General features: G+C 42.7%; 59 protein-coding genes, 4 tRNA genes and 7 pseudogenes (1 of these 70 cut by a window edge). 25 read left to right on the forward strand and 45 right to left on the reverse strand.

Annotation, left to right across the window (positions count from 1 at the left end):
- The first annotated feature begins 45 nt into the window (after positions 1-45).
- Complete coding sequence (locus RAC86_RS04585; RefSeq protein ID WP_072565575.1) at positions 46-459, forward strand: hypothetical protein; 414 nt, start codon at positions 46-48, stop codon at positions 457-459.
- Between the two features lie 33 nt (positions 460-492).
- Here the strand turns inward: RAC86_RS04585 and fdhA are convergent, their stop codons facing one another.
- The 6 genes from fdhA to RAC86_RS04615 all read right to left on the reverse strand — a co-directional run bounded on the left by fdhA (position 493) and on the right by RAC86_RS04615 (position 4858).
- Positions 493-1719 (reverse strand): formaldehyde dehydrogenase, glutathione-independent, encoded by a 1227-nt coding sequence (fdhA, locus tag RAC86_RS04590; RefSeq protein ID WP_072565576.1) that lies wholly within the window; start codon positions 1717-1719, stop codon positions 493-495.
- A 62-nt stretch (positions 1720-1781) separates the two neighbouring features.
- Positions 1782-1952, reverse strand: a complete 171-nt coding sequence (locus RAC86_RS04595; RefSeq protein WP_014115827.1) for a hypothetical protein — start codon at positions 1950-1952, stop codon at positions 1782-1784.
- A gap of 112 nt (positions 1953-2064) precedes the next feature.
- Complete coding sequence (locus RAC86_RS04600) at positions 2065-2310, reverse strand: DUF2651 family protein (protein ID WP_072565577.1); 246 nt, start codon at positions 2308-2310, stop codon at positions 2065-2067.
- A gap of 16 nt (positions 2311-2326) precedes the next feature.
- Entirely contained in the window at positions 2327-3487 is a 1161-nt protein-coding gene (locus tag RAC86_RS04605; protein WP_072565578.1) for a hypothetical protein, read from the reverse strand.
- 10 nt (positions 3488-3497) lie between these two features.
- A complete protein-coding gene (locus RAC86_RS04610; RefSeq protein ID WP_072565579.1) occupies positions 3498-4232 on the reverse strand; it encodes a YiiX/YebB-like N1pC/P60 family cysteine hydrolase in 735 nt (244 codons plus the stop codon).
- Between the two features lie 155 nt (positions 4233-4387).
- Positions 4388-4858 (reverse strand): GNAT family N-acetyltransferase, encoded by a 471-nt coding sequence (locus RAC86_RS04615; protein WP_072565580.1) that lies wholly within the window; start codon positions 4856-4858, stop codon positions 4388-4390.
- Between the two features lie 110 nt (positions 4859-4968).
- On the opposite strand from RAC86_RS04615, the gene rapG reads away from it, so the two are divergent.
- Both rapG and RAC86_RS04625 read left to right on the forward strand, forming a co-directional pair.
- The gene (rapG, locus tag RAC86_RS04620) at positions 4969-6066 is read left to right on the forward strand and encodes a response regulator aspartate phosphatase RapG (RefSeq protein ID WP_061187135.1); all 1098 of its coding nucleotides are present in this window, start codon (positions 4969-4971) and stop codon (positions 6064-6066) included.
- Positions 6067-6183, forward strand: coding sequence for a Phr family secreted Rap phosphatase inhibitor (locus tag RAC86_RS04625; protein WP_061187134.1), 117 nt, complete (start codon positions 6067-6069; stop codon positions 6181-6183).
- Positions 6184-6218: 35 nt separating this feature from the next.
- Here the strand turns inward: RAC86_RS04625 and rocF are convergent, their stop codons facing one another.
- The 3 genes from rocF to rocD all read right to left on the reverse strand — a co-directional run bounded on the left by rocF (position 6219) and on the right by rocD (position 10016).
- Positions 6219-7109: an arginase gene (gene rocF, locus RAC86_RS04630; protein ID WP_014115833.1), complete on the reverse strand. Its 891-nt coding sequence runs from the start codon at positions 7107-7109 to the stop codon at positions 6219-6221.
- A 74-nt stretch (positions 7110-7183) separates the two neighbouring features.
- Positions 7184-8587: an amino acid permease gene (locus RAC86_RS04635; protein ID WP_061187133.1), complete on the reverse strand. Its 1404-nt coding sequence runs from the start codon at positions 8585-8587 to the stop codon at positions 7184-7186.
- A gap of 223 nt (positions 8588-8810) precedes the next feature.
- Entirely contained in the window at positions 8811-10016 is a 1206-nt protein-coding gene (gene rocD / locus RAC86_RS04640) for an ornithine aminotransferase (RefSeq protein WP_072565581.1), read from the reverse strand.
- Between the two features lie 240 nt (positions 10017-10256).
- On the opposite strand from rocD, the gene rocR reads away from it, so the two are divergent.
- Positions 10257-11645: an arginine utilization regulatory protein RocR gene (gene rocR / locus RAC86_RS04645; RefSeq protein ID WP_072565582.1), complete on the forward strand. Its 1389-nt coding sequence runs from the start codon at positions 10257-10259 to the stop codon at positions 11643-11645.
- 2 nt (positions 11646-11647) lie between these two features.
- Here rocR and RAC86_RS04650 read toward each other — a convergent pair.
- Positions 11648-12058 (reverse strand): annotated as a pseudogene (locus RAC86_RS04650) (sensor histidine kinase); the annotation flags it as partial.
- On the opposite strand from RAC86_RS04650, the pseudogene RAC86_RS04655 reads away from it, so the two are divergent.
- A pseudogene (locus tag RAC86_RS04655) lies at positions 12058-12204 on the forward strand (PepSY domain-containing protein); the annotation flags it as partial. The pseudogenes RAC86_RS04650 and RAC86_RS04655 overlap by 1 nt on opposite strands.
- On the opposite strand, the pseudogene RAC86_RS04660 reads toward RAC86_RS04655, so the two are convergent.
- From RAC86_RS04660 to dnaB, 14 genes and pseudogenes are all read right to left on the reverse strand, one after another.
- A pseudogene (locus tag RAC86_RS04660) lies at positions 12201-12330 on the reverse strand (hypothetical protein). The pseudogenes RAC86_RS04655 and RAC86_RS04660 sit on opposite strands and share 4 nt — an antisense overlap.
- A gap of 20 nt (positions 12331-12350) precedes the next feature.
- Complete coding sequence (gene htrC / locus RAC86_RS04665) at positions 12351-13556, reverse strand: serine protease HtrC (RefSeq protein ID WP_061187129.1); 1206 nt, start codon at positions 13554-13556, stop codon at positions 12351-12353.
- A gap of 81 nt (positions 13557-13637) precedes the next feature.
- Positions 13638-14432 carry an MBL fold metallo-hydrolase gene (locus tag RAC86_RS04670; RefSeq protein ID WP_014115842.1) on the reverse strand — a complete coding sequence of 265 codons (795 nt, stop codon included), beginning with the start codon at positions 14430-14432 and terminating at the stop codon, positions 13638-13640.
- A 21-nt stretch (positions 14433-14453) separates the two neighbouring features.
- Positions 14454-15296: a WalRK two-component regulatory system regulator WalI gene (gene walI / locus RAC86_RS04675; RefSeq protein WP_014115843.1), complete on the reverse strand. Its 843-nt coding sequence runs from the start codon at positions 15294-15296 to the stop codon at positions 14454-14456.
- The gene (gene walH / locus RAC86_RS04680) at positions 15283-16650 is read right to left on the reverse strand and encodes a WalRK two-component regulatory system regulator WalH (RefSeq protein WP_072566796.1); all 1368 of its coding nucleotides are present in this window, start codon (positions 16648-16650) and stop codon (positions 15283-15285) included. Before walH ends, walI begins: the two co-directional genes overlap by 14 nt.
- Complete coding sequence (gene walK / locus RAC86_RS04685; RefSeq protein ID WP_064815423.1) at positions 16640-18475, reverse strand: cell wall metabolism sensor histidine kinase WalK; 1836 nt, start codon at positions 18473-18475, stop codon at positions 16640-16642. Before walK ends, walH begins: the two co-directional genes overlap by 11 nt.
- Positions 18476-18482: 7 nt before the next feature.
- On the reverse strand, positions 18483-19190 hold the full coding sequence (gene walR / locus RAC86_RS04690) for a cell wall metabolism DNA-binding response regulator WalR (RefSeq protein WP_003244363.1): 708 nt from the start codon (positions 19188-19190) through the stop codon (positions 18483-18485).
- Between the two features lie 383 nt (positions 19191-19573).
- Positions 19574-19646: transfer RNA gene (locus RAC86_RS04695), tRNA-Phe, on the reverse strand.
- 35 nt (positions 19647-19681) lie between these two features.
- Positions 19682-19758, reverse strand: a tRNA-Asp gene (locus RAC86_RS04700).
- Positions 19759-19840: 82 nt separating this feature from the next.
- Positions 19841-19912 (reverse strand) — tRNA-Glu (locus RAC86_RS04705).
- Between the two features lie 9 nt (positions 19913-19921).
- Positions 19922-19997, reverse strand: a tRNA-Lys gene (locus tag RAC86_RS04710).
- A 221-nt stretch (positions 19998-20218) separates the two neighbouring features.
- Complete coding sequence (gene purA, locus RAC86_RS04715; RefSeq protein ID WP_072565583.1) at positions 20219-21511, reverse strand: adenylosuccinate synthase; 1293 nt, start codon at positions 21509-21511, stop codon at positions 20219-20221.
- Between the two features lie 208 nt (positions 21512-21719).
- The gene (locus tag RAC86_RS04720) at positions 21720-22136 is read right to left on the reverse strand and encodes a VOC family protein (RefSeq protein WP_072565584.1); all 417 of its coding nucleotides are present in this window, start codon (positions 22134-22136) and stop codon (positions 21720-21722) included.
- A 117-nt stretch (positions 22137-22253) separates the two neighbouring features.
- The gene (gene dnaB, locus RAC86_RS04725; protein ID WP_014115849.1) at positions 22254-23618 is read right to left on the reverse strand and encodes a replicative DNA helicase; all 1365 of its coding nucleotides are present in this window, start codon (positions 23616-23618) and stop codon (positions 22254-22256) included.
- 169 nt (positions 23619-23787) lie between these two features.
- On the opposite strand from dnaB, the gene RAC86_RS04730 reads away from it, so the two are divergent.
- Complete coding sequence (locus tag RAC86_RS04730) at positions 23788-23988, forward strand: DUF2188 domain-containing protein (protein ID WP_041521111.1); 201 nt, start codon at positions 23788-23790, stop codon at positions 23986-23988.
- A gap of 45 nt (positions 23989-24033) precedes the next feature.
- On the opposite strand, the gene RAC86_RS04735 is transcribed toward RAC86_RS04730, so the two are convergent.
- Positions 24034-24237 carry a hypothetical protein gene (locus RAC86_RS04735; protein WP_014115851.1) on the reverse strand — a complete coding sequence of 68 codons (204 nt, stop codon included), beginning with the start codon at positions 24235-24237 and terminating at the stop codon, positions 24034-24036.
- 120 nt (positions 24238-24357) lie between these two features.
- Between RAC86_RS04735 and RAC86_RS04740 the strand changes: the two genes are divergently transcribed.
- From RAC86_RS04740 to RAC86_RS04750, 3 genes are all read left to right on the forward strand, one after another.
- On the forward strand, positions 24358-24498 hold the full coding sequence (locus RAC86_RS04740; protein WP_003242786.1) for a YycC family protein: 141 nt from the start codon (positions 24358-24360) through the stop codon (positions 24496-24498).
- Positions 24499-24570: 72 nt separating this feature from the next.
- A complete protein-coding gene (locus RAC86_RS04745; RefSeq protein WP_014115852.1) occupies positions 24571-25779 on the forward strand; it encodes a CynX/NimT family MFS transporter in 1209 nt (402 codons plus the stop codon).
- 116 nt (positions 25780-25895) lie between these two features.
- The gene (locus RAC86_RS04750; protein ID WP_072565585.1) at positions 25896-28007 is read left to right on the forward strand and encodes an ArnT family glycosyltransferase; all 2112 of its coding nucleotides are present in this window, start codon (positions 25896-25898) and stop codon (positions 28005-28007) included.
- A 36-nt stretch (positions 28008-28043) separates the two neighbouring features.
- Here RAC86_RS04750 and rplI read toward each other — a convergent pair whose 3' ends face one another.
- From rplI to RAC86_RS04770, 4 genes are all read right to left on the reverse strand, one after another.
- Complete coding sequence (gene rplI, locus RAC86_RS04755; protein WP_003219165.1) at positions 28044-28493, reverse strand: 50S ribosomal protein L9; 450 nt, start codon at positions 28491-28493, stop codon at positions 28044-28046.
- A complete protein-coding gene (gene gdpP / locus RAC86_RS04760; RefSeq protein ID WP_061187125.1) occupies positions 28490-30469 on the reverse strand; it encodes a cyclic-di-AMP phosphodiesterase GdpP in 1980 nt (659 codons plus the stop codon). The genes rplI and gdpP overlap by 4 nt, the downstream gene beginning before the upstream one ends.
- Positions 30470-30506: 37 nt before the next feature.
- A complete protein-coding gene (locus RAC86_RS04765) occupies positions 30507-31436 on the reverse strand; it encodes a YybS family protein (RefSeq protein ID WP_072565586.1) in 930 nt (309 codons plus the stop codon).
- A 227-nt stretch (positions 31437-31663) separates the two neighbouring features.
- A complete protein-coding gene (locus RAC86_RS04770; RefSeq protein ID WP_014115856.1) occupies positions 31664-31813 on the reverse strand; it encodes a hypothetical protein in 150 nt (49 codons plus the stop codon).
- A 145-nt stretch (positions 31814-31958) separates the two neighbouring features.
- Between RAC86_RS04770 and cotF the strand changes: the two genes are divergently transcribed.
- Positions 31959-32441 (forward strand): spore coat protein CotF, encoded by a 483-nt coding sequence (gene cotF / locus RAC86_RS04775; protein WP_014115857.1) that lies wholly within the window; start codon positions 31959-31961, stop codon positions 32439-32441.
- A 29-nt stretch (positions 32442-32470) separates the two neighbouring features.
- On the opposite strand, the gene hypR is transcribed toward cotF, so the two are convergent.
- A complete protein-coding gene (hypR, locus tag RAC86_RS04780; RefSeq protein WP_014115858.1) occupies positions 32471-32848 on the reverse strand; it encodes a transcriptional regulator HypR in 378 nt (125 codons plus the stop codon).
- Positions 32849-33054: 206 nt separating this feature from the next.
- On the opposite strand from hypR, the gene RAC86_RS04785 reads away from it, so the two are divergent.
- Complete coding sequence (locus tag RAC86_RS04785; RefSeq protein WP_014666106.1) at positions 33055-33984, forward strand: manganese-dependent inorganic pyrophosphatase; 930 nt, start codon at positions 33055-33057, stop codon at positions 33982-33984.
- 32 nt (positions 33985-34016) lie between these two features.
- Here RAC86_RS04785 and RAC86_RS04790 read toward each other — a convergent pair whose 3' ends face one another.
- Complete coding sequence (locus tag RAC86_RS04790) at positions 34017-34463, reverse strand: DUF6376 family protein (protein WP_072565587.1); 447 nt, start codon at positions 34461-34463, stop codon at positions 34017-34019.
- 435 nt (positions 34464-34898) lie between these two features.
- On the opposite strand from RAC86_RS04790, the gene RAC86_RS04795 reads away from it, so the two are divergent.
- The gene (locus tag RAC86_RS04795; protein ID WP_014115861.1) at positions 34899-36209 is read left to right on the forward strand and encodes an MFS transporter; all 1311 of its coding nucleotides are present in this window, start codon (positions 34899-34901) and stop codon (positions 36207-36209) included.
- 41 nt (positions 36210-36250) lie between these two features.
- On the opposite strand, the gene RAC86_RS04800 is transcribed toward RAC86_RS04795, so the two are convergent.
- Positions 36251-37039 carry a hypothetical protein gene (locus RAC86_RS04800; protein ID WP_072565588.1) on the reverse strand — a complete coding sequence of 263 codons (789 nt, stop codon included), beginning with the start codon at positions 37037-37039 and terminating at the stop codon, positions 36251-36253.
- 64 nt (positions 37040-37103) lie between these two features.
- Positions 37104-37451 carry a YybH family protein gene (locus tag RAC86_RS04805; RefSeq protein ID WP_072565589.1) on the reverse strand — a complete coding sequence of 116 codons (348 nt, stop codon included), beginning with the start codon at positions 37449-37451 and terminating at the stop codon, positions 37104-37106.
- Positions 37452-37556: 105 nt separating this feature from the next.
- On the opposite strand from RAC86_RS04805, the gene RAC86_RS04810 reads away from it, so the two are divergent.
- The gene (locus tag RAC86_RS04810) at positions 37557-38396 is read left to right on the forward strand and encodes a pentapeptide repeat-containing protein (protein WP_072565590.1); all 840 of its coding nucleotides are present in this window, start codon (positions 37557-37559) and stop codon (positions 38394-38396) included.
- Between the two features lie 126 nt (positions 38397-38522).
- On the opposite strand, the gene RAC86_RS04815 is transcribed toward RAC86_RS04810, so the two are convergent.
- The gene (locus RAC86_RS04815; protein ID WP_377885419.1) at positions 38523-39722 is read right to left on the reverse strand and encodes an MFS transporter; all 1200 of its coding nucleotides are present in this window, start codon (positions 39720-39722) and stop codon (positions 38523-38525) included.
- A 187-nt stretch (positions 39723-39909) separates the two neighbouring features.
- Here RAC86_RS04815 and RAC86_RS04820 point away from each other — a divergent pair, with 187 nt between their 5' ends.
- From RAC86_RS04820 to RAC86_RS04830, 3 genes are all read left to right on the forward strand, one after another.
- The gene (locus RAC86_RS04820) at positions 39910-40788 is read left to right on the forward strand and encodes a LysR family transcriptional regulator (RefSeq protein ID WP_072565592.1); all 879 of its coding nucleotides are present in this window, start codon (positions 39910-39912) and stop codon (positions 40786-40788) included.
- A gap of 14 nt (positions 40789-40802) precedes the next feature.
- Complete coding sequence (locus tag RAC86_RS04825; RefSeq protein WP_072565593.1) at positions 40803-41246, forward strand: GNAT family N-acetyltransferase; 444 nt, start codon at positions 40803-40805, stop codon at positions 41244-41246.
- A gap of 82 nt (positions 41247-41328) precedes the next feature.
- Positions 41329-41808 (forward strand): DUF2798 domain-containing protein, encoded by a 480-nt coding sequence (locus RAC86_RS04830; protein ID WP_072565594.1) that lies wholly within the window; start codon positions 41329-41331, stop codon positions 41806-41808.
- Between the two features lie 46 nt (positions 41809-41854).
- On the opposite strand, the pseudogene RAC86_RS04835 reads toward RAC86_RS04830, so the two are convergent.
- Together RAC86_RS04835 and RAC86_RS04840 are read right to left on the reverse strand one after the other, a co-directional pair.
- A pseudogene (locus tag RAC86_RS04835) lies at positions 41855-42042 on the reverse strand (LysR family transcriptional regulator); the annotation flags it as partial.
- Positions 42043-42174: 132 nt separating this feature from the next.
- Entirely contained in the window at positions 42175-42837 is a 663-nt protein-coding gene (locus tag RAC86_RS04840; protein WP_014115871.1) for an MBL fold metallo-hydrolase, read from the reverse strand.
- Between the two features lie 104 nt (positions 42838-42941).
- On the opposite strand from RAC86_RS04840, the gene RAC86_RS04845 reads away from it, so the two are divergent.
- On the forward strand, positions 42942-43295 hold the full coding sequence (locus tag RAC86_RS04845) for a winged helix-turn-helix transcriptional regulator (protein WP_072565595.1): 354 nt from the start codon (positions 42942-42944) through the stop codon (positions 43293-43295).
- A 162-nt stretch (positions 43296-43457) separates the two neighbouring features.
- On the opposite strand, the gene RAC86_RS04850 is transcribed toward RAC86_RS04845, so the two are convergent.
- The gene (locus RAC86_RS04850; protein ID WP_003236585.1) at positions 43458-43910 is read right to left on the reverse strand and encodes a MarR family transcriptional regulator; all 453 of its coding nucleotides are present in this window, start codon (positions 43908-43910) and stop codon (positions 43458-43460) included.
- A 119-nt stretch (positions 43911-44029) separates the two neighbouring features.
- On the opposite strand from RAC86_RS04850, the gene RAC86_RS04855 reads away from it, so the two are divergent.
- Positions 44030-44458, forward strand: a complete 429-nt coding sequence (locus RAC86_RS04855; protein ID WP_072565596.1) for a GNAT family N-acetyltransferase — start codon at positions 44030-44032, stop codon at positions 44456-44458.
- A gap of 11 nt (positions 44459-44469) precedes the next feature.
- Positions 44470-45066 carry a YczE/YyaS/YitT family protein gene (locus RAC86_RS04860; protein ID WP_072566797.1) on the forward strand — a complete coding sequence of 199 codons (597 nt, stop codon included), beginning with the start codon at positions 44470-44472 and terminating at the stop codon, positions 45064-45066.
- Between the two features lie 164 nt (positions 45067-45230).
- Here the strand turns inward: RAC86_RS04860 and RAC86_RS04865 are convergent, their stop codons facing one another.
- From RAC86_RS04865 to RAC86_RS04875, 3 genes are all read right to left on the reverse strand, one after another.
- Complete coding sequence (locus RAC86_RS04865) at positions 45231-45704, reverse strand: DMT family transporter (RefSeq protein ID WP_014115877.1); 474 nt, start codon at positions 45702-45704, stop codon at positions 45231-45233.
- A gap of 13 nt (positions 45705-45717) precedes the next feature.
- Entirely contained in the window at positions 45718-46146 is a 429-nt protein-coding gene (locus tag RAC86_RS04870) for a DMT family transporter (RefSeq protein ID WP_072565597.1), read from the reverse strand.
- Between the two features lie 81 nt (positions 46147-46227).
- Positions 46228-46542: an ArsR/SmtB family transcription factor gene (locus tag RAC86_RS04875; RefSeq protein WP_014115879.1), complete on the reverse strand. Its 315-nt coding sequence runs from the start codon at positions 46540-46542 to the stop codon at positions 46228-46230.
- Positions 46543-46818: 276 nt separating this feature from the next.
- Here RAC86_RS04875 and RAC86_RS04880 point away from each other — a divergent pair.
- A pseudogene (locus RAC86_RS04880) lies at positions 46819-46995 on the forward strand (DUF255 domain-containing protein); the annotation flags it as partial.
- 66 nt (positions 46996-47061) lie between these two features.
- Here the strand turns inward: RAC86_RS04880 and RAC86_RS04885 are convergent.
- A complete protein-coding gene (locus RAC86_RS04885) occupies positions 47062-49008 on the reverse strand; it encodes an NACHT domain-containing protein (RefSeq protein WP_377885420.1) in 1947 nt (648 codons plus the stop codon).
- 89 nt (positions 49009-49097) lie between these two features.
- Here RAC86_RS04885 and RAC86_RS04890 point away from each other — a divergent pair, with 89 nt between their 5' ends.
- The gene (locus tag RAC86_RS04890; protein WP_072565600.1) at positions 49098-50606 is read left to right on the forward strand and encodes a recombinase family protein; all 1509 of its coding nucleotides are present in this window, start codon (positions 49098-49100) and stop codon (positions 50604-50606) included.
- A 144-nt stretch (positions 50607-50750) separates the two neighbouring features.
- Here the strand turns inward: RAC86_RS04890 and RAC86_RS04895 are convergent, their stop codons facing one another.
- Entirely contained in the window at positions 50751-51374 is a 624-nt protein-coding gene (locus RAC86_RS04895; RefSeq protein ID WP_014662887.1) for a hypothetical protein, read from the reverse strand.
- Between the two features lie 83 nt (positions 51375-51457).
- Between RAC86_RS04895 and RAC86_RS04900 the strand changes: the two genes are divergently transcribed.
- Positions 51458-51631, forward strand: coding sequence for a hypothetical protein (locus RAC86_RS04900; protein WP_187441521.1), 174 nt, complete (start codon positions 51458-51460; stop codon positions 51629-51631).
- A 164-nt stretch (positions 51632-51795) separates the two neighbouring features.
- On the opposite strand, the pseudogene RAC86_RS04905 reads toward RAC86_RS04900, so the two are convergent.
- From RAC86_RS04905 to RAC86_RS04915, 3 genes and pseudogenes are all read right to left on the reverse strand, one after another.
- A pseudogene (locus tag RAC86_RS04905) lies at positions 51796-52110 on the reverse strand (cystatin-like fold lipoprotein); the annotation flags it as partial.
- Positions 52111-52272: 162 nt separating this feature from the next.
- Entirely contained in the window at positions 52273-52683 is a 411-nt protein-coding gene (locus RAC86_RS04910) for a response regulator aspartate phosphatase (RefSeq protein WP_072565601.1), read from the reverse strand.
- A 305-nt stretch (positions 52684-52988) separates the two neighbouring features.
- Complete coding sequence (locus tag RAC86_RS04915) at positions 52989-53564, reverse strand: hypothetical protein (protein WP_072565602.1); 576 nt, start codon at positions 53562-53564, stop codon at positions 52989-52991.
- A 146-nt stretch (positions 53565-53710) separates the two neighbouring features.
- Here RAC86_RS04915 and RAC86_RS04920 point away from each other — a divergent pair, with 146 nt between their 5' ends.
- The 3 genes and pseudogenes from RAC86_RS04920 to RAC86_RS04930 all read left to right on the forward strand — a co-directional run.
- Entirely contained in the window at positions 53711-54259 is a 549-nt protein-coding gene (locus RAC86_RS04920) for a TetR/AcrR family transcriptional regulator (RefSeq protein ID WP_072565603.1), read from the forward strand.
- Positions 54260-54261: 2 nt separating this feature from the next.
- Positions 54262-54630 carry a quaternary ammonium compound efflux SMR transporter QacH gene (gene qacH / locus RAC86_RS04925; protein WP_072565604.1) on the forward strand — a complete coding sequence of 123 codons (369 nt, stop codon included), beginning with the start codon at positions 54262-54264 and terminating at the stop codon, positions 54628-54630.
- Positions 54631-54948: 318 nt separating this feature from the next.
- Positions 54949-56281 (forward strand): annotated as a pseudogene (locus tag RAC86_RS04930) (thioredoxin domain-containing protein) (it continues 757 nt past the right edge of the window).

Genomic DNA, 56281 nt, shown 5'->3' on the forward strand with positions numbered 1-56281 from the left:
CCGTATGTTAGTTTGGATGTAACCGATGTGTGGGGAGGTCTACATTTGCAGCTCAAATGGGTTTGGCTTTTTGTGATCATGTTGCTGCTTGCTGGGTGTCAGCCGTCTTATTGGGTGTTGGAGAAGGATCGAATCGGTGAAGGCAGTCCAGACTTAGAAATATACGTTACTTATCTCCAAATGCATGATGACGTGAAAGGATATCAAGTCTTCACCATTTCAAAAGGGAGAAAGATGGTTATTGTGTCTCTCGGAAGCAGCGAGAAAGATAAGAAGCTTGAGGTGTCAGACGTCAAATTCTCACCTAAAGAAACGATTGTAACTGTGAAACGAAAAACAGCTCCTACGGTAAATGAGAAAAACCCTTATATTTTGATTGGACTGGACAAAATCGCAGGGGAATTCATCGTACAGAATGAAACGGGAAACCGCTTTGAAGAAACAGATTACCAGCAATAAAGCCGGCGTTCTGAGAACGTCCGGCTTTTTCTTTTACTTCAATGTCCCATGCGGGTCGATGACGAATTTTTTGGCTGCGCCTTTGTCGAAGTCGCTGTAGCCTTTTGGCGCGTCGTCCAGAGAAATGACGGTGGCGTTGACGGCTTTTGCGATTTGCGCTCTGCCGCTCAGAATCGCTTTCATCAAATTGCGATTGTATGTCATGGCGGGCGTTTGTCCGGTGACGAAGGTATGGGCTTTAGCCCAGCCGAGTCCGAATCGGATTTTTAGTGAGCCTGTTTTGGCGTCCGCATCCTTTGCACCGGGATCTTCGGTCACGTATAAGCCTGGAATGCCAAGGCTGCCTCCGACCTGGGTGACGTCCATGATTGAGTTCAGCACGGCGGCTGGCGCTTCTCCTTGATTGCCGTGCCCAGATGCTTCAAAGCCGACACAGTCCACTGCGGCATCAACGGTTGATTCACCTAGTATTTGTTCAATTTGTTCGCCAAGGCGGTCGTGTTTTTGCACGTTAACCGTTTCACAGCCGAAACTTCTCGCCTGTGCCAGCCTGTCTTCGTTCAAATCGCCAACAATGACTGTAGAAGCGCCAAGAAGCTGCGCGGAGTGTGCAGCTGCTAAGCCGACAGGTCCCGCTCCTGCGATATAGACGGTCGATCCTGTTTGCACGCCCGCTGTGTACGCCCCGTGGAAGCCGGTCGGAAAAATGTCGGACAGCATCGTCAAATCGAGAATTTTTTCTAACGCCTGTTCTTTATCCGGGAATACCAAAAGCTGAAAATCGGCGTACGGTACCATGACGTATTCAGACTGGCCGCCGACCCAGCCGCCCATATCGACGTAGCCGTAAGCCGATCCCGGCCGGTCCGGATTGACATTCAGGCACACATGCGTTTTCTGCGTTCTGCACATCACACAGCGTCCGCAGGCAATATTGAAAGGAACGGATACGATATCGCCTTTTTTGATAAATTCAACATCACGCCCCGTTTCAATGACTTCTCCGGTAATTTCATGCCCGAGCACCAAGCCTTCAGGCGCCGTTGTGCGGCCTCTGACCATATGCTGGTCGCTCCCGCAAATGTTGGTTGTAATGACTTTGAGAATTACCCCATGCTCACATTTTCGATTCACATTCGCCTTCGGGACGCCGGGCCCGTCCTTCAAGATTAACTCCGGATAACCGATATCCTCCACCGCTACAGTCCCTTTGCCTTTGTACACAACCGCTTTGTTTCCAGTCAACGCCATTCCTCCCATTCATGTTTTTGGACTCTTCGCCCTAGCACATGACTTCGGTTCGGCATGACCCTTTCCCTGTTTTACGTTTGTTTTTTCTGCATTCTTAAAACAACAAAAATGCCAAGAGTGCAGCCGATAATGGTTCCGATGAGGTCAAACCAGTCCGCTTTTCCTCCATTCAGCAGGAACACAACAGCCGTCGAGATTATGCCGATGATCACTGCCAGAAGAATGACCCGTTTGGTGTGCATGTAATTCCTCCTTTACATTCGTTTCCTATACCTTACCCGCAGTTAATTGCAGACTCATACATATATATGTATCAAAGAAAAAGAGACTTCACCAGTCTCTTTTTAAGCAGCGCTAGTTGAAAAAACATTTCCTGAGAAATAATGTGACAACACTGGTTACTAACGCAATTGCCGTATAGAGTACAACCCAAAACATGAAAGAACTGTTGCCCGAAGCTAACGTAAACAACAATATCAAACTCGCGATAAGGACAATGAGCGGCGCCACCCAAAATCTCTTAAATAAAAAATGACCCGCTATACCAAATACACCTGCGATGATCGGAAAACCAAATAATAACACAGCGATGGCTCCCATACTAACCTCCTTGCCCTTAAAACCCCTTCATCACCTCAAAATCATACAGCTTCAAATGACTCTTCGGTGTCACGACATCCTTTACCTTCCTAATCTCTTTTTCTTTCACTTTCTTTCCGGTTTTCAGGCTGTATTGTTCAATGGTTGCAGGCTGGTTGTAGGTGTATGTGAAGAAATAGAGGCTGCTGTCTTTTAGGGTGATTTCTTTGAAATCAGCTTTCATTTTTTCCGGCGAAAGGTTGAATGCATTGCTTGTTTTTCCTGTCTTTGCATCGATTTTATATGCCTTTCCGAAGCCGTCAATGAAGTACAGGTACCCATAAGAGAAGAAGCTTTTTTTGAAGCTGAAGGGCATGGAGCTGTATATCGTTTGTTCGTCGTTTTTGTATTCGGCGATGTCATGAAGCTCTACTTTTCCGCTTTTCTTGTTGGTCTTGACCATTTGATAAAGATTGCGCGCCTTTTGGCCGCGAACAATGGCATAAACAGCTTGGTCGTCCACAGCAAGCTGGGATTCGACTGAGGCTCCTTCCCGGTACTGCCATTCTGTTATGGTGTGATAGGTGAGCTTCCTCTGATCTGCTTGAATCTGAAGGAGCTGATAGCCTTTTTCGTCATCTGTCGGAACGAGTGCGTAAATGGCGCCGTCATGAAAACCGGAGGCCCGGATGTAGGAGGGGATGATATCTTTTTTCCACTCTCCGTCCATCTGGCGGTACAGCTCTGAGCGGTATCCGTCTCCTTTTTTGTCGTAACCGGAGTTGTAGAGTGTGTAAAAGCCGTTCGTGTTTTGCAGAAAGCCCGCGCTGTCACCTGTGTGCTGATAGGCTCTTTTATAGGAGCGCAAGCCATTTTTGATCGTGAAAATCGTGTTTTTATCCTCCAGCATCACACTGTCGCCGTGTACCTTGGCTGACCCTAGCTCAAGGCCCTTCATCTTAAATGAAGACAGTGACCCGTCTTGGCTGATAAACAGGGCATAGCTTTTCCCGCCGCCAAATGCATCTTGATCCGCAGAGGATGAGAAATACAGCAGGACTTCTTTATCAACAAGAAAATCGGGGTCTCTGAGATCCTGCTGACTCACGGCTTTATGGCTTTTGAGAGGAGAAATGAAGACAAATAGTGCGACTCCTGCGAGAATCAGCATGGCAATGGTGATCATCCACTTTTTCATATCCTTCTCCTTAGTAAATGGTCATGATGGTTGTCGTATACGAAGAGCTTGTGATGTCGCGCGGATATACGCCTAAGCCTCCGTTGCTGTCTATATCAATGCCTGCTTTCAGTAAAAATGCAGACCATAGGAGCTTCGAACAGTTTTTCGCGCCGTCATGGCCGGTATTTCTATTATTGACGAAGTTAAATGAGTATGGGTCGCCGACTCTTGATACCGCCCAGTCGGCAGCGGATGTTTTCTGTGAAGAAGTGACATTGACTGTCTGTACGATGGAGTTATCTTCCACGTCTCTGGCATTATAAGCGATCTGCCTGACGCCGTCGCTCGGAACAGATTCAACAATTTTGTCAGCGGCGGAGTACATGCCGACGTGGCCATGATTGTAGTAGGCTGTGTAGGAGTTGGTGTAATAGATATTGCCTTTCGCGCTTGTCGGGAGTTTTTTCGTGCCGGATGATCCGCCCATGATGGACATGCCGCTTTCCTCAAGCCGGTCTCCTTCAGCTTTATCAGCTGTGATTTCCTTATAGAACTGTTCTAGAATAACGTCTTGCTTTACGTGCTGCTGTTTGGCAATCTGGCTGGCGGATTTCATGATCTCTTCCGGTGTCGTGCCTGGCTGCAGTGCGGCGATTTCTTCAGCATAGTTTGTGGTCTTTACGGCTTTGGCGGGAGAAGCAAACAGGCCGCCACACATTGTAAGCGCTACCAAAAACATTGACAACCGTTTCTTCAACTTCATTACATCTCCTCTTTTCTTGTGAATGTAGGAAAGGTGATTTCCTCACCCACATTATATTAGGAAAATAAGGAAAGTAACTAGGTGATTTACAGAATTTTTAGAAATCATTTACAGAAGTCTGTCCGCAAAAAAAAGCCTTTTTCAGGCCCTTTTTATTAAAGCTTCTTGCTCATGACCACGTCCGTTTCTTGAAATCCGGTCCGCTCATATAGCTTCCGTGCTGTGTGATTATGGGCAAAGACGTGGAGGGACAGCTTCCGGATTCCCATGCTTCGTGCCGTTTGTTCTAAAGCCGTTAATGCTTGCTTTGCGTAGCCCTTGCCACGGTACGGTTCATATAACCCGAAATCGTAAATAAACGCTTCCTGCTGCGGATGCTCCGGTTCAGCATGTATCCAGAGCCACCCAACGATTTCCTTTTCATTCAGCGTAAGGCTCCATAAATGATGATGGGGTGTTTCCAGCCCTCTCGGAAGCAGATCAGAAAAGGTCTGCTTAGACAAAAGCAATGCGTCTTCAGGCAGCCATGTTCCCGCCTTCACCTTTTCTTCCGCGTAATGCTTGGCCGTGTATGTGAGGTAAGACCGAAATTCTTCTGTCTGCATAGGGGTCAGCATGATTGTCATCTCATCTCTCCTTTATATATTGACTAGAGGATTTTACATAAAATAGAAAGAGGTGTTACTATCAGAATAAGCAACTGAGATTGATAAGTCACTAGAGAAAGGAGTTTCAAATGAATAAGATTGCACCCGCAGAAATCGCTAACATGCTCAACGATTGGTACCTTGCCATCAAGAAACATGAAGTTGAAGAGTCCTCCCGTTTATTTGAAGAAGTAAAGCCTTTATTGGATGACATGGAAGAGGATCAGGAGGTTCTTGCCTACTTCTCCTTGCTGGAACTGCGACACAAGGTTTTGCTTCACGAGGCGAGAGGACAGGGCTTTCAGCATGAGGAGCCTTCTCATATGAATGCTACGTCTGACATGCTGAAATATTACTTTTTTCTGTTTGAAGGCATGTATGAGGCCTATAAAAATAATTATGACATTGCCATTGGGCTGTATAAAGATGCAGAGCAGTATCTCGACAACATTCCCGATCCGATTGAGAAAGCCGAATTTCACCTGAAGGTCGGAAAGCTCTATTATAAGCTGGGACAAAATATTGTGTCCCTCAACCATACACGGCAAGCAGTTAAAACGTTCAGGGAAGAGACTGATTATAAAAAGAAACTGGCTTCAGCGCTGATCACCATGTCAGGCAATTTTACCGAGATTGGGCAGTTTGAAGAAGCTGAAACATATTTGGACGAAGCAATTCGGATCACGAGAGAATTAGAGGATCATTTTTTTGAAGCCCAGCTTTTGCATAACTTCGGCCTTCTTCATGCGCAAAGCGGCAAGTCCGAAGAGGCGGTCTCCAAATTAGAAGAGGCCTTACAGAACGAAGAATACGCCTGCTCTGCCTATTACTATCATTCTGTCTACTTGCTCATACGAGAGCTGTTTAAGATCAAAAAGAAAGAACAGGCCTTATCTTATTACCAAGATGTGAAGGAAAAATTGACTGCTGAGCCGAATAGAATATGTGAGGCAAAAATAGACATTTTGTATGCCATTTATGCAAAAGGAGGTCATGCGGAAACGTTTCACTTATGCAAACAATATATGGATGATTTGGTGTCCGAGAAAGAGTATGACAGTGTAAGAGAACTTTCCATTTTGGCTGGCGAACGGTATAGGGAATATGAGCTTTACAAAGAAGCTGCCCACTTTTTTTATGAAGCATTACAAATTGAAGAACTTATCAAACGAACGGAGGTTATATAAATGAAAAAATTTCTGATTGGTGCAGGCGTCGCAGCGGTGATTTTATCTGGATGGTTTATTGCAGATCATCAAACCCATTCACAGGAGATAAAAGTCGCTGAGAAAATGATTGGATAAATGAAAAACCCCCGCGGGATGCGGGGGTTTTCTTATTACAGCAACTTTTTCCCTAGCAGGGATTCTACGAGCTCTACTGCTGTTTGGCCAGTCTTGTTTTCGTGATCAAGAATCGGGTTGACCTCAACGAATTCAGCTGAGGTAATGATACCCGCGTCATACAGCATTTCCATAGCCAGGTGGCTCTCCCGGTAGCTGATGCCGCCCACGACAGGGGTTCCGACACCCGGTGCGTCGTTTGGATCAAGTCCGTCCAGATCAAGGCTGAGATGGACGCCGTCACATGCTGATAAATAATCAAGGGTTTCTTCGATCACCTTTGTCATGCCGAGACGGTCGATTTCGTGCATCGTGTACACCTTCATGCCGCTTTCCTTAATATACTTACGCTCCCCTTCATCAAGTGACCGGGCGCCGATGATGACGACGTTTTCCGGTTTGATTTTAGGTGCATAGCCTTCAAGCTTAACCAGTGACTCGTGGCCGATGCCGAGGCTGACGGCAAGCGGCATGCCGTGAATATTTCCTGATGGTGATGTTTCAAGTGTATTCAGGTCGCCGTGCGCGTCATACCAGATGACGCCGAGATTATCGTAATGCTTTGCTGTGCCTGCCAGCGTGCCGATCGCAATACTGTGGTCGCCGCCCAGGACAAGCGGGAATTTTTTCTCTTCGATGACTTTGTTGACCTTTTGAGCGAGCTTTTCATTTCCCGCCAATACGGAATTTAGGTTTTTTAATTCTTCATCGTTTTTGATCTTTTCGCGGCTGATCGGAATGTCACCGAGATCTTCAACCGTATAGCCCATGTCTGACAGCCTCTCGATCAAATGGGCGTACCGGATGGCACTCGGTCCCATGTCCACTCCGCGTCGTGCTTGTCCTAAATCCATTGGCATTCCAATAACCGAAATCGTTTTATCCATCTGTGATTCCACCTCAACATATAAGATAATGTCCTTATGCGGGTTATAACAAAGATGACTTGCGGACAACGTTTTTAAAGCTCTAGCTGACGATTTGCCTGCTGGCGTTTTTTAATGACGACATGATAAATGATGTAGCAAATGATCATAAACGGTATGCCGCAATACAGCGCGATACGCTGCTCTGGATCAAATGCAAGGCTGATGAGAACGACCGTATTTAACGTCAGGCCAACCAGCGGAAGCACCGGATACAGCGGTGTTTTGAATTTCAGGTCTTCTGTCTTGCCGCCTTCACGGATATATTTGCGTCTGAACATGATTTGGGAAAGCGAAATCGTAATCCAGCCGACCTGTGCGCTCATGCCCGCCAATGATAATAGCACCATATATACGGTTTCAGCCTGCGCAAATTTTGTCAGAAGTGACAGGCAGGCCACAGCCATCGTTACGATTAACGAGTACATCGGCACACCGCGTTGATTTGTTTTGCCCAGCGCTTTGAAGGCCTGTCCTTCATTCGCCATCGCGTACAGGATACGTGTCGATGCGTATAAACCTGAATTCGCAACAGATAAGAGTGCAATCAATATAACAAAGTTCATGATATCAGCAGCATACGGGATTCCGATTTGCTCAAATACGACAACAAACGGACTTTCCACGACTCCAGCCTGTTTCCACGGAATCATGCCGGCAATGACAACGATGGAAAGAACAAAGAAGACAAGTGTTCTCCATACTGTCTGTTTGATGGACCGCGGAATTGTTTTTTCAGGGTCTTCACTTTCTCCTGCTGCAACCCCGATCAGCTCAGTTCCCTGAAACGCAAAGTTCACGGTAATCATCGTAATCAGCATTGCCTTTATGCCGTTCGGAAATAACCCGTCTTCATAAAAATGTGTCAGAAACGGCGCCTGCTCTCCACCCTTCAGGTTAATCAGGCCAAACATGGCAGCTCCGCCGAGAATAATAAATAAAAGGATAATCAAGATTTTAATCCCGGAAAACCAAAATTCAGATTCTGCAAAGGCTTTCGCGGTTATCGCATTTAGTAAAAACATCAGTGCCGCAAATACAAGACACCAAATCCAGACCTCCACATGCGGAAACCAACGCTGCATCAGCTGTCCCGCTGATAAGAATTCAATAGCGCATGTAACTGCCCAGCCGAGCCAGTACAGCCAGCCGAACGCAAACCCGAAGGCCGGGCTGATAAATTTTGTCGCATAGGTCTGAAAGGACCCCGACACAGGAAAGGCGACCGCCAGCTCCCCTAAGCAAAGCATGGTCAAAAACATGATAAAGCCGCCCACTAAATAGGACAGAACCGCGCCGAGCGGTCCCGCCTGGTTAATGGTAAATCCGGTTCCAAGGAAGAAACCGGTTCCGATCACTCCGCCCAATGAAATCATGAACAAGTGGCGTGATTTCATTGTCCGTTGGAGCTGATTTCCGTTATCTTGGTTTGTATTCACATTCTGCACCCCTTCAGCAACTTGTATTGGATCTAAGCTGGAACATCTACATGGTGCATATCCCAGTTTGCTGTCCAAAGAGTCTCTATCTATTTAATATAAAATTCACTTCTTCTCATAAAGATACATTATACTAAAATACTGTAGCTGAGCAAATAGGGAGTGCTTATTTTTCTGTTGTAAATTTATACAAACGAAGTGAATATCCCGCCATGGTGCGGAATTATGCGTTTTGCAGCACGTGCTTAATTTTCTCTATCGCCCAATCTAAATCCTTTTTAGAAATGATTAATGGCGGTGCAAAACGAATGACTGTATCATGCGTTTCCTTGCATAAAAGCCCTTCTTCCTTCAAACGCTCACAATAAGGGCGTGCGGCTTCTGTCAATTCCACACCGATAAACAGCCCTCTGCCGCGGACTTCTTTAATGATAGGGTTGTCAATGCTCTCAAGTTCGCTTTTAAAGTATTCGCCAAGCTCAAGAGAACGATCCGCCAGCTTTTCATCCTCCAGCACTTCCAATGAGGCGATAGACACTGCACAGGCAAGCGGGTTTCCGCCAAATGTGGAGCCGTGTGAGCCAGGGTTAAACACGCCTAAGATCTCGCGGTCCGCCGCAATGCAGGAGATCGGGAATACACCGCCGCCTAGCGCTTTACCCAAGATGTACATATCCGGAACAATGCCGTCCCAGTCACAGGCAAACGTCTTGCCTGTACGTCCAAGACCCGTCTGAATTTCATCAGCAATAAACAGAACATTCTCTTCCTTACAAATCGACGCCGCTTCCTGCAAAAACCCTACAGGCGGAATGACAATGCCCGCTTCGCCTTGAATCGGTTCGAACAAGAATGCCGCTGTATTCGGCGTAATCGCCTGACGAAGCGCTTCCGCATCTCCGTACGGAATTAATTTGATTCCCGGAAGCATCGGGCCGAATCCTCTTTTATATTCCTCTTCAGAAGAAAGAGATACCGCCAGCATCGTCCGGCCGTGGAAGTTCCCGACACATGCGATAATTTCCGCTTGATTGTCGGCTACGCCTTTCACTTCATAAGCCCAGCGTCTTGCCGCTTTCACCGCAGATTCAACCGCTTCAGCTCCTGTATTCATCGGCAGAATCATCTCTTTGCCCGTTAGTTTAGCTGTTTTTTCGTAAAAAGGCCCAAGCTGATCGTTGTGAAACGCGCGTGATGTGAGGGTGATTTTATCAGCCTGATCCTTCAATGCCTGAATAATTTTCGGGTGTCTGTGACCCTGGTTTACCGCAGAATAAGCACTCAGCATATCCATATATTCATTGCCTTCCGGGTCCTTTACCCAAGCACCCAGCGCTTCAGAAATGACAATCGGGAGCGGGTGGTAATTGTTGGCTCCATAATGAGACGTCTGATCAATAATTTCTTTGGATTTAGATAAAGCTGGCATATTTGAATTCCCCCTTGTTTTCTGTTTCAACATGTTATCCTGCTTTCCCTTTTTATAAATGCAAGTTCTGTGCCAAATCAAGATTTCGTGTGTTTTCTACAAATTTCGTGGACAAGGTGCAAAAACATTCAGATATTTCGAGCAAAAATTTTAGCAAGTGCAAAATTCTTTTGCATATCCTCTCCATTCTTTTATAAAATAGAAGCAATATTAAGAAAATAATTGAGGGAGGTTCATACAGTGGTCAAAGACAGCGAGTTCCTCACGTTAGTGTTTCAAAGCATTTTGGATGAAATCGATGTTGGCCTGCACGTGGTAGACGAGCACGGAAACACGATCGTTTATAACAATAAAATGATGCAAATTGAAGATATGGAGAAGCATGACGTCCTGAATAAAAACCTGATGGATGTGTTTATGTTTTCAAAACAGCAGGACAGCACGCTTGTACAGGCCCTTCAGGAAGGCAAAACGATTAAAAACGTCAAACAGAGCTATTTCAATAATAAAGGGCAGGAAATTACGACGATTAATCATACATATCCCATCGTCAAGGACGGCAAGATCAGGGGCGCAGTCGAAATTGCCAAGGATGTGACAAAGCTTGAACGGCTGATCAGGGAGAATATGAACAAAAAAGGTAACACAACCTATACGTTTGACAGCATTCTCGGCACCAGTCCGGCCATTCAAGACGTCATCGAAAACGCCAAGCGGGCAACGCGGACGTCATCATCTGTCCTTCTCGCAGGCGAAACCGGCACTGGAAAAGAGCTGTTTGCGCAAAGTATCCACAACGGCAGCGATCGTTCAGGAGGCCCGTTTATTTCACAAAACTGCGCGGCACTGCCAGACAGCCTTGTGGAAAGCATTTTGTTTGGAACGAAAAAAGGCGCGTTTACCGGCGCTGTAGACCAGCCCGGCCTGTTTGAACAAGCGCATGGCGGCACACTGCTGTTAGATGAAATCAACTCGCTGAATCTCAGTCTTCAGGCGAAGCTGCTGCGCGCCCTTCAAGAACGGAAAATCAGGCGCATTGGTTCGACAAAGGATACACCGATTGACGTGCGTATTATTGCCACGATGAACGAAGACCCGATTGATGCGATTGCGGGCGAACGAATGCGGAAGGACTTGTATTACAGGCTAAGCGTCGTGACGCTCATTATCCCACCGCTTCGGGAACGAAAGGAAGACATTTTGCTTCTCGCGTCGGAGTTCATCCAGAAAAACAACCACCTGTTCCAAATGAATGTCGAACACATCAGCGAAGATGTGAAGCAATTTTTCCTATCCTACGACTGGCCGGGAAATATACGTGAGCTTGAGCATATGATCGAAGGCGCAATGAATTTCATGACGGACGAGCAAACGATTACGGCTTCTCATCTGCCCTATCAATACCGCATGAAAATCAAGCAGGCTGACATCCCGGAGCCTGAAACACCAAGACACCAGCCGGCCGCGGACTTAAAGGAAAAAATGGAGAGCTTCGAAAAATACGTGATTGAGAACGTGTTAAGAAAACACGGCCATAACATCTCGCAAGCTGCTCAGGAGCTTGGCATCAGCAGACAAAGCCTCCAATACAGGCTGAAGAAATTTTCTCAACCGCCTGCCGAATCATAACCCTATTCCGGCGCAGGAAGCCTGATCAGAAAAACAGTGCCTCTGCCGATTTCACTTTTTACTTCAATCGTCCCATTGTGGCTGTCGATAATCGACTTCGTAATGGCAAGCCCCAGTCCCGAACCTCCATATTTTCGGGAGCGGGATGGGTCTGCCCTGTAAAACCGGTCAAATAAATGCGGCAAATGCTCCGGCGCGATGCCTGTGCCGTTGTCCGCTATCATCAGCATAACGCCACCATGGTCTTTTTGCAGCGAGATGGTGATGGCGCCGGTTTTCTCATCTGTAAACTGCACCGCGTTGTAAACCACATTCAGAATGACCTGTTTCATCTTATCCCGGTCAAAAACGGCTTCAGCGTGATCCTCAAGCAGCAGCTGCAGTTTTCTTTCTTTCGCAAGCAGACTGAGCTGCGGCGAACAAATGCAAAGGTACAGTCAAGTCTTCTGCATTGAAGAAAGAGAACGGCATCTATGTGTACATCATTAAAATCACAGCCAGCAACCACACAGTACAAACCATTAAAGTCAATGCTGAAAACGGAAGCATTTACAGTTAACAGGCATTGCCTGCTGTTTCACGTGTAACATCCATCTTGTATTTTTCTTCATATTCGATATATCCTTGTTCAACTGAACGGGCGTGACCCCCGTTCAGTTTTTTTGCATAAAAAACAGTCTGGCAACGGTGCCAGACTGTTTTTAGCTAACTTCCTAATTGATCTGCGGAGGAAAGCTTGATGTCAACGGATTTTTCTTTACCGCTGCGGTAAAACTTCACCTTCACCCGGTCACCGACTTTTTTCTGATAAAGCCGTTTCCGCAGATCAACAATATCATTTACTTTGTATCCGTCAAATTCCGTGATGACATCCAGTTCCTTCAGCCCTGCTTTTCCGGCAGGTGAGAAGGCATCTACACCCATCACAACCGCTCCATTGGTGACATCCTTAGGAAGCTTCAATGTTTCATCCCAATGATAGCTTGCAATATCGCTTAGCGATTTCATCTCAATGCCAAGGAACGGACGTTTGACTTTGCCGTATTTCTCTAAATCCTCTATCACAGGGATCACAAGCTTAGACGGAATCGACAGGCCAATCCCTTCAACCGCCGATTCGGCAATTTTCATTGAATTGATACCAATGACTTTCCCATCCATATTTAACAAAGCGCCGCCGCTGTTCCCAGGGTTAATGGCCGCATCTGTTTGCAGGACTTCTGCGTTCCAGTCAGGCTGTCCGTCATCGTTTGAATCCACAGGAATTGCCCTCTCCGTACCCGAGATGACGCCCTGTGTGACAGAACCTGCAAACTCAAGGCCTAACGGGTTCCCGATTGCGATAACCGGCTCACCAGATTGGACTTTATCTGAATTACCGAAGTCGGCGACTGCTTTAATTTTATCGCTTTTCACCCGTAAAACGGCAAGATCCATCAGCTGGTCACTGCCGACAAGTTCAGCCGATACACGCGAGCCGTCTTTCAAGCTGATTTCAATTTGGGAAGCGCCCTCGATGACATGATGGTTGGTCACGACATAAGCAGAGTTGTCATTTTTCTTATAGATGACACCGGAGCCGCTCCCAGCCTCACCGCTCTCTCCCCAAATGTCTGATTTTTGGATGTTCACAACGCCGACAACGGCAGGCGACACATTGCTGACAATCTTGGTGACCGCATTGTTGACACTGACATTCACCGTCCTGATTGATTCCCGGCCATTGTTGTTGTTCTGCTGCTGATCTAAGGCACCCGTATCTAACCCTTCATTTGAAAAGTACGGCATGAGAAACGCCATTAATACGGCACCGACAATCACGCCAATCAGACTAGAAAGAAAATATCCTTTTTTGCTTCTCTTTGGCTGTTCAGGAGTAGTATGTTCTTCCTCACGATCGTAATCCACCATATTCCATCCTTTCCAAGAACGTTAATATGGTTATATTGTGGGTTAGAAGCTCCTATAATAGTCATGATTTACATAGAAAAATTATACAGCGCAAAGCGGAGTGGCCTTCTTCGGATCGGTGTCATACAAATCAAATGTCTCACCCGTCACAAATCCTTTAGTAGCCAATGTCTGCTGCACAGACATTCTCGCCAGCTCCTTCATGTTGTTGTCCTGGCTCAAATGCGCCAGGTATATACGAGACGTCTCGTCGCCAATGACATCAGTCATCGCCAAGGCAGCATCTTCATTGGAAACGTGCCCGACGTCACTTAAAATCCGCCGCTTAATGCTCCATGGGTATCTTCCCATTTGCAGCATCCCAACATCATGATTGCTTTCAAACACAAACACATTCGCTGAGCGGATGATGCCTTTCATCCGGTCGCTGACATATCCCGTATCTGTCATTAATGCGAGCTTTCGGCCGTTATAATGGAATACATAAAACATCGGTTCCGCTGCGTCGTGGGAGACGCCAAACGATTCGACATCAAGTCCGCCGAACGACTTCACCGTCTCCATCGGAAACACAAACTTTTGATCGGTGTCTATTTTGCCGATCTGATTCTCCATCGCTTTCCATGTCTTCTCATTCGCATAGATCGGAAGCTTGTACTTTCTGGCGACCACGCCGAGGCCCTTAATATGGTCACTATGCTCATGCGTCACAAAAATGCCGTCTACATCATCCAGCTTACGCCCGATTTGCGCCATTAGCCCGTCCATGGCTTTCCCGCTCAAACCGGCGTCCACCAAAAATGCGTGATCCTCTGTTTCAAGATAAAACGCATTTCCCGTACTCCCGCTCGCAAGTACGCTAAATTGCAAGCTCATGTTTGTCTCACTCCATTATTTTCATTGATCTGTATCTAAAATCGTACTCTCCAAAGCATTCACAGTAAAATACTCTTGTACTGTCTTTTTCTCGCCGTTCACTTTTTTATCGTACTCGACCGTAATTCTCCATACCGGCGCCAGCACCTGCGTACTTGTCAGCGGATATTGTGCAACGTAGCCGAATTTACAGCTCTTCACAGTGCTGTATTCTTTTAATTGATTTTGATAGTACAATAGCTCAACCGCATCCATTTCAGTAATTAAGCTTTCTTTCTGAATTTGCTTGAACGTCTCGAGCGTTGTCTGATCGTATGACACAACCTCGTTTTTAGCGTTTAAGTGCAACACCACTTGTCCGATCATATTAGAAGAATTATCGGTCTTCTGGTATATATAATCGCCTTCATACGTTTGGAAGAAAATAATTTCTTTCTTCGATTTGTCAACCTTCCAAAGCTTATATTTTTCACCATCTTGGATTTTCGAAGAAACAAGTGCCTGGGCATCGTCCTCGATATTCTTCTTTGATAGGGCGATCGGATTCGTAAACTTCATTTTCAGGCTCGTTACTTTATGATCATCACTAGGCATGTCCATCAAAGGCTTTTGATCCTTGAGTGCCTCAATTTCCTCCTTGGTAAAGGCCTTTTGATTTGCTGTGATCCGGTAGCCTTCTATTGCATCCTTATTCAGGCCTTCATACGTGATATGGTCGGCCTTCATGTCATGCTCGACATCATTTTTAATGACTTCATATTCTTTGCTGGTAGCCTGCCATTTTTGAAAAAACTGATAGCCTAAGAATATATCTAAAATGAGGAAGGCAACGATGAAGATTGATTTTGTCTTATTCCACTCCACTGTTTGCCCCCTCCTTCGTCAATAAGTCCTTTGTAATAGGCACCATTTTTCCGTTTATTTTCATCGCCCAAACTGGTTCAAGCTCAACTAGAGGGTCATCATTGGTTGATGTTGATACCAATTGATAAGCAAGGAAGATCTGATCAATTTTGTCCATATCATATTTGGTTTGTTTAGAAAGCAGCATCTTCACTTCGCTGCCGCTCATCAGCTCTGTCTCGCTTGTTTTGATCGGATTCGTTCCGAGACTGTAATTCGGCCGCTTATAACTAAGAATATCATCGTTCGCCCATTGCACCGTAATCGCCGATGTCGCTCCGAACGGTTTGGCGATGCTGTTAATGACCGGCATCTGATCCATAAAGATATAGAAGCTCAGCTGCTGGCTGTCATTGATATTGAAAAATTGATAGTTATCCGTCCAGCTTCCCGTATCCTCTAGGTATTTTTGGCTCTTTTTGATTAACTCACCTGTTTGATAAGAGGTGCTCTGGACTAAATTGCGCTGCTGGAATTGCACCTGGCGCTGGCTTAGATTTACATCTAAACGGCTGATCCCATCTGTCAGCACATTTCTGTTGTTGTAATTCGAATCTTCCCTTACAATGCTCGGATCGCTGAACAAAGCCTGCTTAAAGGTGTTTGTTTTAATTGATTCTGTGACAAACTCTTTTTTGTCCATCGTAAGCGGTTTGTTCGGCAGCAGGAACTCTTTCTTTGAGCCGATTGAGAACAAACTGTACGCCGGCATGTTTGATTGCCTGTTTTTCAAGTCGTTCATAATGTTCCGGTAGTTTGCCGATTCAACGGTCACTTCCAGAATGAGCTGTTTGCTGTAAGACACCAAATAAATTTTCTTGTTCGCTTTTGTTTCATTGAACGGAATCAGAATATGATCAAACGAACTGTATTCAAACGATTGATTGGACCATTTAAACAGCGTTTGGAAAATATCAATCGGAATCGTGTCATTGAATTGCAAATCAAGCTTCGCTTCATAACCGCCTATTCCATAAAACCAGCTCTTGAATCCAACCTTGTCATACTGATCAGAAATATCTTTAATTCCTTTTACATCCCAATGCGGCAAGTCAGACCAGACTTCTTCATAGAGGGTTTCATCACCCACTTTGTAATGAGCGCCGTCATCATGGATAAACATGTCCCTCGGCCTTACCGTTTCAGACAACTTTTGGGTGTTTTTTTCGATTTTATGTTTCTCACGCACAGTAGACTCTGTTGATGATGAGCCTTCAGAAAAGTTTGGCTGGAACGTCCATATCCCCCACGTAAACACAAGACTGATGATGACGAGTACCGTAAGTAATATCGTTTTTATATTTTCACGCTTCATCCCAATCATCCTCTTGTTCCTCTTTATATGGAAGAGTAAATGTAATCGTCGTGCCTTTTCCTTCTATGCTGTCCGCCCAAATATCTCCGCCGTGCGCCTGAACCATTTCCCTGGCAATCGCCAATCCCAGACCGGTGCCGCCGAGCTTTCTCGTTCTCGCTTTATCAACCCTGTAGAAGCGGTCAAAGACTTTTTCGACATCCTTTTTCGGAATTCCAATCCCTTCATCCTTGACGCTGATATAGAGGAGTTCTTCCTCTTCATTGACATCAATTGAGAATGTGACATGTCCGCCTTCCGGTGAGTATTTTAAAGCGTTGGAAATAATATTATCGAGTACCTGCGTAATTTTATCCTGGTCAATCTCGACGTACAGATTTCTGTCCGGCAGATTTCTGATAAATTCCACATGCTGCTCTTTTGTCATTTCAAAACGGTCAATAATAAGCGACATAAACCGGACAATCTGAATCCATTCCCGGTTAAATTGATAATCCTTGCTGTCAAATTTCGAAAGCTGAAGCAGATCATTGACAAGCCGGATCATACGCTCTGTTTCATTTTGCGTCACCATTAAGAAACGCGGGGCAATGTCTTTATTTTCCCACGCGCCTTCAGCTAACGCCTCTAAATAACTGCGCATTGTCGTGAGCGGCGTCCGCAGCTCGTGTGATACATTCGCAACGAATTCTCTGCGTTCTTGATCCATTTTCTCTTGCTCGGTTACATCGTAAATGACAGCGATTAAACCATCGATTTTGCCATGTTCCCTTTGGATCACAGAGAAATTCACGCGAAGCACCGTTAGTTGATCATCGCGCTCAATCTCAAGCAGCATAGAATCCTGCTGCTCCACTAAATCTTCAAATGTATAATTCTCTTGAATCCCCAGCAAGCTCGTAATCGGCATTTCTAAGGCTGTTTCACGTGAAACGTTCAACAACTCCAGCGCCGGGCTGTTTAAGAGAATAATCGCTCCGTTTCGGTTTGTGGCGATAACGCCGTCTGTCATATAGGCAATAACGGAGGCAAGCTTTCTGCGCTCTCCTTCTGTCATCGCCTGGGCATCTTCAAGCTCTCTTGTTAAGTGATTAAACGTAGTGGCGAGCTGCCCAATTTCATCATGCCCGTACTTTTTAACCTTCCTCGAGAAATTCCCTTTCGCAAGCTCCATCGCCTGCTTTCTCATATCCGAAAGCGGATGGGTAATGGTTCTTGCCAGAAAAATACCGAGAAGGGCCGTCAAAACAAGTGCCAAACCTGTGCCGGATGCCAGTATCGTGTTGATCGTCTTCATTTGGTTAAAGACATCTTCCATACTCGCGACAACATAGATCGCGCCGACAACCTCTTGGTTTTCAGTCATGACGGGCTTCGCGGAAATGAGAACTCTGATTTTGCTTTTCGGGTCATAATACTTTCTTAAATACGATTGTTTAGTAGAAAAAATTCTTTTAAAGATCAGATCGGTCGTTTGTTTCCCTGCCACTTCCTCACCATACGGCTTTGAAGAACCGACCACTTCATAGCTCTTATCTACAAAACTAATTTCCCGAACCTCATCACTTTTCGTGAAGTCATTCAAAATACGGCTGACATCATCCTTGATAACAGTGCTGTCGTTATCGCTTTTATATTCTTGTTCGATATAGTAAGAAAGGTTGTCGATTCGCTGATTCAACGATTGTTCATACGAGTTGATCAGCGACTTCTCTACCTGATTGACAAAATATACACCAATGATTTGCATTGCAATGATAATCAAAAGCACATAAATCAAGGTAATCTTAAATTGGATCGACCGAAAAAAACCAACCTTATTCATAGGGGCATTAGTCCTGTTCTGGGTTTCTCAAGTAATAACCTACGCCGCGGCGTGTGACAATCCAATTTGGATGGCTCGGGTTGTCCTCGATTTTTTCACGAAGCCGGCGGACTGTTACGTCAACCGTTCTGACATCGCCGAAGTAATCATAGCCCCAAACAGTTTGAAGCAAATGTTCACGGGTCATCACTTGTCCGATATGTTTTGCTAAATAATGAAGCAATTCGAACTCACGATGAGTCAACTCAATTGTTTCATCTCTTTTTGATACGACGTACGCGTCAGGGAAGATGACGAGAGAGCCGATATGAATCTCGTTAGAGGACGGCTCTTCCTCCGCCGGCGCTGTTGTCAGCTGGCGGCGCAGGTTCGCTTTTACACGTGCCAGGAGCTCGCGTGTGCTGAAAGGTTTTGTGACATAGTCATCAGCACCGATTTCAAGCCCGATGACCTTGTCAATTTCTGAATCCTTAGCCGTCAGCATAATGATCGGCATATCGTATTTCTTTCTGACTTCACGGCACACTTCAACACCGTCTTTATTAGGAAGCATGATATCTAAAAGAATTAAATCAGGCTGAAGCTCTTCTACCATTTCAACGGCTTCGTTTCCGTCGTGGGCACAGTGCACTTCATAGCCTTCTTTTCTTAAGTTAAATTCCAATATATCTGCAATCGGTTTTTCATCATCTACTACAAGGATCTTTTTATCCATCATTTTGATTTTCCTCCTGCCGAATAACTTCATTTCATCTATATAACATTCGTTTCATCATTTATGGCCCATGTAAACAATGGGTCCTTGTCTATTATAACGGTTTAAGGTCAAAAGATAAAAAAAATAAAGGTTTGGAAAAAAACACATATTTCACCTTTATCCGCCCATTGTTTATCTTTTGTCATGCTGGTCAACTTTTTTTAAAATAGTTAACTTTACTGAAACCTCCCCTCACCGGAGTGCGTCTTTATCAATGACGTCTTCTTCTTTGAACCGGCCGCAGGGCCGGTTCTCCCTTTTTCTTCTATTATAACACTCTTCATGTTTGCCTTTTTCCTAAAAGAAAAAACGCACCTACGATTGCAGATGCGTTTGGTAAGTGGCTCGGGACGGAATCGAACCGCCGACACACGGATTTTCAGTCCGTTGCTCTACCAACTGAGCTACCGAGCCAAATGTTTTATTTTTCTCTACTAAGTAAAGTAAAATGGCGGTCCGGACGGGACTCGAACCCGCGACCTCCTGCGTGACAGGCAGGCATTCTAACCAACTGAACTACCGGACCTTACAGTAATTTGCCGCGAGAGCTGTCGTGTCAGCCCTCGCAGACAAATAAGGAATTTAGCAATAACGCTAAAGTAAATCAATGACCCGTACGGGATTCGAACCCGTGTTACCGCCGTGAAAGGGCGGTGTCTTAACCGCTTGACCAACGGGCCTTTACGAAATGGTGAGCCATGAAGGACTCGAACCTTCGACCCTCTGATTAAAAGTCAGATGCTCTACCAACTGAGCTAATGGCTCTTAAGATGTCGGAATTTCCATAGAGCAAACGACTTGGAACAAGTTCTATCTTGTACTCTATTGAAGCAGTTTCCGTAACAACGAGATTTATAATATCACGAACAAATAGAAGTGGCAATAACTTTTTTGGTTTTTTTCATATTTTTTTCTCAGACCAACTTATATGCGGCTTTCAAACAAAAAATAAGCCCCTGAATTAGGGGCTTATAAGCAAATTCTATTTAGTTCGCACGGTACACGCTGCGAAGGACATTTGTCTGTGAACGGTCTGGACCGACAGAGAAAATAGAAAGCGGAATGCCTGTCAGCTGAGACACGCGCTCAAGATAGTGACGCGCGTTTTCCGGAAGCTCGCTCAAGCTTTTCGCGCCTGTGATATCCTCAGTCCATCCTGGCATTTCTTCATATACCGGCTCACATTCCGCAAGTGCTTTAAGACTTGCTGGGAATTCTTCAATGATCTCGCCTTTGTAGCGGTACGCCACACAGATTTTCAGCGTTTCAATTCCTGTTAAAACGTCGATTGAGTTCAGAGAAAGATCCGTAATTCCGCTCACACGGCGGGCGTGGCGGACAACAACGCTGTCAAACCAGCCAACACGGCGCGGACGGCCTGTTGTTGTTCCATACTCGCGGCCGACTTCACGGATTTGATCGCCGATTTCATCTTTCAGCTCAGTCGGGAAAGGACCGTCGCCGACACGAGTCGTATATGCTTTTGATACACCGACAACGTGCTGAATTTTGGTCGGGCCGACACCGGAACCGATCGTGACACCGCCGGCAACCGGGTTAGATGATGTAACAAACGGGTATGTTCCTTGATCGATATCAAGCATAACCCCTTGCGCGCCTTCAAACAATACACGGCGCCCTTCATCAAGAGCATCATTTAAGACAACAGATGTATCGCAGACATATTTTTCAATCTGCTGGCCGTACTCATAATATTCGTCTAAGATATCCTCAATTTTAAACCCTTCTGTCTCGTACATTTTCTCAAGCAGACGGTTTTTTTCTTCAAGATTGCGCTCAAGCTTTTCTGCAAACGCGTCACGGTCTAACAGATCCGCAATGCGAATTCCGATGCGGGCTGCTTTATCCATATAAGCAGGGCCGATTCCTTTTTTCGTTGTGCCGATCTTGTTAGCCCCTTTTCGCTCTTCTTCCACTTCATCCAATTTCAAATGATACGGCAGAATGACGTGAGCTCTGTTGCTGATTCTCAGGTTGTCTGTACTGACGTTGCGCTCATGAAGATACGCAAGCTCTGTGACTAATGCTTTTGGATCTACAACCATTCCGTTTCCGATCACACACGTTTTATCCTTATAGAAAATTCCAGACGGGATCAAGTGAAGCTTGTATGTGACTCCGTCAAACTTGATTGTATGCCCTGCGTTATTTCCGCCTTGATAACGGGCGATCACTTCTGCATTTTCTGATAGGAAATCTGTAATTTTACCTTTTCCTTCATCGCCCCATTGCGTACCTACTACAACTACTGAAGACATGTCCGTGCACCTCCGTTAACCTTTCAAAACGATTCTATTCAAACAAATCAAGTTTATCAGTGAAGAAACAGAAAGTCAATTGTAAATCCGAACATTAAATTAATGTAAATCTATATTCGTTCGCTTCCATTCATTTTATAAGCGTTTTCTCATCGCTTCGCTATAAAAAGCTTGCGAAACTTTTGTCCTTTAGCACGAAAAAGAGCTGCTAGCCTGATATCCCTTTTGTATTCATAAAAACGACTCGCCAGCCGTCCGGATCCTCTATCGTCACGCCTCCATGGCTCCAGTACGGGTTCTCAGATTCAACCTCTTGATAGCCCATGCGTTTTAGCTTTGAAGTGATCGCTGTCAGTTCATCTGCATTCGGCACATAAAAAACGAGGAGACTGTCGGGATGGGGAACGGGAGCAGTACTTTCCCCCTCATACTGGGTGAATTCCAAATGATAATCGGCATGAGGGAGACCGAACATGACACCGTCATACCCGTTATGCTGCGAAAATTCTCCAATTCGTTTCAAGCCCAGTCCCTCTTCGTAAAAACGAATGATCTTATTGAGCTGGCCTGTAGGCCGCGCAATCCGGATTTGCGCTGCGTGAAAATATGAAAAAGGGTTTCCCATGTTACCATCTCCTTTTTGCACCATTTTATTAAAACGCTTTCAAATTTACATCCGCTGAGCGAACGGTATTTTTTCCATCTTTCGAATGAAAAAACCCCAAGATCAGCCTCTTGGGGTTTATGCGCCGGGCGGAACACCGGCGTCATCAAAACGCCGTTCCAGGTTGACGAATTTATTGTATTCTTTTACGAACGCAAGAGACACGGTTCCTACCGGGCCGTTACGCTGTTTGGCAATAATGATTTCGATAATATTTTTATTCTCGGTTTCTTTGTCATAGTAGTCATCACGATAAAGGAACGCGACAATATCCGCGTCCTGCTCGATACTTCCTGATTCCCGGATATCAGACATCATCGGACGCTTATCCTGACGCTGCTCAACGCCCCGGGAAAGCTGAGAAAGCGCGATAACAGGGACTTGCAGCTCCCTGGCGATCGCCTTCAGTTCACGGGAAATTTCTGATACTTCCTGCTGACGGTTATCCTTTGAACGTCCGCTTCCCTGAATCAATTGCAGGTAGTCGATCAAAATCATGCCGAGACCGCTTTCCTGCTTCAAGCGGCGGCACTTGGCTCGGATTTCACTCACGCGGATACCCGGTGTATCATCGATGTAAATCCCGCTGTTTGACAGGCTTCCCATCGCCATCGTAAGCTTGCCCCAATCCTCTTCCGTCAGGTTACCGGTACGAAGATTTTGGGCATTGATGTTTCCTTCGGCACAGAGCATACGCATAACGAGCTGCTCTGCACCCATCTCAAGACTGAAAATCGCTACGCTTTCGTCGGTCTTGGTCGCCACGTTTTGTGCGATATTCAGGGCAAAGGCCGTTTTCCCCACTGACGGACGGGCAGCCACAATGATCAAGTCGTTGCGCTGGAACCCGGCAGTCATCCGGTCAAGCTCTGTAAACCCTGTCGGAATTCCCGTAATATCGCCTTTTCGATTGTGAAGCTGTTCGATATTGTCATAGGTTTGGACAAGGACGTCCTTAATATTTTGGAAGGCACTCGTGTTTTTGCGCTGCGCCACTTCCATAATCGTTTTTTCAGCTTCACTGAGTAAATCCTCGACCTCATCCTCACGGGTATACCCGTCTTGAGCGATGGTTGTCGCTGTTCTGATTAATCGGCGAAGAATTGATTTTTCCTCTACGATTTTCGCGTAATATTCTATGTTAGCCGCTGTCGGCACCGAGTTTGCGATATCTGTCAGATACGAAATGCCACCCACTTCTTCCAGCAGGTCTGTATTCGCAAGCTCTGACGTTACCGTCACTAGATCAACCGGTTCACCTCGGTCACCGAGCACCAGCATCGCATTATAGATTTTTTGGTGGGACATTCTATAGAAATCATCTGGAATCAATACTTCTGAAGCCAGTGTTAAAGCAGACGGCTGCAAAAAAATAGCGCCTAACACGGCTTGTTCGGCTTCTATATTTTGCGGAGGAAGCCGATCATTCAGAACGTCTGTCATGCTAAGCACCGTCCTCTCATTAAAAAATCTCCAAACTCCATTCTACCATTTCTGCAGAAAAAAAATAGAAAAATTGTCTATTTCCTGTTTTTTTCAGCTAGCCGATTGGATCGTTTCGGACAGTAACTAGGCGGGAAAAATGCAATAAAACTTGAGGGAGGAATGAATGATGATGAAAAAATATGCAGTTACACCTAATGTTGATGCGGACGGCTGGTTTATTAAGGTGGAGAATGTGGCGCCGACAGCTTTGTATACATCTAAAGACGCCGCAATTGAAAAAGCCAAACAGGTGGCAGAAGAAAACAGTCCAGCAAAGCTTGTGATTTATGACCAGTTTAAAAATGTGGAAGAAGAATACTCATTTTAACGAATGAAACCCTTCGCTGCAGCGGGGGGTTTTTGGCGGATCGACTTATTTCATCCATTGGAAGCTTGTGTGCATCATCAGATCCGCCGCTTTTTGATACAGATCCCACTCCTCGAACGAAGCAAATTTCCCCATCAGCTCCTGAAGTTTCAGCCTCACAGCTATATACTCCTCAAAGGTGACAGCTTTCTCAGTTTCTTTCTGATGCTCAGTCAGCATTTGTTTTAATAATGACAGCGGTGCGTGCATAAGAACCCTCCTTTCCTCTTTTATAACGGGCATTTACGGATTGCTCCATTCCTTTGTGACATCTTCTTACATTTCACATCTGATTCTTGTACAATGGACAGAAGAGAGGAGGGATCTTTTGTGAGACCTTTGCAAATTTCTGCTGAAACTGCCCAAAAGCTTGCAGAGTCCTTGAATCTGCCGCTTGAACAGATCATGCATATGCCTCAGCATATTCTGCTTGCCAAAATGGCTGAATTGCAAAAAGAGGACAAATCATAGCCTTCATTCACATACTTGCTTACCTGTTTCGGGATAATATGATGTATATGTTAGAAAAAAGGAGTAACTGCTTTGCCACATCCACAAAATAAAAAAATCCAATCGTTTTGGCTGATCGCCGGCATTATCTTTATCGCGTTTAACTTACGGCCCGCGATTACTTCAGTCGGTCCGGTCATCAGCTCTATCCGGGCAGAGCTGCACATGTCCAATGGGGCAGCCGGTTTTTTGACAGCACTGCCGCTGCTTTCGTTTGCAGTTCTTTCTCCGCTTGCGCCTAAGCTCGGACAGCGCCTCGGAAATGAGCGAACCTTATGGCTTGGTCTCCTGATACTGTTTATCGGCGTTTTGATTCGTTCTGCCGGCTACACTGCCGCTTTGTTTTTCGGAACGGCACTCATCGGAGTTGGAATTGCGATCGGAAACGTTCTATTGCCAAGCTTAATCAAACACAAATACCCTGAAAAGTCAGGAATCATGATCAGCCTGTATACGACATCAATGAATATATTCGCTGCTTTGGCATCGGGGGTCAGCGTACCCCTGGCGGCACAAATGGGAGGCGGCTGGAAGCAAGCCTTTCTCTTATGGGGCGGGCTGGCGTTACTTGCATTGCTGATCTGGATACCTCAGCTGCGCCACCGGGATACAGCAAACAAGGCGGTGAAGCTTCAAAACAGTTCCATTTGGGCTTCCAAAATGGCATGGTTTGTCACCATCTTTATGGGACTGCAATCATTTTTATTTTACAGCAGCATCGCTTGGTTTCCTGAAATTCTCCGTTCACACGGGATTGATACATCAACAGCCGGATGGATGGTGTCACTCATGCAATTTGCGAGTCTGCCTTCCACTTTTCTGACACCGGTTTTAGCTGACCGTGTGAAACAGCAGCGCGTTATCGTTGCGGCGCTGGCCGCAGTCTATCTGATCGGCCTATGCGGATTATTAGCGGGCGGCAGCCATACAATGCTTGCCATCTGGATGGTGATTATCGGTATCGGACAAGGCTCCAGCATTAGTTTGGCACTCGCTCTTATCGGTCTCCGCAGTGAAAATGCACAGCAGGCCGCTGCGCTGTCAGGCATGTCTCAGTCATTCGGCTATCTGCTTGCAGCCGTCGGTCCAATCTTTGTCGGCTATCTATTTGACCAGACACATTCATGGACAACACCGATTGTGCTTCTTATTGCTGCCCTGATCGTAATGGGAGCAGCCGGACTGGGAGCCGGACGAGATCGATACATTCTTCAGTCAGCGAAACAAAGAAACTCAGCATAAAAAGCGGGGAAGATATCTCCGCTTTTTTCTTTGAAATTCTTCGAATATTTATGGTTTATTCATAAGTTTTTCATATTTGTTTTTTACAATTAAACACCATAAAGAGGTGAAAAACGATGAAAACCAAACGATTCGACGTAGTCCTTATTCTCATTTTGCTTACAGCGGCTTTTCTGAATGCGTATAACATTTGGCAGGATGACACAGCGAACCAATACTATTTGGCGGCTGTGAAAAGCATGACGCAAAGCTTCCACAATTTCTTTTATGCGTCATTTGACCCTTCTGGATTTGTGACAGTAGATAAGCCGCCTGTTGTGTTATGGATTCAAACGATTTTCGCACTGATTCTCGGCGTTCACACATGGAGTGTAATCATTCCCCAGGCTCTCGCTGGAGTTGGATCTGTATTCCTTCTCTACAGAATGATCAAACCGACTTTTGGAATTGGAACGGCCCGCATTGCCGCACTTGTCATGGCTCTGACACCTATCGCAGTAGCCGTCAGCCGGACAAACAATATTGACAGCATGCTTGTCTTTACCTTATTGCTCGGTTCAGCTTGCCTGCTTCGGGCCGTGAAACAAGGCAAGCTGGTTTGGCTGCTGACGGCATTTGCCCTGATAGGACTCGCCTTTAATATGAAGATGATGCAAGCGTTTATGGTATTGCCTGCATTTGTGTTATTCTACCTGATTGCATCTCAGGTTTCTCTGAAGAAAAAAATCGGGTCTCTGATTCTGTCTCTTGTCCTACTGACAGGCCTTTCCCTCTCATGGGCGGTTGTGGTGGATTCGACCTCATCCTCCAGCCGGCCTTATGTAGGAAGCAGCCAGACCAACTCAGTGTTAGAACTGGCCTTCGGCTACAACGGCACAGAGCGGCTGCTTGGACAAACCACCGGCCTTGCAAGGAGTGATATGAATGCCGCTGGCGGCCGTAACATGCAGAATCATAGCACCATGCAACCGCCAAACAGCAACGGATCATCTTCTGACGGAAACAGCAAGTCTGACGGAAGTGCCGCCAATCAAAACGGCAATCAATCATTCGGTAACAATTCACAGGGGCCTCAGCCGCCTAGCGGACAAAACGGCGCTTTAAATGGAGGCGGAGGCACACCTCCAACAGGCAACGGAACTGGAAACGGCGGGCCTGGCGGCGGAAATGGAGGACCTGGCGGTAGCGGCGGAAAAAGCATGAATATGTTCGGCACCGGCGATGCAGGACCGCTTCGTCTCTTCCAATCGTCACTTTCCGGCCAAATCAGCTGGATGCTTCCATTCGCATTGATCGGATTGCTGGGCGGAATCGTCAGCTGGTACCGTGATCGCCGCGGACAGGCTGCTGAAATGAAAGAAACGCTATTCTGGACGGCATGGCTCGTCCCTGTAGCTGGTTTCTTCAGCGTTGCAGGATTCTTCCACCAGTATTATTTAATTATGCTGGCACCTCCGATTGCCGCACTTTCCGGTATCGGATGGTACACAATGTACCGTTTATACAAAAACAATAAAGACTGGGCCAGCTATCTTCTGCCGGCAGCCGTTCTAATCACAGCCGCGTTCCAGGTTTATATTCTGAGCGCTTATACAAGCCAAATCGGCAGTGTATGGCTGTACGTACTGGGACTCTTAGGATTCGTCATCACCCTTGCGCTTCTGATGCTTAAACGCAGCCATCCATTCAGCAAGCAGCTGACGATCATCAGCTTATGTGTTCTGCTGCTCACACCAGTCTACTGGTCAGCAACGCCGCTTCTATACGGAGGCAACAGCGTCCTTCCTGAATCCGGCCCGCAGCTTAAAAGCTCAGCAAACGGCGGAAACATGTTCTCTTCAGAGGTCGACACCGGACTCCTGTCCTATCTGAGAAAGCATAATACCGGCGAAGAGTATCTATTTGCTACTTTGACAACCGTAACGGCTGCGCCATACATCATTAATGAAAATGAATCTGTTATGGCAATGGGCGGATTTAACGGCACAGATCCAATTCTGACTGTGTCCGAACTGAAAAAACTGGTCAAAGAAGGTAAAGTAAAATACTTCCTTCTGTCAGGAAATAACTCAGGCAACAGCGAACTTGTTTCCTGGATTAAGAAAAACGGAAAAGAAATAACATCTGACGAATATAGCAGTTCTTCCAGCAGCACAAACAGCAGCCTGCAAAGCATGAGAGGAGGACCTGGCGGAGAAAGCCAGCAAACTCTTTATCTCGTGGAATAAAAAAAGAGGCTTGGATTGCTCCAAGCCTCTTTTCTATTAAACTTCTTCTTTCACATGTACCTTTAACACAGCCTGCACCTCAGGATGCAGCTTCACAGGCACGTTTGTATATCCTAATGCACGAATGCCGTCCGGCAGTTCAAGCTTCCGCTTATCTACTTTAATCTTATGGTCTTTTTGGAGCTGTTCAGTAATTTGCTTGCTTGTCACAGAACCAAATAAACGGCCGCCTTCCCCTGATTTCGCGCTGAGCTCAACTGTCAGTTTTTCTAATGTTTCTTTTAAGCTCTTCGCTTGCTCAAGCTCGGCAATAGCTTCTTTTTTCTCTTTTTGTTTTTGTCCGTTCAGCGCGCTGATGTTTGACGCGTTCGCTTCAACCGCGAGGCCTTTTTTAATTAGAAAGTTATGCGCATAACCGTCTGCTACGTTTTTGACTTCGCCTTTTTTTCCTTTTCCTTTTACATCTTGTAAGAAAATAACCTTCATCTCTGTACGCCTCCCTCAAAATACTCATCTATGGCGTGCTTCAGCCGTTCCAGCGCTTCAGAAACTGAAATGCCGGACAACTGAGTCGCCGCATTTGTTAAATGCCCTCCGCCTTCCAGCGCCTCCATGATGATCTGAACATTGACCTCGCCAAGTGACCGCGCACTGATACAAACGGTTTGTTCATCCCGTCTCGCCACCGCAAATGAAGCCTCAACTTCACTCATCGACAGCAGCGAATCGGCCGCCTGCGCAATGAGCACTTGATCGAAGTATTCCTCCTCATTTTCAGGAAGAGAAGCAATCGCAATGTTCTCTTTATAGAGGGCTGTATGCTGGATCAGCTTCGCCCGTTTAATATAGGAATCAACGGTTTCTTTCAGGAACTTCTGCACAAGCACCGTGTCGGCGCCTTTTGCCCTTAAATAAGAAGCCGCATCAAAAGTCCGCGAGCCCGTGCGGAGAGAAAAGCTCTTTGTATCCACTATTATACCAGCTAATAGGGCTGTTGCTTCAATCATATTGATTTTTAAGCGCTTCGGCTGATATTCAAGCAGCTCTGTCACCAATTCCGCTGTCGAAGAAGCGTACGGCTCCATATAAACGAGCAGCGGGTCTCTGATAAACTCCTCACCCCTGCGGTGATGGTCGATGACCACGATATGTTCAATTTTATTGACCAGCCGTTCCTCCATAACAAGTGACGGTTTATGTGTATCAACGATCACAAGCAGCGTGTCATCATTGGAGATTTCCATCGCTTCTTCAGGCGTAATAAACCTTGACCACAGCTCTTCATATTTTTTGATTTCCTCAATCAAACGCTGCACACTTGATCCGATTTGATTTGGATCAATGACAATAAAACCATCTTTGTTATTTGCCTGAGCCACCTTTAAAATCCCGATCGCTGCGCCGATAGAATCCATGTCAGGGAATTTATGCCCCATGATAATCACATTGCTGCTTTCAGAGACGATTTCCTTTAAGGCATGAGAAATGACGCGGGCCCGCACCCTTGTTCGTTTCTCCATCGGGTTTGTTTTACCTCCGTAAAACTTCACCTTGCCGTTCGGCAGCTTAATGGCTACTTGGTCTCCGCCGCGTCCCAACGCTAAGTCCAAGCTGGATTGCGCCAAATCGCCAAGTTCTTTCAGCGAGGAGACTGAAGCCCCGACACCAACGCTTAACGTCAGTGCTACACCGTCAAATGAGGTTTTTTCCCGCACCTCATCTAGAATCGAAAACTTCGAATTTTCGAGTTCAGTTAAGATGTGTTCATTAAGTACAGCAATAAAGCGTTCTGAAGACGTCCTTTTCAGGAAGATCCCGTACTCCTGCGCCCAGGCGTTCAGCAAAGATGTTACCTGGCTGTTCATCGTGCTTCTCGTCTGGTCATCCAATCCTTGGGTCACATCATCATAGTTATCAAGGAAAATATATGCCAGCACGGTTCTTTCGTTTTCGTATAGCTTTTCAATCTGGATTTGTTCCGTTACATCAAAGAAATACAGCAGGCGCTCATCCCGTTTGATGACAACCTTAAACTTACGGTCATTCAATGTAACCGTTTCCGATTCCACCTCTTGTTTGATGAGCGGTACAACCGACTCACAAGTATCGTAAAGGGACCTCCCCACTAATGTGCTTTCATTAAAGCAAGAAGAAAGAAACGGATTTGCCCATTCTATATAATATTGGTCATTAAAAAGCATGATGCCGATCGGCATTTCCATCAATGCCTCTTCACCGACTTTTTTCAACCTGTAGGATAACGTAGAAATATAAGCATCAATCTCTTTTCGAATAAGAGAATCAGCACGTTTAATAAAAAACAAAATAACTGCGAGCAGCAGTACTTCGACGGTTCCTAATATCCAGTTAAAATAAAAGCTGATGAGGATTGTAATGATTGACAGAGCAATCAATGCATAGATGGGATACCGAAACAGCGGTTTTTCATAAAAGCTTGGCATTTCTATCACTCCCCACCGTGTGAGTAAAACTTCATGTTCACTTCACCTTATTCCTTATATTAAAGCCCATATCTATAACGCCTAAAATGCGAATGGCTGCCATAAAGATCGGATGTATAAACCCAAGAATCACTGCAATTACAGCCGCAGCCTTCGGATATTGTTTCTTATGGCAATAGAAAAAGATAAATGATAAACCTTGGATAAAAATCAGAAACCCGAGTATAAACTCCCCATTTAAAGCGATAGAGTACAGCATTTGGCCTTTTTCTAAAGGCAAAAATGAAAGTATGACGATCATTAAATACAGCACTACAACACTTTGCGGAAACTTCAACTCTCTAAAAGGCTTTAGATTAGGAATATCGGGGGAGAATCGCCTTAAGAGCGGCTTAGCGATAAGGTAACTGAGGAAAGAAAAAATAGCTCCTACCATCACAATAGCTGTTGGAAAAAGATATTGAACGATACCCAATTGTTCTTCCATCAGTTTCAATTGCTTCTCAAGCTGTTCAGCATTGCCCGACTGCTTCACTACAGTTTCTACAATATCAAGAGATTGCCGGTATTGTGTCATCGCTTCATCAATGATATTGATACCCAAAAACTGAATGCTTATCACAAAATAGAAGACAATACAAAGCATATAAATAAGAGCGCCCGAAATAATGGCGTGCCCGGGTTCTTTCTTTTTGAAATAGTGCCCCATGGCAATGCCGGCGCAAGCTGACATAAAAGCTACAATAAGCCCGGTAAAGGACCCAACAATAAAAACAACCGGAAGACTGACAATGCCCATCCATATCCCTAACTTCAATCCATGTCTAATCGTATACAGGATCATGGGCAGCGGCAGTGCAAATAACAGAATTGTTCCAATCACAGGAACATAAACGACCAAAATCGTGATGATCGCAAACAGACTGATTAAAATAGCACCTTCCATTAATGCTCTCGTTTGTTTCACTTAGTCACCTCGTATCATCCTGAACATACGAATAGAAAAGAGCAGCATAAACGACTGCTCTTTTTTCATCGCTGCAACATGCTTTGCACCGAATGTTTTTTTATATCATCTCTAAATTTTACTTTTATATTTTAACATAAGTCCAAATCGCAAGTAAAATGACGCCAATGTTTCATGTGAAACATTGCAAATGAAAAGACATTCTTTGAAAAGAATGCCCATCACGGTTAATGTTTATCATCCATAAAGCCAGAAGATTCCTTGTTTTTCTTTTTCGTTTTTCTGACATACATAAAAATTAAGATCACCAGTAAAAGGGTTGTTGCTTGCAGAACGCCGCTGCTAAACAAGAAAAAGTTCTTTATCATCTCCCACATCGTGTTTCACCTCTTTTTGCATGTTCTCAACCCGTATCCTATATAAGATGAATTTCCCTTTTTAAAAACTTCAAAACATCATGAACAACATTGAGCGTTGGGCATATGCTGATATGGAATCTGATTGATAAAGGAGAATTGTTACATGGATGAACGCAGAACATTGGCTTGGCATGAAACATTAGAAATGCACGAGCTGGTTGCTTTTCAATCAAATGGACTCATTAGGCTGAAGAAAATGATAAGAGAAGTAAAAGACCCTCAGCTCAGACAGCTTTATAGTGTGTCCATTCAGGCTGTTGAGCAAAATCTAAGAGAGCTTCTTCCATTCTTCCCGCAGGCGCCGCACAGAGAGGACGAGGAAGAAGAACGCGCGGATAACCCATTTTACAGCGGTGATCTTCTCGGGTTTGCCAAAACGTCTGTCCGCAGCTATGCCATCGCGATTACAGAAACAGCAACACCTCAATTAAGAAACGTACTGGTCAAACAGCTGAATGCTGCCATCCAGTTGCATGCACAAGTTTATCGATACATGTATCAGCATGGATACTATCCGTCTTACAACCTTTCTGAACTGTTGAAAAATGACGTCAGAAACGCCAACAGAGCCCTTTCAATGAAATAAAACAAGCAGCAAAGGAGTTCCCTTTGCTGCTATTTCTGCTGATCCTTCAGCAAGCCGTTCGACCGATAAGATTCCAGCACATCTCTGTTGGATTCTCCCCATTCTTTCATTTGCAAAACAATCGGTTCAAGCGTTCGACCAAATTCCGTCAGAGAGTATTCAACCTTGGGCGGCACCTGATGGTAAACCTCACGATGCACGATGCCGTCCGCTTCCAGCTCCCGAAGCTGAAGGGTGAGCATTCTTTGGGTGATACTCGGGCAAATTCGACGAAACTCATTAAACCGTTTCTTGCCATCTATCATGTGATAAAGAAGAATTCCTTTCCACTTTCCGCCAATCACATCTAGTGTAAATTCAACTGGACAGCCTTCTTTGTTCGGGTATATATTCTTTTTTTCACTCATTCTTGACCCTCCAATAGTACCTTTTTTGATACTACATCACATTTCGCAACTAAGCTACCCAGTATTTTACACACCTTTTCCTCTCAGCTCAAAGAAAATGCTTCTTATTCACATCAATTTTTACGGGTTTGTATGATTACACCTGCAGCAAGACGTGTTAAACTATATAAAGATTACACTACTTAAAAAATAGATAAGGAGCTATCATGGAAAAAATACTTATTTTCGGACACCAAAACCCAGACACAGATACGATTTGTTCTGCGATTGCTTATGCTGATTTGAAAAACAAACTCGGCTTTAATGCTGAGCCAGTCCGTCTTGGACAAGTCAACGGCGAAACACAATACGCGCTTGACTATTTCAAACAAGAAAGCCCGCGTCTTGTTGAAACAGCCGCAAACGAAGTAAACGGCGTTATCTTGGTTGACCATAACGAACGCCAGCAAAGCATCAAGGACATTGAAGATGTTCAGGTTCTAGAAGTGATCGACCACCACCGCATCGCTAACTTTGAAACAGCTGAGCCGCTTTACTATCGTGCTGAGCCTGTAGGCTGTACGGCTACAATCTTAAACAAAATGTACAAAGAAAATAACGTGAAAATCGAGAAAGAAATTGCCGGCCTGATGCTGTCTGCGATCATTTCTGACTCACTGTTATTCAAATCTCCAACTTGCACAGACCAAGACGTAGCGGCAGCAAAAGAGCTTGCGGAAATCGCCGGCGTAGATGCTGAAGAATACGGCTTGAACATGCTGAAAGCTGGCGCTGATTTAAGCAAAAAAACAGTGGAAGAGCTGATTTCTCTTGATGCGAAAGAATTTACACTCGGCAGCAAAAAAGTCGAAATCGCACAAGTGAACACAGTAGACATTGAAGATGTAAAAAAACGCCAAGCTGAATTAGAAGCTGTGATTTCTAACGTTGTGGCTGAGAAGAACCTTGACCTGTTCCTTCTTGTCATCACAGACATCTTAGAAAATGATTCACTTGCCCTTGCGATCGGTAACGAAGCAGCGAAAGTGGAAAAAGCGTTCAACGTTACATTAGAAAACAACACGGCCCTCTTAAAAGGCGTTGTTTCCCGTAAAAAACAAGTCGTTCCTGTCTTAACTGACGCAATGGCTGAATAATAAAAAAGCATCCCTCATCGGGATGCTTTTTCTTATTCGCCCAGCTTTTCAATCTGGCCCATCACATCAGTAATTTGCTTTGCGTTCTGGACAAGGTCTGACTGCTCCCATTCTTCAAGCGATACCTTGCCTTCTTCCACTTGTTTCAACACATCGTCAGCACTTTTCTGCAATGTTTCGTTATGCTCCTGAACGGTTTGATGAATCTCCGCCGCAGCATCAGGCGGTGTTAATTCATTAAAATCAGCGGCAGCCTGCTGAATCGACTCAAGCTGTGCTTCAAGTTTTTCTTTCGCCTCAGTGTCATTTACAGCTTGCTCAGCCAATTCAGGCGCATCCTCTGCAAATGTCTTCACCTTCTCCACATAGCCGGCGGCTTCACTTGTATAATTCAATCCGTCATTCACCTGATCAAGCATGCCGCATCCGCCTGCACTCAAAAGCCCCACTCCGCCAAGAACAGTCAAAATGATTTTCATCGTCAGCCTCCTCATCGCTTCTTCTTCATTTTTTCTTTTAAGATCGGGATCAATTTCTCTTTTGCTAACGGCAGCCCTTTCCTCACCAATTCTCGCTTCAGCCACTTTTTCAGCTTAGACATCCTGACGCTCCTCTCCCTTTTTGATAAAAATGAAAAAACTCCACCGATTTGGTGAAGTTCCGAAACAAAAAGACCTTCACCAAATCAGATTTGGCAAAGGTCTCGCTAACAATTAGATTGCCAGCAAAGCCGAGGGCATCTTGCCCCGTAATGACGACTTTACTGTGAAAGCTACTCCCCTTTGGAGTGTTCATTTTTATTACTTTCATTCTAAAGCACCGGGCTTTTCCAGTCAAATTCCTGCTGTCCGTTTACACAAAAGTCCACTGTGGTATTTAAAATTTGAATGGTATTTCCATCAGGAGATCATGCTATGACAGAGGAGGTTTTCATCATGAGTCAAGAGCGCGTGAAACGGCCTGGACATACCAGATGGTACATATCTTCGTTACTCAGCGGCATTATTATTCTTAATTATTTTGACCGAGTGGCCATCTCTGTAGCGGCCCCTGCGATACAAGATTCGTTTCACCTTACAGCAACTGAACTCGGCATCGTGTTTTCCATTTACACCTATTCCTATACACTGATGCAGCTGCCTGTCGGAAGTTTGCTGGACCGGTTTGGCGTGGCGTGGGTCACGAGGATTGGAATGACGATATGGAGCTTATTAACGATCCTTCTTGCTTTTTTGCAAGGAAAATTGCTGCTGTATTTGTTCCGGTTTCTCATTGGGCTGACGAGCGCCTCTGCGTTCCCTGCCGCCTCCAAGGCAACCGCACTATGGTTTCCTCCAAGTGAGCGGGGATTGGCAAACTCACTGTTCGACTCGGCCGCCAAATTTTCAAACGTAATCGGCGCGCCATTGGTCGCCTTTCTTGTCACAACTTTTGACTGGCGTGTCGCTTTTTTGACGATTGGATGCATCAATGTGCTGTTTACGATCTTTTTCTGGCAGTATTATGAGCAGCCTGAACGGCACAAACGCATTTCCAAAAGTGAGCTAAACTATATTCAAAGACACAATTCAATTACAACAGAGCAAATCCCTTACAAAACGGGTCCGCTTTTAAAAAAGCTTTTCTCCAACCGGAAAGTATGGGGCTTAATGATCGGATTTACAGGGTACGGCTATACATTCAACCTGCTGCTCACCTGGCTTCCGACTTTCTTTAAACATACATACGGAATGGATCTCATGTCGTCCGGTTTATTTACAGCCGTGCCATGGCTGATCTCAACCATTTCCGGAATTGTAGTCGGGGGATGGCTCGTCGATTACTTTATTAAGAAAGGTTATCCTAACACCAAGGTATACCGAACCGTAATCATTGTTGGAATGAGCTTCGGCTTTTTCTTTTTAGGCTCCATTCTGACGAACAATATCACCATCGCGATTATCTGTATTTCAATCGGCCTTGCCGGTATTTCTGCAACCGCTCCAGTCGGCTGGTCCATCTCCGCAGAGCTGGCGCCGATCGGTTCCGTATCCATGCTAAGCTCCATGGTGAACCTGGCAAACAACCTGTTCGGAGGCATTATTGCCGCTTCACTGACGGGGTATTTGTTTGATGTGACAGGCTCCTTTACGCTCAGCTTTCTGGTAGCTGGTTTTGTGCTGTTGCTGGGATTGGTTTTTTATGTGTTTGTGTTAGGGGATGTAAAACGAATTAAGCTGGAATAAAGAGTGCTTGCTGAAAGCACTCTTTTTTGCATAGATGTATCTTACGTTAGGCCACTCCCAAAAATCGAAACATTCTGGCGGTCATACGTAAATCTCCGCCCGTTCCATTTCAATACGGTTTGAACATATCCCAGCGAGTCGGCGTTATACCTCCCGGCGATCCGCTGATACGCCACAAGTTCGTATGTGCCGTCTCTGTCAAAATCAACCGGATACAGGCCAGACAAAGGATTGACCCAGCCTTCTATCGGCATTTTTAACACACCCTGGCTGGTATAAATCTCATTCAAATATTCCCTGCCCTTGTAAGTAAGATCGAGGATATACGTTTCATTCTGATGATGGCTGATGACACTTGCTTTATATTGATTTTGATAGCTCACACTGTACTTAAATTCATCATTAAACACATCCGAGTTAAAAATCTGTCGGAACTGCCGATTTAGATAGGCAAAAATATACGCATATATAGTGCCGCCGCTTCCCCCAGTGTCTATCACCACTGCCACATCATCAATCTTGTCGCCTGTCATATCCCCAAGAAATAGAGACGGATTGTATCCCAGATTGTTTTGGAGCTGGATTCGCTGTTCCTGATGGGTTCTGCCGTCACGGATCACCAATGTGATATTTCTCCATAAAGGGCTGCCAGTCATTTGGCTGCCAGTGAGAAAGACTTCGTCAATTACGCCGTCTCCCGTTACATCCCCGCGGGCTGATGCAATGATTGCACGAGAGGAGACAGGCTGCCGAAAAACGTATGGATGTGGAACAAGTCCTCTGCCTTCATAAAACCAATAAGGAGCCATTCTGATGTCATACAGATTCATTGGCGTCACCTTCCCTATTCAGCTGAATGAATTATTATATGCAGGAATGGCACATCGAAGGACGCTAAACACCAATTAAATCCGTACCATATGAATTATCGATTGCACAAAGCCACTCGCCTTGCGCATTCTTCTTAAATACATAGGTCGCTCTTCTTTCCATCGCATACTCGGAATTCTTTTTATCCGAATCAAGCAGTGTCTGAGAAAGGACGAGTACAGTGTCACCTGCTTCCAACATGATCATTTCCCCTTGTGTCGGGACAATATGATGATTGAAATAGTTCGCGATCTTGATAAATGCTTTCTTGATTTCTTCTTTGCCTCGCGCGATCATGCCAGGCTTCACAACTAAAATGGCATCTTCCGTGTAGTACGTCATCAGTGTATCATGGTTGGATATATTATACATCGTTTGACCCGCTGAAACCGTAAAAACAAAATGAAAAGTATTCCTATTTCCTATATAATCAAATAGATATATTTAACAAAGTACCCAGTGAAGGGGTGGACAATATTGTCTGCGGAAGTAACGTTACATGACAATATACATCATGATTTACGTGCGGATTGCCAGCATTGTTTTGGCCTGTGCTGTGTCGCCTTGCCTTATGCGAAATCAGCGGATTTTGCTTTTGATAAAGACGGGGGCACGCCTTGCCGCAACTTACAATCAAACTATCAATGTTCTATACATAAAGATCTCAGAGAAAAAGGATTTCGAGGCTGTTCTGCATATGAATGCTTTGGCGCCGGCCAGAAGGTATCCCAAATCACTTATGAGGGAAAGGATTGGCGAAATAACCCGGAAACAGCCAACGAGATGTTTGACGTTTTTCCCATCATGCAGCAGCTGCACGAAATGCTCTGGTATTTATATGAAGCTCTTTCTATAGATATAGCCAAGCCGATTCATCCTGAACTGAGAACTAGTTTCGAAAAAATAGAAAGGCTCACCAGACTCAGCAAAGAACGCTTGCTGACACTGCAGGTGGACGAGCATCGAGCTGAGGTCAATGAATGGCTGTTAAAAACGAGTGAGCTGGTGCGTGCCCAAGCCCGCAATCCAAAACTCCCGAAAAAAATCAGCCGGGGAAGTGTTCTAATCGGCGCGAAACTGAAAGGGCTCGATCTAAGAGGAGCAAACCTAAGAGGGGCGCTGCTCATAGCCGCCGATCTGAGAAATGCTGATCTGAGAACGACAGACTTTATCGGTGCAGATGTGAGAGACGCTGATCTCAGCGGCGCCGACCTGACCGGCAGCATCTTTCTGACGCAGGCACAGGTGAATGCTGCAAACGGCGATTCAAACACAAAACTTCCACCGTCTCTGCAAACCCCTGCCCATTGGAAATAAAAAAGGACCTGCCTGCGGTCCTTTTTTTGCTGCCATCATTCGTCTTTAACAGCAGTTGGTGAAAATGAGTAGTGCTAATCTTATAGTTACCTTTTATTCTGTGAAATGTCGGGTACCAAACATCAGTCATAATGCTTTATCCGGCATTTTCACACTTCTAGCCAAGTATCCCGACAGCCATAATGCAACCAGCAGCATGAAGGTGATCATACCGACGACACCCAGCCAGTGAAAAGCAGACCAGAATAGCCCGCCGACTGTTCCGCAAATACTTGAACCGGCGTAATAAAAGAACAAATACAGCGATGACGCCTGCGCTTTGTTGTGAAGCGCTCTCCTGCCCACCCAGCTGCTGGCGACTGAGTGCCCGCCGAAGAAGCCGAAGGTAAAGAGGGCAATCCCCAGAATTTTCACTGCTAACACACTGTTTATCGTTAACAAAGCACCCGTGATGACGATGAAAATATTCATCACCAGTATTTTCGGATAGCCATATTGATCAACCATTCTTCCAATGAAAGACGAGCTGAAAATCCCTACAATCATCACAATAAAAATCCAGCTGACAAACGCTTTATTAAACGAATATGGCGGTCCCAACAGCACATACGCAATGTAGTTAAACAATGCAACATTGCTTCCGAGCAGCAAAAAACCAATGAGGAACAAGCTTAATAGTCTCCGGTCCTTCAAGTGGCTGATGAGAGACATTCCCAATTGCCCGAGCTCCAATTTTCTCGGGGTAAAATTTCTGGATGGAGGCAAATTTATAAAAAATATAATACTTGCGATCAAACTAATCACACCAATTGACCCCATCGCCATATGCCAAGTAAAGTACTCGCTCAGGAGCCCTGACACGATCCTTCCAAAAACGGCGCCGATCGCGTTTCCGCTGATATACAGCCCCATCGCCGATCCAAGGCTTCCGGGTTCAATTTCTTCTCCCAGATAAGCCATCGCAATAGAAGGAAGGCCAGCGAGCGCAATCCCTTGAATGGTTCTCAATACGAGCAGCGTATGAAAGTTCGGGCTGAAGGCCGACGCCAGACAAAGAACGGATGTGGCCAGCATGGATACAGCCATAATCGGCTTGCGTCCCCACACCTCGGACAATGAACCAAAGACAAGCATACTCACAGCTAACAGCATTGTTGTAACGGATAAAGAAAGACTCGCCGCAGTAGGTGTCACATGAAATTCCCGCGTGAATTCCTTCAGGAGCGGCTGTACGCAATAAAGAATTGCAAATGTATTGAAACCCGCGGCAAAGAAAGCAAACGTAATTTCCCGAAAAACCGGTGTGCCTTTTTGAATGTATGTCATCGGGACTTTATCGGTCCCTTAGCATGTTGTTGAGCACTGCCATTCATAAACAACCATCCTTTATTTCTTACGAATTCAAACATCCTCGAGTCTGTTTATACATTTATCTTAGCACCGTTAATATATGTTGTATAATGCATATAAAATATCCTTTTCATGCTTATATGTAATTTAGGAGGGATGAGGGTTGGAATGGGAACAACTTGAATATTTTCAAACACTGGCCCAGATGCAGCACGTGACGAAGGCGGCAAAAAGCCTCTCCATCACACAGCCTGCGCTTTCACGCTCTATCGCCAGACTGGAAAACCATTTAGGCGTCCCGCTATTCGACAGGCACGGACGATCCATTACCTTAAATAAATACGGACACATCTTTTTACGGCGGGTTCAGGCGATGATGAAGGAGTACACCGAAGGAAAAGAGGAAATCCAAGCCTTATTAAAACCGGACCAAGGTGAAGTATCTCTCGGCTTTTTGCATACTTTAGGGACAACGCTCGTGCCCGATCTCATCGGCTCCTTCCAGCAGGAATACCCCAACATTTCCTTCCAACTGAAGCAAAACCATTCTTATTGGCTGCTTGAACGATTAAAATCCGGAGATCTGGACCTCTGTCTCCTCGCTTCGATCAAGCCTGAAAAGCCGATCCAATGGATCAAGCTGTGGAGTGAAGAACTTTTTGTATTTGTGCCAAACGATCACCCATTAGCCACTCATGAAAGCATTACCCTGAGTGAGATTGCCGGGGAGCGTTTTATTTTATTGAAAAAAGGCTACGCACTTCGGATGACAGTCGATGAGCTGTTTGAGAAAGCCGATATACAGCCAAACATTATGTTTGAAGGGGAAGAAGCCGCCACCGCAGCAGGTTTTGTCGCTGCCGGGCTCGGCATATCCATTCTGCCCGATCTGAAAGGCTTAGACCAAAGCAAAATTACAAAAATCCGCGTCAGCTGGCCAGAATGTCAGCGTGTCATAGGAATCGCCTGGATAAAAGGCCGATTTTTATCGCCAGTTGCTGAGACCTTTAAACAATATGTCATCAGCCATTTTTCTGAGTAAGGGAGGATCACATCGTGAATGTGAAAAGAATAACGTCAGAACATGATTTACATACAGCGTTTGAAATCAGAAAAACTGTATTTGTAGAAGAACAAGGCTGTCCCGTTTCCGATGAATTCGATGAGTTCGATACACTCCGTGAAGATTGCCGGCACATTCTCGTTTATCATGAGAAGGAACCCGTTGGCACTGCCCGTGTCCGTATCATTGAACACGTGGGGAAACTGGAAAGAATCTGCATTCTGAAGCCTTATCGCAAATTCGGGCTGGGCAAAGTGATCGTCGATGCATTAGAACACATTGTGAAAGAACAAGGCATTTCTGCCTTCAAACTGCACGGCCAGACACAAGCGGCAGGCTTTTATGAAAAGCTCGGCTATCAGACAGCATCAGAAGAATTTATACTGGACGGCATTCCGCATGTGCTGATGACAAAAAAAGATGATTCCAGCCTATGAATTGTTCACAAATTTGTCACTTATGAGCATGAGTGGTTCATTGGTATACTAATCACCGATTATGGAGAGAAGGATTGATTGTATGCCAACAAATAAAAAAGAAGGTCTTATATTTGGCGTGATGATGTGCTTTGGAATGGTCTGCGTCATGTCGATTTACAATGCCATCATCAACGGAGCCATACAGGATTTTTCACTGGTGACAGCTTTTGAAATGGTCATCGGTTTTATTGTCGCACTGCTGTTAGATTTACTATTAGTGGGCCCCCTTGCCAAAAAGATTGCGTTCAGTTTGCCGTTCGACAAGTCTAAGAAATTATATGTCATCCTCGCCATGTCGACGTGTATGGTGATCGGCATGGTGCTTTGTATGTCTGTGTTCGGTTTAGTGACAGCAGCTTTATCAAATGGACTTAACGGGGACAGCCTCTTCAGCGCTTACCTGATGATTGTATTGAAAAATTTCATCTTAGCTTATCCCTTGCAATTACTGATTATGGGTCCATTAGTCAGAGGGGTTTTTATGAAATTTGTAAAACCGAAGCTCACAGCTGCTGTTTAAATAGAAAAGGAGTGAGCGTTACACCCACTCCTTTTCCCAATGATTTTCAGCACACCGCCTCACAAATCGAATGTAAAACAAGCTCCGCAAAAGCCTCCGCGGCAGGCAGCTGCAATTTTTCTTTGTGATTAACATATGAGAGTAAAGCGGATTAAAGGTTTCAACATGATGAAGGATTTTCAGCTTTCCCGCCTCCACTTCTTCTTTCACTGTGATATAAGGCAAAACAGAAAATCGGGATCTGCCGATTTATGTTTGATCTCTGATGAGCCTATTAATATCAGAGCTCATTGAGATATCTGAGTATCTTTAAATTTCTCTCAAAACATATCAATATTTGTTTTGGTATGTTTTTTCTTACTTCAATTAATCCCTATACCTTAACACATAGTTTTTATACAATTCTTTGTTATAAAGAATTTCTTCGCCATGTGAAGAGCAAATGAGCGCTGGTTTGATTTGATCTATGATTGCACCGCTATCGATGTTCTCATTCATATTAATGCTGAATTTTCTGATAGGGGGATGTAAATCCTCCTTGCTTGTGATAAAAAGGTCTCCTGTTAATAGGGTACGATCGATTTCATGATGATACACGACATGCCCCGGGGAATGTCCGGGTGTTAAATAGTATTGCAAAGGCAAGTGAGCCAGCGTTTGCGCCGTCAGCGGCTGGACAATATGAGCCACCCCTGTGTTCTCCACTTCATCTTTGTTCGGATAAGGCGCTTCCCCATTGATATACACTAGCTCTTTTTCATGGGCATAAATCGGAATATCAAATCTCTCTAACCATTTTGATGCACCTCCGATATGATCACTGTGGCCATGGGTAAGCAAGATGGCTTTTGGATTGCCGATCGCTAACGCTGCCCTAATTTGAGCATCAGCAAAACGTTCTATTCCCGTATCAATGATATAAACATCATCACCATCTTTGATAAACCAAATATGAACCGGAATACGAAGAGGCACATCAAGCTCAAATTCACATTGAAAGACATGTTCTGATAGTTGTCTCAAGTTCATGCAAACCACTCCCTTTGGAAATTTTTGATATCATTACTGTAATACATCTGAGTTAGATATGTAATGGCGCACATTTTTGTAACTTACATTGTGAGGTGACAAAGATGGGAAACCGGTTAAATGGATTTGGCGCTTGCAGTGCAGAAGTAGAAAAGGCTTGTCCCGTGGAAATGACGCTGCATATTATCGGCGGGAAATGGAAAGGAATCATCATCGATATCCTGTCTCACAAATCAGCCTGGTTTAATGAGCTGAAACGGACCATACCAGGCATTACACAAAGAATGCTGACACTGCAGCTGAGAGAACTGGAAGCAGATGGTGTTGTGAAGAGAAATGTAGAGAACACTATCCCCAAGAAGGTGGAGTATTCTTTGACAGAACTAGGTGAAAAGCTTTCTCCTATTATTGCATCCATGAGGCTGTGGGGGAATGAGTATATGAGTAAAAATGAGTGAAAATGACTTTATAGATTTTACAGAAAACAGAAGGGTTTCCTTTTAAGTGAACGGAACATTTTCAAGGCAGATTATCTTGAAAATGTTCCAACAATTCAGCAGACTGATATTCTTGAGAATCAGAAGCAGGGTTCTCGCCAGCTTGGCTCGACTTGTTGTCCATTAATAATCCCTTTTGTTCCCCTTCTTCACATATTCCCAATCACGTTCTATATTTTTCCTGACTCTATGAACGAGTTTAAAAATGGTTTCCTTTTCCTCAGGCGTAAAACCAGACAAGGCCACTTCCATGGAATGTTCTCCTTCTCTTCTTAACAATGGATACACCTTTTTTCCTTTCTCAGTCGGGAACAGTTTTTTTATTTTTTTATTTTGCTCATCCGGCTGTTTTTGAATAAATCCCTGCATTTCTAATTTCTTAATGGCCCGCGCAGCCGTTGTTCGGTCCACTTTTATCATTTCCGCCAATTTTTCTTGAATAATTCCCGGATTTTCGTATATACGTACGAGATAGAGATACTGCCCTCTTGTTAAGTCCAAATCTTTAAATTCAATATTGCTTATGGAATCCAACGCTCTTGCTATCATGCCGATCTCACGCAAAATGTCATTCATTCCTAAAACCCCTCACGTATTTTTGTTGCAATTACAACAAAATTGTTTTAACCTTACTATTATAAGACCACATGCATGCTGTACAGTCCAGACTAATATCAGAAAAGGATTGATCAATTATGAATATAAAAAGAATAACAACAGAAACTGATTTACATGTTGCTCTAGATATTAGAAGAATGGTATTCATTGAGGAGCAGCATGTATCTGAATCGGATGAGTTCGATGAATTTGATACGCTCCAAGAACAATGCCAGCATATTTTGGTATATCATGAAAATCAGCCCGTTGGCACAGGTCGTGTGCGCATCGTTGACCATACAGCAAAGCTGGAAAGAATCTGCATCCTAAAACCTTGCCGTAAGTACGGATTGGGTAAAGTCATCATAAGAGGGTTAGAAGAAATCATGAAAGAAAAAGGAATGACTGCATTTAAGCTGCATGGGCAAACACAAGCAGCAGGCTTTTATAAAAAACTGGGCTATCAGATTGCCTCACAGGAATTTATGGAAGACGGCATCCCGCACGTCTTGATGACAAAAGAATGATCACGAATAAAATGAAATATGTTTATTACGTGTTAGGTATCCTCATATTAAGTTTAGGCATTTCTTTAACGATACAATCAGGATTAGGCACATCGCCCTTCGATGCCCTTTTGGTTGGCCTTTCAAAAGAAGTCGGTCTTACCGTGGGCAGCTGGGAGGTCCTTATTTCTGTGATCCTCTTAATCTGTAACTCTATATTAACGAGAAAAAAGCCTATGTTGCTGGGGTTGGTTACAGCATTCATTACTGGGATAGGCATTGACCTATGGTTGTTTGTTATAAAAAATACCATTTATCTAAACGCGTTGTTAAGCAAACTGATTTGTTTCGGAATTGGTTTGGTGTTCATCGGTCTTGGAACAGCCATCTATCTTCAGACGAAATTTGCATCAACTCCTATCGATCATTTAACACTCATCATCCGAGATATCGCCAAAAGAACGATCTTATTTTCAAGAACATTGGTATATGCTCTTTTCTTCGTATTAGCTATTATATGTAAAGGCCCTATCGGCATCGGAACGCTTTTAACTGTTTGTTTAGGAGGAATAATCCTTCACTTTTTTATGCCTTTTGTTGAAAGACGCTTCTTATCCTCGAAAATGTAAATTGATGGTTGAATACCAGTTTCTTATAAAAAAAGAAAAGAAGAGGTTAAAAAAACCTCTTCGTCTTCAAAAACCTTGCTATCATTAATGCTGCTGAGGAGATGGGAGTTGAACCTCTACCTCCGTCTATTAGATCCCCAATCAAGAGGAAGCCATCTTGTTTTTTAAGCTTTCTGTGTTTGTGCTTCCTTGCTTGAACGCTTATTCCCCTTATAGATAAAATAAAGGGAAATAATCATAAATAGCAATGCAAAGACACGTTTAATATCTAATTCTATGACTAAACTATTAAACCATCCAAAATGATCAATCATTACCCCAATTACAAGTTGGCCAGCTATACCAGCAATATTAGTTGCAATAACCCCTATTCTTGGAACGGCTATGACAGTTAGCAGCAAATATGCCGTACCCAAAAACGCTGCACTTAATTGCCATTTAGGCGCTTCTAGAAGCCCAAGCACATTTCCACTGCCAAAAAATAAAATGAAAATAGTAAGAAACATTGTTCCAGTGAGAAAGGTTAAAAATGTTGTTTCAATTGTTCCAGCTTTCCTACTAAATGTACCATTAATAGATGATTGTGCGCTTAATGTGACACCGCCAATCAATGTGAATAAAATCATAAATAGCCCCATTATTAAAGACCTCCTAGTTTATTAATATAAGTGCAATAATCATTGAAATTACGGCAAAAATCTTTTCTTTATTAACCCTCGTTTTCTTACTTCCAAGCCATCCAAAATGTTCAATAACCATACTCATTATCAATTGCCCGATAATGACAGCAACCATGGTGATACCAACACCAACGAATGGAACACTTACAACAATTGAGGTTAAATAAACAACACCCATGACACCACCAAGTAATGACCATTTAGGTGCTTTCAATGTATAGGAAAGCTCTCCTTTTCCAAAAAAGAGCCACAATAGCCCCAAAATAATTGAGCCCATAAAGAAGTTATAAAAACTTGTTTCTATTTGTCCAATTGTTTTTCCCAGTTCAGCATAAATAGCCCCTTCAAAGCTAAGTGCTGCTCCAGCAAATAGAGCAAGTAAATAAGATATAAAGCGCATATATAATATCTCCTTTTTCGAATAATTAAATATCTAGAAAATTAGATATTTGCTGGTAAAAAAACAGAAACCAACATAAAATTAGATCTCTGTTTTAAAATATTTAGCTAACTGTTGAATAAATTCTTCGTTACGCCTGTAGTAAGTCCATTGGCCATGACGGATTGATTCAAGCAGACCAGCTTTTTGCATCATGCTTAAGTAGCTAGAAATTGTTGATTGAGAAACTTTGGCTTTTTCTTGAATATCCCCAACACATACTCCGCCTTTGTAACTTACCTCCTTTGGCAGGTGAGCGCCTTGTTTCGGGAAATGTTTCTCGGGTTCCTTCAGCCACTCTAGGATATTAAGTCTTGTTTCATTGGATAACGCTTTGAATACGTTAATAGGTTCCATGGCTGCAATTGTATATCTAGATATACCGATATGTCAAGTTGAATAAAAAATACGATAAATGTATAAATCATTAACAAAGACAATGAGATTCTGACTTGAAATCGATGGCTCGTCGGAATACTTTAGATAAAAATAAAAGATTTACTATATACTATCTATTCCAAATACTTTAGTTAACCCTATAGACTATAGACTAAGGTATTTTTTTTATTATCTGTGGTAAGGTTAAATATGTTATCAAGTTTATAAAAGAAAAACACGAAAGAAGGTGATCCCATGCCAAATAACAATAAACCCAATAGATTAATCAATGAGAAATCACCATACTTACTTCGACACGCCCACAACCCCGTAGACTGGTTCCCTTGGGGAGAAGAAGCCTTCGAAAAAGCAAAACGCGAAAACAAGCCGGTTCTGGTCAGCATCGGTTATTCGACTTGCCATTGGTGCCACGCATCTTAAAGTTACCACAATCTTCCGAAACAATAAATCCCCTGTATTTATACAGAGGATTTCAACTTAAAAAAAATTGTCTATTATTACATCCATTTCTTGATGTTCTTTTTCTAATCTCTCTAATATTTTAAGACATATATTTACGTCGTTTTGTATTTGTTTGATCATATTTATAACTTCTTGTCTTGTTTCATGACTTCCCTTATTAAATAATAAATTTATATTAATGGGAATATAGTCTGTATTACTTCCTTCTGAATTTAAATTAAGATGTTTTTCTTTAACCAATTTGATCATATGTTTAATTCTCTTATCATTAATTTCATCACCACAGATAAACAATTCAATATAAGAAATAAATTCGTCAACACTTTGAAATTCCTTCCTATAATGCTTGCCTTGGTTTCCGTTTTGATACATTTGATGGTAAACAGGAACTTTTGAATATTCTCTATGTATACCAATTAATAGAAAGTAGTCTTTATCCATTGAGCTAACATCAAGAAGTCTTCTTAAGTGAGTTGTTCCATCAGAATCTATTTTAACATTTAACATACATGTCCCGACTATTCTACTAATATATTCATGAATCGATTCTTTTGAGATTTTCTCACGTATATCTTTTAATTTTGGTAAAAATAGTTTTCTTTCTACCATAGATCTATTTAGATCAAATAAAATTTTTACAACTTGGTCACTATTTATAGAAAATCTTTTTGAGTCAACTATTCCGAATAGTAACTTTTTTTGCACTTCTTCTGATTGTCTATTGATATACCTTGCTGTAAAATATTCTTGAAATGAACGATGCTGATAAGTGTATTTCAAACCATCTAGAATTAAGATACATACAGACTCAATTAAATCAATAGAATAGAATTCTAAATTAAATTCTAACCTTTCAAGTTTTTTTGCCTTATTAATATAATTTCTAAGTTCTTGACTAGTAAATGATGATTTATTCTCAAAATAACTAATGGCAGATATTGTCTCTAGTATTTTAGAAAACCCATCTGGCCCTAAGTTATAAACATCAGTTTTCTTCTTTCTTACGAAACCAGGCTTAGTGGCGTCATGTCTTCGTTCTAAAACATCGTATGCTTGACCATAAAAAACATGCATTTTATCAGGGATTTCAGAAAATTCATCAAATGTAAGTAACATTAAGGTTAATAATAAAGGATTAGAGCAAAAATCAGCGTGCTTATCGTATAGCGATTCATCTAATGTCTTTAAAAACCTTGACTTAACCTCTTCATCATAGTAAGGAAGTTTTTCAATTAATTGAATAGACTTTTCTTTACTAAGAGGTAGCATATTAAACTCAACAAAATCATCCCATCCCATTGATAAACTATCTGATCTTCTTGATGACACCAAAAAACTATTTTGATGATACTTATTCATTAATATTTCAATCTCTTTAATTATTTTCTGTTGTTTACTGTCTTCTACTTCATCAAATCCATCGAATAAGAATATATATATACCTGTATCAAGAGATTCCAAAAAATATTTTTTTTCTAAGGAGAAACCTAAACTATTAATTGTCTCGTACATACAATCAATTAGAGTTTGCTCTGAATCATTTACATTCCTAAGAGGAACGAAAATGGGTATTTTATCTGAAGTATATAAAGCGCTTATAAACAAATGTTTAAAGAGTGTTGATTTTCCGGTTCCACCACTACCTAAGACCATACTATAATTACTAACTTGTAAAATCGCATTTATTTCTTCAGTAGAAATAATAGTGTCTTCACACTCTAGATCTGTATGGACATAAAAATCATATAAATTAATGGGAATACTTTTGTGAATAAGTGTCTTCACCTTTCCGTATTTGTGAGCTGCTCTGTTTAAGTATTCTTGGTAAGCATTTTGTGTTTTAATTTGATAATCTGCAACTTTATCTTTACTGAAGTCAAAAACCCTTTTGCAGATAGTCTCTAAGTTTTTTTGAACAACCTCTACTATAAGCTTACTTGGATCTATTGGTGTCTGCTCCATAATTCTGCTCCTTTGTATTTTACAATATCTTAATTAAGAAGAAATCTTAGACTTTAATATAATTATATTACATTTGAAGGTGATTTTGTATGGAACTAAAGGATAGGATTAAACGAGTCGCCATTTACCTAAGAAAATCACGCAATAACGAAGGCGAAGAGACCGAAGAAACCTTAGCAAAACACAGAAAACGCTTGTTAGATATTGCAGAAAAAAACAACTGGGAGATCAAATTATTTCAAGAAGTTGGCAGTTCAATGGATGAAAATCGACCAGAGTACCAAAAAATGATCGGCGAAATTAAAGAAAACCTTTTTGATGCAGTTTTATCTGTTAACCTTGCACGTGTAACTAGAGACGATGCTGAAACACCTAAATTTATGAGTTTATTAAGACAAGAAGATGTCCTCTTTGTTACTGATAGTGAACGTATATATGACTTAGAAATCCAAGAAGATTGGCAAGCGTTAAAGTTCACTGGGTTCGTAAATAACTGGGAGTATGAAAATATAAAAGCGCAGCTCAGGAAAGGGAAAAAGGATAGTGCAAAGTTAGGTAGGTGGTCTAACGGAACCCCGCCATTCGGATATATTTATAACCCCTTAGAAAAAAGGGTGGAAATTGATAAAGAACAGGCAAAGGGTGTCAAGTTAGCTTTTCAGTTGGTTTTAGATGGAATAGGTGTTGATAATATCGCTATCAACCTAAACCAGCTGGGTTATCGAACTAAAAGAGGGAATTTATTTAGTGGAAAAAGCATTGAAAGAATGATCCGTTCTGAAATTTACAAAGGATGGATAGTGTCCAACCGACTAAAAGGAAGGAATACTCACCAAGGAAAAATAAGACCTAAAGAACAATGGATTATTGTTAAAGATGCAATAAAACCTTGCATTATTGATGAAGAAACGTGGGACCTAGCCAATGAAAAATTGACCCTTAGACAAAGCCTTGCCCCAAGAGCAAGACAACGAAGACACGGTTTATCAAATTTGATTAAATGTGCCTTATGCGGAAGAACTCACTCAGTGACCATAAGAAAGGATCGAAAACAGAAAAAGGAACTTAAACCTTGCAATAGAAAAGACCCTTTAGGCAACAGATGCTATAACAGAGGTTTAAATTACAATTCTATGATGGATCTCATAATAAACAGAATAAAAATTAGGCGGGAACAAATAATTGCTGAACTCAAAAATTTAAAAGAAGAATCCCAACCTTTTGATTCTAAAGCAATCAAAATACAAATGATTGAAGAACGAATGAAGAAAGTTGAAAAAGCACTGAAAATGCTTCAAATACAATTAAAAGAAGACTTAATTAGTTTAGAAGAATTTAAAGAAAGGAAAAAAATACGTTCACGAGAATTAGATAAGCTTCAATTAGAACTCCAAGAAACAGAAAACATAACACAAGAAGATGAGATAAGAGCAAAAGAATCCCTCGTTGAGCGACTAGATCACTTTCTTAACAATTGGAAACAGCTCGATCCCACGAAACTGAATGAAGGTTTAACATCATTTATAAGTAAAGTAATATGGCATTATCCTAAAGGTAGCAATAAATCACCATCATTAAATATAGAATGTATAGATTAACGTTGCAAAGATTACTCCAAAATTATATACACAAAAAAAGAGGAGAAAACATATATGTCTAATATGCTTTCTCCTTTATTTTAAGGGTTTTTATAATTTAGGTCTTGATAATTTAAACCTGTTTGTATCCCGTTTTTAAAACAATTAGAAACAATTATCAACAACGTCACCTAAACTAAAGAATTCTAGTACGGCTTTTTGAGTTTCACCTGGTAGTGCCTTAGTAGATACTTTTACGGCTTTTTTTATAGCATTTGTTCTAGAAAGTCCTAGGTTTCTTTGATGTTTATAAGCTGTGATAATTGTTTTTGTCATTGAATTTAGTCCGCCCATTAATTTTGCTGCTTTTTTAACTTTTAAGATCTTTGCCCATGGGATAGCATTTACTGCTATAGCTTTAGCAGCACTAGAAATGCAACTCCATGTACTCAATACTATAAATGGTCCTATACTTTCTTGGACGGTTTTAACAGCAGTCAGGTTTTCTCCATCAGCAACAAATTCATAACCTTCAAATTCGTTCCCTTTATGTACGTTTAACCATTCAACACCGGAGTTTATTCCTTGTTCAGCAACATCCTCTGGCATTTGATCAATTAATTCTAATAGAGGTTCGAGAGTTCTTTTCATGTTTTGAGCCTCTACATTAACTTGCTCAGAAGAAACATCATTAGAACTTTCTTTTGCGTTAGCTATTGGTATTGTTATAGTGGTAAAAATTAGAGAGAAACAGATTACAATGACCAATTGTTTAATGCTTTTCTTCACGATAAAACTCCTTTACAATATTCTTATAGAATTATTTTGCAATGAAAATAATAACATATTTTTTAAAAAATAGGAGTGTGTTTATGAAAAAAAGTTTATATTTTTTGATACTATTGATCGTTGCAGGCTCATTTATTGTTAATATTTTTGTAGATAATGAATCTATTTCAACAATAGTTAATATTATTGGACTAATTGCAATTATTATTATGGGCATTGTTTTAAGAATTACTTTTGGTAACTCTTCTGAAAAGTAATCCTTTTTAAGATCAAAGGGAAAAGTATCCTCAATTTTACAAAGACGAATTATAAAAAAATACATTGTATCTACTCTTAGCGGTTATATCAATACTTTTGCGACTTGACGCCAACATCACGGCAATTCTTTTATAAACAGAAAAAAGAGGAGTAAACACATGGTTTACTCCTCTAACTTGGTCTCTTCACCTTTTACTTCTTCATAGTCTGGTGTTTTCTTCGATAGACCGAGACGATCATTTTCTCCATTTCCCGGCATACCGGTCATCTTTTCTTATTTATCTCCTAACTTTTCATAATATTTATAGGTTGTTAATTCACGTGAAGATCCTTTAGGCATATAAAATGCTAGCTGTATATATTTGCCCCCATCATAGACTTTTACAACCGCTCTTTCTCTTTTAATACTTATCTCTGTATCATTCCCTTTATATTCTTTATACTGGCTAATTACATCATCAATTGATTCATCGTACTGTTGCAATGAGATATTTTTTTCCGATTTTAAAAGCATCCTGTAATCCTTTTTTCAATTCCTTAATTGCACTATTGTAATTTAAAGTATCAATTAAATTTCCAGCTACAATAAACCTGCAATGAAGTATTCTTTCATCATGAATGTCAAATTTCTGGTATATCTTTAAGCTCTCTTTGCATAACTCAGTGAAAAATAAGTTTGTTTCATATAGTAATATACTTCTGATACTTTAAAATAAAATTCTCCACGTTCAATCTCATCTTCAATCTCTGATAATTTGGTTTCAGCTAAACTATAGGCGTTTATTGCAGAAACAAGTTCTTTTCTTCTGAATTCGTACATTCCCATGAAAAAGAAGAAATAATACTCAAGCATTTTTGACAAACTGCCTTCTTTTTCTTTCAAAATTTCGTAAGTATTCCTAACTTCTTCAACATCTTTTGATCTCAAATAAATTAGCATTAGTTCATGTCTAAAATCTAAAAGTTGATAATATAGGAGTACATCTTGCTTCATTTCGACTTCTTCTAAAAGAGATTCAATTTCCGACTTCTTCTTTTTGGGCTTCTTCAATCATATTCTTCTTTATGGTGGTATACCATGAATTCAACTTAGATATTAAAACTTCATATGGAATCCTTTCTTTTTTTATAGATGTATGATCCAAGCAAATCTCACCCCACAGATTTACAAAATTATTCGAATATTTACATTAATTGCATTATGTCAGATCAAAAAGCCATTTACAATTCTTAATGTAAAAAGGTACATTTTAGCTACATTATGGATAAATAATTGCGTTCTTTTTGCGGCAATAGCGATACTTTCGTGACTTGACATAATACAGAAAAATTAAAAGAGGATAACAAAAGTTATCCTCAGCTTTGATATTTATGTTCATGATTTTCCCAATCATTCAGCAATATATTTAAAAAATCATTTTTAGTACACTTTGTTTGACTGTACCCTAAATCCTTTCTTATAAGAACCATTAGTTCACCTAAAAGAACTATTAGTTTTTCAGCATCTTTTGCGTTATTAACCTTTAACGATACCTTTCTATACTCGACAAATTTTTTAACAGTGTTATCTGAAGCAAAGACAAATAGTTTGGAACCTAGATCAGTCATATTTTTATTATGTTCTTTCTTAACTTCGTCTTTTGTTCCTAAATCCCTTATATAATCTTGATCACCTAATTTCACAATAATTATACTAATTAGTCTCATAAACTCTTCTGTCTTTCTAAGATTTAACTGAGTCTCATTTATTTTCAATAGCTCTAGATCAGTCGTCAGTTTATTTCTAAAATCCTCTAATTGTGTATTTAAATCGTGCTCAAAACTTTTTAGATTTTTAGCGTGTACTTGTTCAGGTAACTTTTTAACATAAGTAATTATAAACCAGCTGACAATAACCAATACTAACTGCAAAATAACACTTAAAATCTCCATATACGGGCTCCCTTGTTTTTTTCCTAATTGTACCACTGGTATGAAGTATGAAGAACATCAATCTTGATATTATTGTTTTAATTCATTTGACAAAAAAAACCGTCCAGACGGTATAATTTAACTAAATTGATACTTTGGAGGTTATTATGTCTATCTCAAAGCATTCTGATAAGAAAAAAAACATATTGACTGCTGCATCTGAAATCGTACAAGAAGAAGGAGTGGTCAGTCTAACATTAGATGCGGTTGCCCAAAGGGCAGAAGTGAGTAAAGGTGGACTATTATATCATTTTCCTAGCAAGCAAGCATTAGTTAAAGGAATGGTGGAATATTGGACGAGTAAATACTTTGAATATATAAACTCGTTGGTAAATAGCGACAATAAAAAGGTAGGAAAATGGAGTAGAGCTTATGTTAAATCTTCATTTTCGGATTTAGAAAACAACAATCTAAATTCAGCATTAATGGCTGCGACATTTTTTAATCCAGATATATTAGATGATTTTAAGAGGAAATATGATATTTTGCTTACCAAGCTGCTAAATGATGGGGTTGATCCTCTCAAAATAACAATTGCTAGATTATCCATAGACGGTCTTTGGTTCTCAGAAATATTTGGAATCTCACCATTAAACGATGAACTAAAATCGCAAGTTTTTGACGAACTGATTAAAATGATTCAGGAGGGCGAATAGCAATGTCATATCTATTTTTAGCACTTGCAATAGCTGGAGAAATAATTGGTTCTTCTTTATTAAAAGCATCTGAAGGCTTTTCCAAAATCTATCCTACATTAGGAGTAATAATAGCCTTCATTGGTTGTTTTTTCTTCTTGTCATTGTCCCTAAAAACAATCCCCTTAAATACTGCATATGCAATATGGGCGGGTTTAGGGCTTGTTTGTACAACAATTATCTCTGTTTTAATCTGGAAGGAAAAAATTAACTTTGCCAGTGTCGCAGGAATAGCACTGATTGTTGTAGGAGTTGTAATATTGAACTTGTTTGGACCTGGACACGGAGAGTCTAGTCACAAAGCAAACGAAACTATAGTGAATGAAAAATGAAAAACATAAGAAAGTCCTTCAAACTAATTCGAAGGACTTTTTTACTTATAGTTGGCACTGTCCTTAGATTGTTAAATTGGCGGATTGAAAACAATATGCCTATTGATCAAGAAAACCTTTATAGACAGTTAACAGAGTGGGTTTTCCAAAAGCAATAACAGGGATGTTCTCACTTTGCACATTTTTCTTCATGAAATGGACCATCAGTGAGTTGCTCAAATTAATGAGGGCTTTTCTTTATATAAAATGGAGAATCTGTATTTATTGATTATTACTGTGGTAACCTAAGTGTAAATAAAACTGAAAGAAGGTGATCCCATGCCCACTAACAATAAACCCAATAGATTAATCGCTGAGAAGTCTCCTTATTTACTTCAACATGCTCATAACCCTGTGAATTGGTTCCCTTGGGGAGATGAAGCATTTGAAAAAGCGAAACGCGAAAACAAGCCTGTTCTCGTATCTATTGGGTATAGCTAGCTCGGGTAGCTATACGCACATGTCATTGGTGCCACGTCATGGCCCACGAAAGCTTTGAAGATGAAGAAATCGCGCGTCTTCTCAATGAACGGTTTGTGGCGATTAAAGTCGACCGGGAAGAGCGGCCGGATGTAGATTCTGTTTATATGAGAATCTGCCAGCTGATGACCGGGCAGGGCGGCTGGCCGCTGAATGTGTTTATCACGCCTGATCAAAAGCCATTTTACGCGGGTACATATTTTCCAAAGACGAGTAAATTCAATCGTCCCGGTTTCGTTGATGTGCTTGAGCATCTGTCTGAGACGTTTGCGAACGATCGCGAGCATGTCGAAGATATTGCAGAGAACGCCGCTAAACATTTGCAGACCAAAACAGCCGCAAAATCAGGCGAAGGCCTTAGCGAGTCAGCGATTCACCGGACATTCCAGCAGCTTGCCAACGGGTTTGATACGATCTACGGCGGTTTCGGGCAGGCGCCGAAATTTCCGATGCCCCATATGCTGATGTATTTGCTTCGTTATCATCACAATACGGAGCAGGAAAATGCTTTATACAACGTGACGAAAACGCTGGACAGCATGGCAAATGGCGGCATTTATGATCATATCGGCTATGGATTCGCCCGCTACTCGACCGATGAAGAGTGGCTCGTTCCTCACTTTGAAAAAATGCTGTACGACAATGCGCTGCTGCTCACTGCTTATACAGAAGCCTATCAGGTTACGCAAAACAGCAGGTATAAAGAGATTTGCGAGCAGATCATCACGTTCATACAGCGGGAAATGACCCATGAAGACGGAAGCTTTTTCTCCGCTTTAGACGCAGATACAGAAGGAGAAGAAGGAAAGTACTACGTGTGGTCAAAGGAAGAGATTCTGAGAACGCTCGGAGACGATCTCGGAACGCTGTATTGCCAAGTGTATGACATCACTGAAGAAGGAAACTTTGAAGGCAAAAATATTCCTAACCTCATTCACACAAAGCGGAAACAGATTAAAGCTGATGCCGGGTTAACCGAGGAAGAGCTCAGCCTCAAGCTTGAGGGCGCAAGACAACTGCTCTTGAAGACTCGCGAAGAAAGAACCTATCCGCATGTCGATGATAAAGTGCTGACCTCATGGAACGCGCTGATGATCGCAGGTCTCGCCAAAGCGGCAAAGGTATATCAGGA

The sequence above is a fragment of the Bacillus sp. LR_5 genome (assembly GCF_042709275.1).

Coding starts and splice junctions, on each gene's coding strand:
- fdhA (WP_072565576.1), bottom strand. CDS start 1,719: ATGGGAGGAATGGCGTTGACTGGAAACAAAGCGGTTGTGTACAAAGGC.
- RAC86_RS04595 (WP_014115827.1), bottom strand. CDS start 1,952: ATGCACACCAAACGGGTCATTCTTCTGGCAGTGATCATCGGCATAATC.
- RAC86_RS04600 (WP_072565577.1), bottom strand. CDS start 2,310: ATGGGAGCCATCGCTGTGTTATTATTTGGTTTTCCGATCATCGCAGGT.
- RAC86_RS04605 (WP_072565578.1), bottom strand. CDS start 3,487: ATGAAAAAGTGGATGATCACCATTGCCATGCTGATTCTCGCAGGAGTC.
- RAC86_RS04610 (WP_072565579.1), bottom strand. CDS start 4,232: ATGAAGTTGAAGAAACGGTTGTCAATGTTTTTGGTAGCGCTTACAATG.
- RAC86_RS04615 (WP_072565580.1), bottom strand. CDS start 4,858: ATGACAATCATGCTGACCCCTATGCAGACAGAAGAATTTCGGTCTTAC.
- rapG (WP_061187135.1), top strand. CDS start 4,969: ATGAATAAGATTGCACCCGCAGAAATCGCTAACATGCTCAACGATTGG.
- RAC86_RS04625 (WP_061187134.1), top strand. CDS start 6,067: ATGAAAAAATTTCTGATTGGTGCAGGCGTCGCAGCGGTGATTTTATCT.
- rocF (WP_014115833.1), bottom strand. CDS start 7,109: ATGGATAAAACGATTTCGGTTATTGGAATGCCAATGGATTTAGGACAA.
- rocD (WP_072565581.1), bottom strand. CDS start 10,016: ATGCCAGCTTTATCTAAATCCAAAGAAATTATTGATCAGACGTCTCAT.
- htrC (WP_061187129.1), bottom strand. CDS start 13,556: ATGGTGGATTACGATCGTGAGGAAGAACATACTACTCCTGAACAGCCA.
- RAC86_RS04670 (WP_014115842.1), bottom strand. CDS start 14,432: ATGAGCTTGCAATTTAGCGTACTTGCGAGCGGGAGTACGGGAAATGCG.
- walH (WP_072566796.1), bottom strand. CDS start 16,650: ATGAAGCGTGAAAATATAAAAACGATATTACTTACGGTACTCGTCATC.
- walK (WP_064815423.1), bottom strand. CDS start 18,475: ATGAATAAGGTTGGTTTTTTTCGGTCGATCCAATTTAAGATTACCTTG.
- walR (WP_003244363.1), bottom strand. CDS start 19,190: ATGGATAAAAAGATCCTTGTAGTAGATGATGAAAAACCGATTGCAGAT.
- purA (WP_072565583.1), bottom strand. CDS start 21,511: ATGTCTTCAGTAGTTGTAGTAGGTACGCAATGGGGCGATGAAGGAAAA.
- RAC86_RS04720 (WP_072565584.1), bottom strand. CDS start 22,136: ATGGGAAACCCTTTTTCATATTTTCACGCAGCGCAAATCCGGATTGCG.
- dnaB (WP_014115849.1), bottom strand. CDS start 23,618: ATGACAGACGTTCTGAATGATCGGCTTCCTCCGCAAAATATAGAAGCC.
- RAC86_RS04730 (WP_041521111.1), top strand. CDS start 23,788: ATGATGAAAAAATATGCAGTTACACCTAATGTTGATGCGGACGGCTGG.
- RAC86_RS04735 (WP_014115851.1), bottom strand. CDS start 24,237: ATGCACGCACCGCTGTCATTATTAAAACAAATGCTGACTGAGCATCAG.
- RAC86_RS04750 (WP_072565585.1), top strand. CDS start 25,896: ATGAAAACCAAACGATTCGACGTAGTCCTTATTCTCATTTTGCTTACA.
- rplI (WP_003219165.1), bottom strand. CDS start 28,493: ATGAAGGTTATTTTCTTACAAGATGTAAAAGGAAAAGGAAAAAAAGGC.
- gdpP (WP_061187125.1), bottom strand. CDS start 30,469: ATGCCAAGCTTTTATGAAAAACCGCTGTTTCGGTATCCCATCTATGCA.
- RAC86_RS04770 (WP_014115856.1), bottom strand. CDS start 31,813: ATGTGGGAGATGATAAAGAACTTTTTCTTGTTTAGCAGCGGCGTTCTG.
- cotF (WP_014115857.1), top strand. CDS start 31,959: ATGGATGAACGCAGAACATTGGCTTGGCATGAAACATTAGAAATGCAC.
- hypR (WP_014115858.1), bottom strand. CDS start 32,848: ATGAGTGAAAAAAAGAATATATACCCGAACAAAGAAGGCTGTCCAGTT.
- RAC86_RS04785 (WP_014666106.1), top strand. CDS start 33,055: ATGGAAAAAATACTTATTTTCGGACACCAAAACCCAGACACAGATACG.
- RAC86_RS04790 (WP_072565587.1), bottom strand. CDS start 34,463: ATGAAAATCATTTTGACTGTTCTTGGCGGAGTGGGGCTTTTGAGTGCA.
- RAC86_RS04795 (WP_014115861.1), top strand. CDS start 34,899: ATGACAGAGGAGGTTTTCATCATGAGTCAAGAGCGCGTGAAACGGCCT.
- RAC86_RS04800 (WP_072565588.1), bottom strand. CDS start 37,039: ATGAATCTGTATGACATCAGAATGGCTCCTTATTGGTTTTATGAAGGC.
- RAC86_RS04805 (WP_072565589.1), bottom strand. CDS start 37,451: ATGTATAATATATCCAACCATGATACACTGATGACGTACTACACGGAA.
- RAC86_RS04815 (WP_377885419.1), bottom strand. CDS start 39,722: ATGACATACATTCAAAAAGGCACACCGGTTTTTCGGGAAATTACGTTT.
- RAC86_RS04830 (WP_072565594.1), top strand. CDS start 41,329: ATGCCAACAAATAAAAAAGAAGGTCTTATATTTGGCGTGATGATGTGC.
- RAC86_RS04840 (WP_014115871.1), bottom strand. CDS start 42,837: ATGAACTTGAGACAACTATCAGAACATGTCTTTCAATGTGAATTTGAG.
- RAC86_RS04845 (WP_072565595.1), top strand. CDS start 42,942: ATGGGAAACCGGTTAAATGGATTTGGCGCTTGCAGTGCAGAAGTAGAA.
- RAC86_RS04850 (WP_003236585.1), bottom strand. CDS start 43,910: ATGAATGACATTTTGCGTGAGATCGGCATGATAGCAAGAGCGTTGGAT.
- RAC86_RS04855 (WP_072565596.1), top strand. CDS start 44,030: ATGAATATAAAAAGAATAACAACAGAAACTGATTTACATGTTGCTCTA.
- RAC86_RS04860 (WP_072566797.1), top strand. CDS start 44,470: ATGAAATATGTTTATTACGTGTTAGGTATCCTCATATTAAGTTTAGGC.
- RAC86_RS04865 (WP_014115877.1), bottom strand. CDS start 45,704: ATGGGGCTATTTATGATTTTATTCACATTGATTGGCGGTGTCACATTA.
- RAC86_RS04870 (WP_072565597.1), bottom strand. CDS start 46,146: ATGCGCTTTATATCTTATTTACTTGCTCTATTTGCTGGAGCAGCACTT.
- RAC86_RS04875 (WP_014115879.1), bottom strand. CDS start 46,542: ATGGAACCTATTAACGTATTCAAAGCGTTATCCAATGAAACAAGACTT.
- RAC86_RS04885 (WP_377885420.1), bottom strand. CDS start 49,008: ATGGAGCAGACACCAATAGATCCAAGTAAGCTTATAGTAGAGGTTGTT.
- RAC86_RS04890 (WP_072565600.1), top strand. CDS start 49,098: ATGGAACTAAAGGATAGGATTAAACGAGTCGCCATTTACCTAAGAAAA.
- RAC86_RS04900 (WP_187441521.1), top strand. CDS start 51,458: ATGAAAAAAAGTTTATATTTTTTGATACTATTGATCGTTGCAGGCTCA.
- RAC86_RS04915 (WP_072565602.1), bottom strand. CDS start 53,564: ATGGAGATTTTAAGTGTTATTTTGCAGTTAGTATTGGTTATTGTCAGC.
- RAC86_RS04920 (WP_072565603.1), top strand. CDS start 53,711: ATGTCTATCTCAAAGCATTCTGATAAGAAAAAAAACATATTGACTGCT.
- qacH (WP_072565604.1), top strand. CDS start 54,262: ATGTCATATCTATTTTTAGCACTTGCAATAGCTGGAGAAATAATTGGT.